The sequence below is a fragment of the Pasteurella testudinis DSM 23072 genome, assembly GCF_900176075.1.
Taxonomy (GTDB): Bacteria; Pseudomonadota; Gammaproteobacteria; order Enterobacterales; family Pasteurellaceae; genus Chelonobacter; species Chelonobacter testudinis.
This window is the reverse complement of the sequence record NZ_FWWV01000024.1, coordinates 57,672-115,342: the sequence shown is the minus strand read 5'-3', so window position 1 is coordinate 115,342 and position 57,671 is coordinate 57,672. Positions and strand designations below refer to the sequence as shown.

Annotated in this window: 50 protein-coding genes, 2 tRNA genes and 2 pseudogenes (2 of these 54 cut by a window edge); 17 read left to right on the top strand and 37 right to left on the bottom strand. The window is 45.8% G+C overall.

Annotation, left to right across the window (positions count from 1 at the left end):
• The 3 genes from B8880_RS09350 to B8880_RS09340 form a co-directional block, all read left to right on the top strand.
• Window positions 1-367, top strand: partial view of an FNR family transcription factor gene (locus B8880_RS09350; protein ID WP_084257346.1) — the 3' portion only. 389 nt of this gene lie to the left of the window's left edge; 367 of the gene's 756 nt are visible here — the last part of the coding sequence; the start codon falls outside the window, past its left edge; its stop codon occupies window positions 365-367.
• A gap of 89 nt (window positions 368-456) precedes the next feature.
• The gene (gene uspE, locus B8880_RS09345) at window positions 457-1,419 is read left to right on the top strand and encodes a universal stress protein UspE (protein WP_084257345.1); all 963 of its coding nucleotides are present in this window, start codon (window positions 457-459) and stop codon (window positions 1,417-1,419) included.
• Between the two features lie 245 nt (window positions 1,420-1,664).
• Window positions 1,665-2,135 (top strand): Dps family protein, encoded by a 471-nt coding sequence (locus tag B8880_RS09340; protein WP_084257344.1) that lies wholly within the window; start codon window positions 1,665-1,667, stop codon window positions 2,133-2,135.
• 66 nt (window positions 2,136-2,201) lie between these two features.
• Here the strand turns inward: B8880_RS09340 and B8880_RS09335 are convergent, their stop codons facing one another.
• The 5 genes from B8880_RS09335 to B8880_RS09315 all read right to left on the bottom strand — a co-directional run bounded on the left by B8880_RS09335 (window position 2,202) and on the right by B8880_RS09315 (window position 7,705).
• Window positions 2,202-2,627: a universal stress protein gene (locus B8880_RS09335; RefSeq protein WP_084257343.1), complete on the bottom strand. Its 426-nt coding sequence runs from the start codon at window positions 2,625-2,627 to the stop codon at window positions 2,202-2,204.
• Between the two features lie 14 nt (window positions 2,628-2,641).
• Window positions 2,642-5,290, bottom strand: coding sequence for a TRAP transporter permease (locus B8880_RS09330; RefSeq protein ID WP_084257342.1), 2,649 nt, complete (start codon window positions 5,288-5,290; stop codon window positions 2,642-2,644).
• An 88-nt stretch (window positions 5,291-5,378) separates the two neighbouring features.
• Entirely contained in the window at window positions 5,379-6,338 is a 960-nt protein-coding gene (locus B8880_RS09325; protein ID WP_084257341.1) for a TAXI family TRAP transporter solute-binding subunit, read from the bottom strand.
• A 205-nt stretch (window positions 6,339-6,543) separates the two neighbouring features.
• On the bottom strand, window positions 6,544-7,395 hold the full coding sequence (gene truC, locus B8880_RS09320) for a tRNA pseudouridine(65) synthase TruC (protein ID WP_260337744.1): 852 nt from the start codon (window positions 7,393-7,395) through the stop codon (window positions 6,544-6,546).
• Entirely contained in the window at window positions 7,385-7,705 is a 321-nt protein-coding gene (locus tag B8880_RS09315; RefSeq protein ID WP_084257340.1) for a YqcC family protein, read from the bottom strand. The genes truC and B8880_RS09315 overlap by 11 nt, the downstream gene beginning before the upstream one ends.
• Before the next feature lie 119 nt (window positions 7,706-7,824).
• Here B8880_RS09315 and B8880_RS09310 point away from each other — a divergent pair, with 119 nt between their 5' ends.
• Genes B8880_RS09310 through ppnN form a run of 3 tightly spaced genes read left to right on the top strand, consistent with a single transcriptional unit; the run spans window position 7,825 to window position 10,890 of the window.
• Window positions 7,825-8,640, top strand: a complete 816-nt coding sequence (locus tag B8880_RS09310; protein ID WP_084257339.1) for a Zn-ribbon-containing protein — start codon at window positions 7,825-7,827, stop codon at window positions 8,638-8,640.
• On the top strand, window positions 8,637-9,497 hold the full coding sequence (queF, locus tag B8880_RS09305; protein ID WP_084257338.1) for an NADPH-dependent 7-cyano-7-deazaguanine reductase QueF: 861 nt from the start codon (window positions 8,637-8,639) through the stop codon (window positions 9,495-9,497). Before B8880_RS09310 ends, queF begins: the two co-directional genes overlap by 4 nt.
• 31 nt (window positions 9,498-9,528) lie before the next feature.
• Complete coding sequence (ppnN, locus tag B8880_RS09300; RefSeq protein WP_084257337.1) at window positions 9,529-10,890, top strand: nucleotide 5'-monophosphate nucleosidase PpnN; 1,362 nt, start codon at window positions 9,529-9,531, stop codon at window positions 10,888-10,890.
• An 82-nt stretch (window positions 10,891-10,972) separates the two neighbouring features.
• Here ppnN and B8880_RS09295 read toward each other — a convergent pair.
• The 7 genes and pseudogenes from B8880_RS09295 to B8880_RS09260 all read right to left on the bottom strand — a co-directional run.
• Window positions 10,973-11,434 (bottom strand): annotated as a pseudogene (locus B8880_RS09295) (ATP-binding cassette domain-containing protein); the annotation flags it as partial.
• Window positions 11,435-11,588: 154 nt separating this feature from the next.
• Window positions 11,589-12,053 (bottom strand): class I SAM-dependent methyltransferase, encoded by a 465-nt coding sequence (locus tag B8880_RS09290; protein ID WP_084257335.1) that lies wholly within the window; start codon window positions 12,051-12,053, stop codon window positions 11,589-11,591.
• Window positions 12,044-13,048 (bottom strand): TcdA/TcdB catalytic glycosyltransferase domain-containing protein, encoded by a 1,005-nt coding sequence (locus tag B8880_RS09285; protein WP_084257334.1) that lies wholly within the window; start codon window positions 13,046-13,048, stop codon window positions 12,044-12,046. The genes B8880_RS09290 and B8880_RS09285 overlap by 10 nt, the downstream gene beginning before the upstream one ends.
• A gap of 500 nt (window positions 13,049-13,548) precedes the next feature.
• Window positions 13,549-13,650, bottom strand: coding sequence for an integrase core domain-containing protein (locus tag B8880_RS14845; RefSeq protein WP_084257332.1), 102 nt, complete (start codon window positions 13,648-13,650; stop codon window positions 13,549-13,551).
• Between the two features lie 499 nt (window positions 13,651-14,149).
• The gene (locus tag B8880_RS09270; protein ID WP_084257331.1) at window positions 14,150-14,506 is read right to left on the bottom strand and encodes a hypothetical protein; all 357 of its coding nucleotides are present in this window, start codon (window positions 14,504-14,506) and stop codon (window positions 14,150-14,152) included.
• Between the two features lie 104 nt (window positions 14,507-14,610).
• The gene (locus tag B8880_RS09265) at window positions 14,611-15,378 is read right to left on the bottom strand and encodes an ABC transporter permease (protein ID WP_084257330.1); all 768 of its coding nucleotides are present in this window, start codon (window positions 15,376-15,378) and stop codon (window positions 14,611-14,613) included.
• A gap of 2 nt (window positions 15,379-15,380) precedes the next feature.
• Entirely contained in the window at window positions 15,381-16,313 is a 933-nt protein-coding gene (locus B8880_RS09260) for an ABC transporter ATP-binding protein (RefSeq protein ID WP_084257329.1), read from the bottom strand.
• 96 nt (window positions 16,314-16,409) lie between these two features.
• On the opposite strand from B8880_RS09260, the gene can reads away from it, so the two are divergent.
• Window positions 16,410-17,108 carry a carbonate dehydratase gene (gene can / locus B8880_RS09255; protein ID WP_084257328.1) on the top strand — a complete coding sequence of 233 codons (699 nt, stop codon included), beginning with the start codon at window positions 16,410-16,412 and terminating at the stop codon, window positions 17,106-17,108.
• A gap of 350 nt (window positions 17,109-17,458) precedes the next feature.
• Here the strand turns inward: can and B8880_RS09250 are convergent, their stop codons facing one another.
• From B8880_RS09250 to B8880_RS09220, 7 genes are all read right to left on the bottom strand, one after another.
• Entirely contained in the window at window positions 17,459-17,959 is a 501-nt protein-coding gene (locus B8880_RS09250; RefSeq protein WP_084257327.1) for a C40 family peptidase, read from the bottom strand.
• Between the two features lie 69 nt (window positions 17,960-18,028).
• On the bottom strand, window positions 18,029-18,322 hold the full coding sequence (locus B8880_RS09245; protein WP_084257326.1) for an integration host factor subunit alpha: 294 nt from the start codon (window positions 18,320-18,322) through the stop codon (window positions 18,029-18,031).
• 3 nt (window positions 18,323-18,325) lie between these two features.
• Window positions 18,326-20,713 carry a phenylalanine--tRNA ligase subunit beta gene (gene pheT, locus B8880_RS09240; RefSeq protein ID WP_084257325.1) on the bottom strand — a complete coding sequence of 796 codons (2,388 nt, stop codon included), beginning with the start codon at window positions 20,711-20,713 and terminating at the stop codon, window positions 18,326-18,328.
• 16 nt (window positions 20,714-20,729) lie between these two features.
• Window positions 20,730-21,719 (bottom strand): phenylalanine--tRNA ligase subunit alpha, encoded by a 990-nt coding sequence (gene pheS, locus B8880_RS09235; RefSeq protein WP_084257324.1) that lies wholly within the window; start codon window positions 21,717-21,719, stop codon window positions 20,730-20,732.
• 330 nt (window positions 21,720-22,049) lie between these two features.
• The gene (locus B8880_RS09230; RefSeq protein WP_084257323.1) at window positions 22,050-22,355 is read right to left on the bottom strand and encodes a hypothetical protein; all 306 of its coding nucleotides are present in this window, start codon (window positions 22,353-22,355) and stop codon (window positions 22,050-22,052) included.
• A 118-nt stretch (window positions 22,356-22,473) separates the two neighbouring features.
• On the bottom strand, window positions 22,474-23,001 hold the full coding sequence (fabA, locus tag B8880_RS09225) for a bifunctional 3-hydroxydecanoyl-ACP dehydratase/trans-2-decenoyl-ACP isomerase (RefSeq protein ID WP_084257322.1): 528 nt from the start codon (window positions 22,999-23,001) through the stop codon (window positions 22,474-22,476).
• A gap of 105 nt (window positions 23,002-23,106) precedes the next feature.
• Window positions 23,107-24,891, bottom strand: a complete 1,785-nt coding sequence (locus tag B8880_RS09220) for an AAA family ATPase (RefSeq protein WP_244165624.1) — start codon at window positions 24,889-24,891, stop codon at window positions 23,107-23,109.
• A gap of 135 nt (window positions 24,892-25,026) precedes the next feature.
• Between B8880_RS09220 and matP the strand changes: the two genes are divergently transcribed.
• Together matP and B8880_RS09210 are read left to right on the top strand one after the other, a co-directional pair.
• Window positions 25,027-25,473 (top strand): macrodomain Ter protein MatP, encoded by a 447-nt coding sequence (matP, locus tag B8880_RS09215; RefSeq protein WP_084257320.1) that lies wholly within the window; start codon window positions 25,027-25,029, stop codon window positions 25,471-25,473.
• Between the two features lie 154 nt (window positions 25,474-25,627).
• A complete protein-coding gene (locus B8880_RS09210) occupies window positions 25,628-27,031 on the top strand; it encodes a Do family serine endopeptidase (RefSeq protein ID WP_084257319.1) in 1,404 nt (467 codons plus the stop codon).
• 62 nt (window positions 27,032-27,093) lie between these two features.
• Here B8880_RS09210 and B8880_RS09205 read toward each other — a convergent pair whose 3' ends face one another.
• The 9 genes and pseudogenes from B8880_RS09205 to B8880_RS09165 all read right to left on the bottom strand — a co-directional run bounded on the left by B8880_RS09205 (window position 27,094) and on the right by B8880_RS09165 (window position 40,399).
• Entirely contained in the window at window positions 27,094-27,558 is a 465-nt protein-coding gene (locus B8880_RS09205) for a helix-turn-helix transcriptional regulator (RefSeq protein WP_115306382.1), read from the bottom strand.
• The gene (locus tag B8880_RS09200; protein ID WP_084257317.1) at window positions 27,555-28,898 is read right to left on the bottom strand and encodes a type II toxin-antitoxin system HipA family toxin; all 1,344 of its coding nucleotides are present in this window, start codon (window positions 28,896-28,898) and stop codon (window positions 27,555-27,557) included. Before B8880_RS09200 ends, B8880_RS09205 begins: the two co-directional genes overlap by 4 nt.
• Window positions 28,899-29,008: 110 nt before the next feature.
• Window positions 29,009-30,427, bottom strand: coding sequence for an exodeoxyribonuclease I (gene sbcB / locus B8880_RS09195; RefSeq protein WP_084257316.1), 1,419 nt, complete (start codon window positions 30,425-30,427; stop codon window positions 29,009-29,011).
• A 2-nt stretch (window positions 30,428-30,429) separates the two neighbouring features.
• A complete protein-coding gene (locus tag B8880_RS09190) occupies window positions 30,430-31,302 on the bottom strand; it encodes a hypothetical protein (RefSeq protein ID WP_084257315.1) in 873 nt (290 codons plus the stop codon).
• A gap of 49 nt (window positions 31,303-31,351) precedes the next feature.
• Window positions 31,352-32,491: a PstS family phosphate ABC transporter substrate-binding protein gene (locus B8880_RS09185; RefSeq protein WP_084257314.1), complete on the bottom strand. Its 1,140-nt coding sequence runs from the start codon at window positions 32,489-32,491 to the stop codon at window positions 31,352-31,354.
• 57 nt (window positions 32,492-32,548) lie between these two features.
• Window positions 32,549-36,958: pseudogene (gene mukB / locus B8880_RS09180) on the bottom strand (chromosome partition protein MukB); the annotation flags it as partial.
• An 89-nt stretch (window positions 36,959-37,047) separates the two neighbouring features.
• The gene (gene mukE / locus B8880_RS09175) at window positions 37,048-37,833 is read right to left on the bottom strand and encodes a chromosome partition protein MukE (protein ID WP_084257312.1); all 786 of its coding nucleotides are present in this window, start codon (window positions 37,831-37,833) and stop codon (window positions 37,048-37,050) included.
• A 27-nt stretch (window positions 37,834-37,860) separates the two neighbouring features.
• Window positions 37,861-39,186, bottom strand: a complete 1,326-nt coding sequence (gene mukF, locus B8880_RS09170) for a chromosome partition protein MukF (RefSeq protein ID WP_084257311.1) — start codon at window positions 39,184-39,186, stop codon at window positions 37,861-37,863.
• A gap of 82 nt (window positions 39,187-39,268) precedes the next feature.
• Window positions 39,269-40,399 carry a polysaccharide deacetylase family protein gene (locus tag B8880_RS09165; protein WP_159460743.1) on the bottom strand — a complete coding sequence of 377 codons (1,131 nt, stop codon included), beginning with the start codon at window positions 40,397-40,399 and terminating at the stop codon, window positions 39,269-39,271.
• A 447-nt stretch (window positions 40,400-40,846) separates the two neighbouring features.
• On the opposite strand from B8880_RS09165, the gene ttcA reads away from it, so the two are divergent.
• The 5 genes from ttcA (at window position 40,847) to B8880_RS09140 (ending at window position 46,917) form a co-directional block, all read left to right on the top strand.
• Entirely contained in the window at window positions 40,847-41,800 is a 954-nt protein-coding gene (ttcA, locus tag B8880_RS09160; protein ID WP_084257309.1) for a tRNA 2-thiocytidine(32) synthetase TtcA, read from the top strand.
• Window positions 41,801-41,806: 6 nt separating this feature from the next.
• Entirely contained in the window at window positions 41,807-43,654 is a 1,848-nt protein-coding gene (locus B8880_RS09155) for an ABC transporter ATP-binding protein (protein WP_084257308.1), read from the top strand.
• A gap of 375 nt (window positions 43,655-44,029) precedes the next feature.
• Window positions 44,030-44,293 (top strand): type B 50S ribosomal protein L31, encoded by a 264-nt coding sequence (locus B8880_RS09150; RefSeq protein ID WP_084257307.1) that lies wholly within the window; start codon window positions 44,030-44,032, stop codon window positions 44,291-44,293.
• A gap of 9 nt (window positions 44,294-44,302) precedes the next feature.
• Window positions 44,303-44,446, top strand: a complete 144-nt coding sequence (ykgO, locus tag B8880_RS09145) for a type B 50S ribosomal protein L36 (protein WP_084257306.1) — start codon at window positions 44,303-44,305, stop codon at window positions 44,444-44,446.
• An 80-nt stretch (window positions 44,447-44,526) separates the two neighbouring features.
• Window positions 44,527-46,917, top strand: a complete 2,391-nt coding sequence (locus B8880_RS09140) for a TonB-dependent receptor (RefSeq protein ID WP_084257305.1) — start codon at window positions 44,527-44,529, stop codon at window positions 46,915-46,917.
• Window positions 46,918-47,053: 136 nt separating this feature from the next.
• Here the strand turns inward: B8880_RS09140 and B8880_RS09135 are convergent.
• The 5 genes from B8880_RS09135 to B8880_RS09115 form a co-directional block, all read right to left on the bottom strand.
• A tRNA-Leu gene (locus B8880_RS09135) sits at window positions 47,054-47,140 on the bottom strand.
• A 22-nt stretch (window positions 47,141-47,162) separates the two neighbouring features.
• Window positions 47,163-47,238, bottom strand: a tRNA-Gly gene (locus B8880_RS09130).
• Between the two features lie 133 nt (window positions 47,239-47,371).
• Complete coding sequence (pgsA, locus tag B8880_RS09125) at window positions 47,372-47,929, bottom strand: CDP-diacylglycerol--glycerol-3-phosphate 3-phosphatidyltransferase (protein ID WP_084257304.1); 558 nt, start codon at window positions 47,927-47,929, stop codon at window positions 47,372-47,374.
• Between the two features lie 139 nt (window positions 47,930-48,068).
• Window positions 48,069-48,911, bottom strand: a complete 843-nt coding sequence (gene ypfJ, locus B8880_RS09120; protein ID WP_084257303.1) for a KPN_02809 family neutral zinc metallopeptidase — start codon at window positions 48,909-48,911, stop codon at window positions 48,069-48,071.
• Window positions 48,912-48,980: 69 nt separating this feature from the next.
• The gene (locus B8880_RS09115; RefSeq protein ID WP_084257302.1) at window positions 48,981-49,646 is read right to left on the bottom strand and encodes a TIGR01621 family pseudouridine synthase; all 666 of its coding nucleotides are present in this window, start codon (window positions 49,644-49,646) and stop codon (window positions 48,981-48,983) included.
• A 44-nt stretch (window positions 49,647-49,690) separates the two neighbouring features.
• Between B8880_RS09115 and cls the strand changes: the two genes are divergently transcribed.
• Together cls and B8880_RS09105 are read left to right on the top strand one after the other, a co-directional pair.
• On the top strand, window positions 49,691-51,151 hold the full coding sequence (cls, locus tag B8880_RS09110) for a cardiolipin synthase (RefSeq protein WP_084257301.1): 1,461 nt from the start codon (window positions 49,691-49,693) through the stop codon (window positions 51,149-51,151).
• A gap of 21 nt (window positions 51,152-51,172) precedes the next feature.
• Window positions 51,173-51,835 (top strand): histidine phosphatase family protein, encoded by a 663-nt coding sequence (locus B8880_RS09105; RefSeq protein ID WP_084257300.1) that lies wholly within the window; start codon window positions 51,173-51,175, stop codon window positions 51,833-51,835.
• Between the two features lie 62 nt (window positions 51,836-51,897).
• Here B8880_RS09105 and glnD read toward each other — a convergent pair whose 3' ends face one another.
• The gene (gene glnD / locus B8880_RS09100) at window positions 51,898-54,480 is read right to left on the bottom strand and encodes a bifunctional uridylyltransferase/uridylyl-removing protein GlnD (RefSeq protein ID WP_084257382.1); all 2,583 of its coding nucleotides are present in this window, start codon (window positions 54,478-54,480) and stop codon (window positions 51,898-51,900) included.
• Between the two features lie 65 nt (window positions 54,481-54,545).
• Complete coding sequence (gene map / locus B8880_RS09095; protein WP_084257299.1) at window positions 54,546-55,349, bottom strand: type I methionyl aminopeptidase; 804 nt, start codon at window positions 55,347-55,349, stop codon at window positions 54,546-54,548.
• A 184-nt stretch (window positions 55,350-55,533) separates the two neighbouring features.
• Here map and erpA point away from each other — a divergent pair, with 184 nt between their 5' ends.
• The gene (erpA, locus tag B8880_RS09090; protein ID WP_084257298.1) at window positions 55,534-55,875 is read left to right on the top strand and encodes an iron-sulfur cluster insertion protein ErpA; all 342 of its coding nucleotides are present in this window, start codon (window positions 55,534-55,536) and stop codon (window positions 55,873-55,875) included.
• A gap of 194 nt (window positions 55,876-56,069) precedes the next feature.
• Here erpA and B8880_RS09085 read toward each other — a convergent pair whose 3' ends face one another.
• Both B8880_RS09085 and oadA read right to left on the bottom strand, forming a co-directional pair.
• Window positions 56,070-57,377 (bottom strand): sodium ion-translocating decarboxylase subunit beta, encoded by a 1,308-nt coding sequence (locus B8880_RS09085; RefSeq protein WP_084257297.1) that lies wholly within the window; start codon window positions 57,375-57,377, stop codon window positions 56,070-56,072.
• A gap of 11 nt (window positions 57,378-57,388) precedes the next feature.
• Window positions 57,389-57,671, bottom strand: partial view of a sodium-extruding oxaloacetate decarboxylase subunit alpha gene (oadA, locus tag B8880_RS09080; RefSeq protein WP_084257296.1) — the end only. Its footprint extends 1,532 nt past the window's final position; only the last 283 of its 1,815 coding nucleotides appear in the window; its start codon lies off the right edge, out of view — the gene reads right to left on this strand; the stop codon is at window positions 57,389-57,391.

Below are 57,671 nucleotides of genomic sequence, written 5' to 3'. Positions count from 1 at the left end.
TGATTTAGCCGGAAAAATGCCAAAACTAAGACAGCAAATCATGCGTTTGATGAGCAGCGAAATTAAAAGTGATCAAGCCATGATTTTGTTATTATCCAAAATGAACGCGGAAGAACGCTTGGCGGCCTTTATCAATAATTTGTCACAACGCTACTCTGCACGCGGTTTTTCCTCTAAAGAGTTTGGTTTGACCATGACGCGCGGCGATATTGCCAACTACTTGGGCTTAACAGTTGAAACTATCAGCCGTTTGCTAGGTCGTTTTAAAAAGAACGGTATTCTTTCGGTACAAGGGAAATTTATTACCATCACCGATATTGAGAAATTGCGTACCTTGGCCGATGCGACCAAATGTAAAAGCGTTTAATTAAAAAATTATCTAATACAGTTGTCGTTTAACGAAATATCCTCTATTCTATTTGGTGTTCTCCCATTTTGAATTTGGAGGTTATTTCTATGCGTTTCAACAATATTCTCGTTGTTATCGACCCGATGCTGGAAACCCAGCCCAGTCTTTTGCGTGCGTTACATTTGGCCAAACAGCTGAAAAAAGCGGATACCCAAGCCAAACTAACACTGTTTTTATCACTCTATGATTTCTCTTTTGAGATGAGCGCCATGCTCTCCGCCGAAGAACGGGAAAGCATGCATGAAGGCATTATCAACCAGAAAAAAATATGGCTGGAGGAGCTGATCCAAGAGACCATTCCGGCGGATTCAGGCATTGACGTTGATACCGCTGTGGTATGGAAAAGCCGTGATTACGAAGCGATTATCGAACAGGTCGAGCTTAAAAAACATGATTTGGTGGTGAAAGTCGCTAAGCCGGCGGAAGGTTTGGATGCGCTGATTTTTACGCCGACGGACTGGCAACTATTACGCAAATGCCCTTGCCCGATTTTGATTGTCAAAGAACATGAATGGCAGCCGGAAGGTCGTATTTTGGTTGCGGTCAATGTGGCAGACGACGAAGATTATCATGACATTTTGAATAAAAAACTGGTCAATGCCAGTTTGGATTTAGCCAATGTCTTGGCGGCAGGCAATATTCACTTGGTCACGGCGTACCCTACAACACCGGTCAATATGGCAATTGATTTGCCGGAGTTTAACCCGAACGCCTACACCGACAGCATTCGCGGTCAACACTTGATTAATATGAAAGCGCTGCGTCAACACTACGGTATCAACGAAGATCATACGCATGTCGAAGAAGGTTTGCCGGAAGAAGTGATACCGCAAGTTGCGGAAAAAATCAAAGCGGAATTGGTGGTTTTGGGCACGATTGGCCGCACCGGTTTATCCGCCGCATTTTTGGGCAATACGGCGGAACACGTTATTGGCCGCTTGAATTGCGATGTATTGGCCATCAGACCCGATTCCGATGAATTGGAACAGATGAACAGCAGCCAAGATTAGACAAATTTCCCTTTTTCTTAGTTTATCTCGGTTTAAAAGCTTCCGTCCGGAGGCTTTTTTCATGGGAGTTGACCGCACTTTTCGCCTTTTTTGATTGGCAATTAATATCAATAACCGAAATAATATTAGGATTAACCTATCAATTCTATCCATAATTGTGATTGGCGGCAAAACGCATTAACACCTATACTTAATGTGTGAATACGTTATCGCTTATTTTTTATTATTAATTATGGAGAAAGATTATGACAACAAATATCGGATTAGATGTGGGAAAGTCACAAACCCTCGCCGAAAAATTAAACGTTTTACTGGCAAATTATCAAGTTTTCTACATGAATGTGCGTGGTTATCACTGGAATATTACCGGACCTAACTTTTTTGAACTGCATGCTAAATTCGAAGAAATTTACAATGATTTGGTCATCAAGGTTGATGAAATCGCCGAACGGATTTTAACATTAGGTCAACGTCCGTTGCACTCTTTCCAAGACTATTTGGCAATTTCGCAAATTAAATCGCATACTAATGCCGTTACGGATAAAGAAACGCTGCAAGGCACATTGGATGGTTTTAAAGCATTGCTGGTTCTACAACGTGATATTCTGTTTTTAGCCGGTGAAGCCGACGATGAAGGCACGGCTTCACAAATGAGTGACTATATCAAAGAACAGGAAAAACTGATTTGGATGCTGAATGCGGCATCGGCACGATAATTTCTCACTTGCCACAAAAAACGGCACTGAATGAAAATCTCAGTGCCGTTTTGTTTCGCGCTCAAATCAACGCAGAATCAAAATCGGTTTTCGACTATACCGCGCCACTTTGACGGTGTTAGAGCTTAACCCTTCTTTATTGTCATCTTTCGATGCCATCATAATAATCAAATCCACGTTTTTTTCTTCCGCTACCCGATTCACTTCTTCATAAATCGTGCCGTAAGCGACAATATGCTGCACTTTGCTCTCTTTGGGAAATACGTTTTGCGTAAACTCATGCAGCTTTTTATTCGCTTCCGCCAACACGTCTTTATCGAAATTGGTCGGTAAAAAAGATGACACAATACTGTTGCTCGGCGCTGAAACAATGCCGGCAACCCGATACACCGTATCAGGGTTATTCTTAGTCATCTCAAGTGCGGTTTCCGCCAGTTTTTTGGCTAGCGGAATATAGCCAAGGTCAATCACGATTAAAATATTTTTAAACATAACATAAACTCCATTCAGGATAATGCTTTACGGCGTCGGATTTGACTAAACGCCAGACCGGATAACAAGACTAAAGCAGGAAGAAACATCCACTCTTTCGGAATGGTATTGTGACGCGGTAACGCAACCTGTAGGATAGTTTGATCCCAACTTAAACCGGCTTTTTCCGCTTCGGAATCCATGCGGGCGTCATCAATCAGAATTTTATTGCTCATTTCACCATTTATTTCAATCTGTTCGCCGGTATCCAGCAAGGTCAAACCAAGATTCTGAATCCGCTCTTCCCCACTTTCGCCTTGCGGCACTTTTAATTGCGAATAGAACTCTACCGGAGAGCCATATTGGTTAATGCCAGCCACTTTTAAGGTCAGGGTTTCGCCCACCGGCGCGTATGCAATTTCTTCAACCATATGAACCGGTTCGATATAACGCTCGGTTGGCGAAATATAGTTCATGAAAAAACCCGGGCGGAACAACATGAAGGAAATCAATAGCAATAGCAAGACTTCCCACCATTTGGTATGGTCAAAGAAATAGCGCATCGTCGCGGCGGTAAAGGCCAATATGGCAATGGTGGCGACAATAAAGACCATGATTCCTTTTGCCAATCCGACATCAATCAACAATAAATCGGTATTGAAAATAAACAGGAACGGTAAAAGTGCGGTACGCAAGCTGTAACCGAATGCAACCAGACCGGTTTTGATCGGATTGCCGCCGGATACGGCTGCCGCTGCAAAGGAGGCAAGCCCGACCGGCGGTGTCACATCCGCCATAATCCCGAAATAGAAAACGAATAAATGCACTGCAATCAATGGCACAATCAAGCCGTTTTGTCGTCCGACTTCCACAATCACGGTTGCCATCAATGAAGACACCACAATATAGTTTGCCGTTGTCGGTAATCCCATGCCCAGAATCAAGCTGAATATTGCCACTAAAATCAACATCAACAGGATATTACCCATCGATAAAAATTCGATGATACTGGAAAGCTGCACGCCGAAACCGGTTAATGCCACTACCCCGACGATGATTCCGGCGGTTGAGGTGGCTATCCCGATGCCGATCATATTGCGCGCGCCGCTTTCCAGTCCGGTGACCAAATCGTTAAATCCGTGCTTGGTCGCCGTCCAAATCTCCCCTTGTTTACGATAGAAATTCAGAATCGGGCGTTGTGTCAGCAGAATAAAACACAGCGCCAAACTGCCCCAAAAAGCAGATAAGCCCGGAGACATTCTTTCGATCATCAAACACCAAATCAAAATTACCACCGGCAGCAAGAAGTGTAATCCTGCGTTAACGGTAGGCTTAACCGACGGCAATTTCACCACCGGCGAATTCGGATCATCAATTTCCAAATCACTGAAGTTGGAAACGCGTTTCAGCAGCAATAAATAAATTACCCCGATAATCGCCGAGACGATAGCCAGCGAGTGATCAGGCGAAATATCCTTAATCCATGATAAGCCGTAGTGGATAGCAAAATACAGCAGGCAAATGGTAATAAAGCTGCCTAATGCGCTCAACAGGCTAATCACCCAAGGTTTTGCCGCATCTGCTCTTTCCAAGCCTTGCAGATTCATCTTAGAGGCTTCCAAATGGACGATATAAACCAATGCGATATACGAAATAACGGCAGGTAAAAATGCGTGCGTGATTAACTGGTTATACGGCATATTGACATATTCGATCATCAAAAACGCCGCCGCGCCCATCACCGGCGGCATAATTTGTCCGTTGACTGACGAAGCCACTTCCACTGCGCCGGCTTTTTCCGCCGAAAATCCGACCCGTTTCATCATTGGAATAGTGAAAGTGCCGGTCGTCACCACATTGGCAATCGACGAACCGGAGATCAAACCGGTCAAACCGGAAGCCACTACAGCGGCTTTTGCCGGTCCGCCACGGAAATGTCCCAAATAGGCAAAGGCAGTTTTGATGAAATAGTTACCGGCACCGGCTTTATCCAATAATGCTCCGAAGAGTACAAACAAGAACACATATTTGGTGGAAACCCCTAATGCGACACCGAATACCCCTTCGGTGGTGATCCATTGCTGATTGATGATGTGTGACAAACTGCCGGTCCGATGGCTGATAATCCAGTTGGACGGAAAATATTGCCCGAAATAGTTATACAACAAAAATACCGAAGCAATAATCACCAACGGCAAACCCAAGCTACGGCGAGTCGCTTCCAACAGCAGTAAAATACCGATGATCCCGACCACGATATCTTGTGTGTTCGGCGCACCGAAACGAGTAACCAATTCACTATAAAAAAACAGGTAATACGAGGCGCAAAATGTGGCGACGATGGCAAAAATCCAATCATGTAGCGGCACACGGTGAATCGGTGATGATTTAAATGCCGGATAAGAGAGGTAGGCCAAAAACAGGGAAAACGATAAGTGAATGGAACGGGCTTTCGTGTCATCAAAAACCACATTGATTGAGCCTAAACCAATTGAACGTAACGCTTCCTGAAAAACGAAAGGCAACGGGGAAGCATAATAAATTTGAAATAACGACCAAAGAATTGCGACCCCAAAAATCAATTTTTTTGTAAAACCATAGGGATTGCGACCACCTGAGTCGTTCGCAGCCACCATGTCTTGCAAATCATCTTGGTCAAAGGTTTTATGGGTTTTGTCTAACATAGTCCTTTTCCCTATTAAGTTATAGTTTTAAACGGCAAAGGCAGGATAATTCCTGCCTTAAATGAGAATAAAGTGCGGTCGGACGGAATTACATCCAGCCTCGCTCTTTGTAGTAACGCACCGCGCCGTCGTGTAACGGAGCCGATAGTGCATTTTTGATCATTTCATCTTCTTTCAAGTTGGCAAATGCCGGATGCAAACGTTTGAAACGGTCAAAGTTATCAAATACTGCTTTAACGACCGCATAAACCTGATCGTCACTGACATCGGCAGACGTGACCAGAGTGGCATAAACCCCGAACGTATTGGTCGGATTATCCGAACCGGCATATAGCCCGCCCGGAATCACGGCTTTTGCATAATAGCTGTGATCGGCAATCAATTTGTCAATCGCTTCGCCTTCAACCGGTACTAAATGCGCCGCACAAGATGCCGCCGCTTCTTTCAACGCACCGTTCGGGTGTCCGACGTTGTAGGTGATCGCGTCCAGATTGTTATCACACATCACGGAAGCCATTTCCGCCGGTTTCAACTCGGAAGCCACACGGAATGCGGAAGTATCCCAGCCTTTCGCTGCCAAAATCACATTCATGGTGGCGCGCGTACCGGAGCCCGGATCGCCGACGTTGACACGTTTGCCTTTCAAGTCATCGAAAGAATTGATAGCGGAATCGTCACGCGCCATCACGGTGAACGGTTCTGGGTGAATCGAGAAAACCGCTCTTAATTTATCGTTTTTCTTGCCTTCAAATGAACTGGTGCCGTTATAGGCATGATATTGCCAGTCTGACTGGGCAATCCCCATATCCAACTGCTTGCCGGCAATGGCATTCAGGTTGGCTACGGAAGCACCGGTGGAAGGAGCGTTACATTTAATTCCGCTTTTGGCGGAATCACGATTAACCAATTGGCAAATGGATTGACCCACGACATAATAAACACCGGTTTGCCCGCCGGTACCGATTGTGACGAACTGTTCGGCAGCGCTCACCGCGGCAGAAGATGCCATTAATCCGGCAACCAGAGATAATTTAAAAAGTTGTTTCATGTATAGCACTCCTTCTACATTGTAATCTATCAAACGATAGGTTTGATATGTGTACTCACTTTAAAGTGTACATCAATTAACATAGCATTAAGCCACCCGACATAGCGACTTGTCTGATAACATATACAAAGGTTATATAAATTGCAACTACAATTGCAAAACAGGCTTGGTCTTCCAATAGATTTGCTATTTATTTAGCCATAATCTAATAAAGATCATGATTATTAATTTTCCATTTAAAAATATTCAACATCCGCTGCCAATTTTCATCTACCCCCGCGCAAATGTTCACTTCCTGCCCCGTTATCGGGTGTGCAAAGCGGATTTGTTGCGCATGCAGCATCAAGCCGCAACAGCCTAACTGTCGGGTGAAAGTGCGGTTTTGGCGCAAATCGCCATAAGCGGAATCGCCGATAATCGGGTGGTGAAGGTGCTTCAGATGGCGGCGCAGCTGATGTTTGCGTCCGGTTTGCGGCGATAATCTCACCAAACTGTAACGGGTGGTCGGATAACGCCCTGCCGGATACGGCATTTCTATCTGCGCTAACGCTTGATAGTGCGTGACCGCACTTTGCGCCTCTTTCTCCTGTTGACTAAATTTGTCTGCGATTTTATCCAACCGCACTTTCAACGGGTAATCAATCGTACCGCTGCCGTCGAGAAAACCGCGCACCAGCGCCAAATACACTTTTTCAATCCGCTTGTGTTCAAATTGCTGACTTAAACGGCGCGCCGCCGCTTGGTTCAACGCCAATACCAAGACACCAGACGTCGGACGGTCTAAACGGTGAACGGTGTAAACGTGCTGCCCAATTTGATCGCGCAAGGTCTGCATTACGAAACGGGTTTCGTGCTTGTCCAACCAACTGCGGTGTACCAGCATACCGGCCGGTTTGTTGACGGCAATAATATCCTCGTCACGGTATAAAATCTCCAGAGTTAGCGGCATCTGCCGCTCGGTTTGCCGGTCGGTGTCAAAAAGTGTGGTCGTCTGATCAGCGCTCTCGCATTCCGTGCCATCGTAATTCATGTTATTGTTATACGGTTTATTGTTCATTGAGTAAGGTTTCGATTTCGGCTAACGGCTGCAATAACAGTTCCAGCTGATCGCATTCGGCCATTGCTTCCTCAAGATAAGGCGTGATGGCAATTTTGTCCGGCAAATTCGCGCCGCAATCCAAAAGTGCGGTCATGCGCGGAATAAAAATCCATTGCAGCCACTCGTGCGGTTGCAGCGTGTCCAAATGGAACGGCTGGCTGCTCTCCAACCGCACCGCTTCCGGCGGCAGGGCTTGCCATAATGCCAATCGCTGCAGATTGTTTTGCAACTGTTGCAAATGGCGGCGGACAACATCAAACTCTGTCATTTTTAATTCCTCGTAAAAAATAAGACGGCTATTGTAATCCAAACTCCATAAAAAAAGAGAGTAAAATCAGAGTTTATGCTACAATTTTAGCATATTTTTTTATATGGAAACCGGATAGGATGTATTTAGTCGAGGTCTTCTTCAATTACGATGCCAATCAGGCACAACAACAAAATTTGCAACAACAAGGTGCTGTCAATCTGATTAATCAAATTCTGGAACAGTGGCGTTATAACGGGCAAATCATCGGACGCGAATTTCCGATATTCTATGATGAGATTGAGAATAAGCGCGGTTTCACGGTAAAAGTGATTTCGCCGGCACAGCATTCGCTCATGCCTTATCATAACAACGAGAATGTCAATCATGCCTTAATCAAGGCAGCGGAATCCGGCATTTTTTTAGAGCAGATCGGTCTGGTCGCAGAAGATTTGAATTCCAATATCAGCCACCAAAACGAGCTGCCCTCTTGGCAAATTTTATATACCACCTATCTACACACCTGTTCGCCACTATTCAGCGGCGATCATTTCCTGCCGCTGCCGCTTTATCTGGAATTGCAACAGCATTCGGCACTGAGTATGGATTTGATTAAATGGCAGGAGAATTGGCAGGCTTGCGATCAGTTGCAAATGAACGGTGCGGTGTTGGAACAACAGGCATTGCAGCAAATTTCAACGACCGATAGCCCGTTATTCAAACACGGTTATCATCTGTGCAAAGAAATCAGTGAAGCCAGCCAAATTCCGACTTATTATTATCTTTATCATTTGGGCAGCCGCGATCACCAGCAGGAAAAACAGCGGAAATGTCCGCTGTGTAAACAGGATTGGTTGTTGGAAAAACCACTGTTTAATCTGTTTCACTTTAAATGTGATCACTGCCGTTTGGTTTCGAATCTTTCTTGGTATGACAACACAGGATCTCAAGCATGACAACTTATCAACACACCAGTTTGGATCAATTGACACTGGGCAAACACACCGATTATCGCAGCGAATATGATCCTTCCCTGCTGCAAGCCGTGCCGCGCAAGTTAAACCGTGATGCGTTAGGGATCAGCCAACGGCAACCGTTCAGCAGCGGCGCCGACATTTGGACGCTGTACGAACTCTCTTGGCTCAATCAAAACGGCTTGCCGCAAGTGGCGATTGCCGATGTGTATCTGGATTTTCGCAGCGTGAATTTAATCGAATCGAAAAGTTTCAAGCTCTACCTCAACAGCTTTAACCAGAGCCGTTTTAGCGATTGGCAAACGGTGGAAAGCACGCTGCAACGCGATTTGGCACACTGTGCCGACGGCGAGGTCAAAGTGCGGTTACACCGTTTGGACGATTATCGACATCAAACCATTGCGGCATTCGACGGCGACTGCATCGATCAACAAGATATTGAGATTACCGATTATGAATTTAATCCGGACTGGCTGCAACACTGCACTGCAACAGCGACAGGCAAAACGGCGGAATGCGTGCATGAAACCTTGGTCAGCCACCTGCTGAAATCCAACTGCCTGATCACCTCGCAACCGGATTGGGGCAGCGTGCAGATTGAATACCGCGGCGCTAAAATCAACCGTGAAGCGTTGCTGCGCTATTTGGTTTCGTTCCGTCAACATAACGAATTTCACGAACAGTGTGTCGAACGCATTTTTTGTGATTTAATGCACTACGCCAAGCCGGAAAAACTGAAAGTTTACGCCCGCTATACCCGACGCGGCGGATTGGATATCAATCCTTATCGGGCGAACTACCCGTTCGAAGCGGAAAATCAGCGGTTAGCACGTCAATAATAAATAAAAACCCCATAAAAAGGAGAAAAATATGAGTTCACATCTTGTGAATCCGAAAGGCAGCATGGATCAACTGTCACATCTGGAAGTGGAACTGTTAGAAAAAGGTGTTTCCGGCAACCTATACCAGCTTTACCGCAACTGTTCCTTGGCAGTCTTGAATTCCGGCGCCGTGACCGACGACAGCCGAATTTTACTGGGAATGTACAAAGATTTCGATATCGAATTGGTCGCCAAAGAACGCGGCGTTTCCCTGTTGCTGCACAATCCGCCGGAATCGGCGTTTGTCGATGAAAAAATCATTCGCAACATTCAATATCATTTGTTTGCCGTATTACGCGATATCCTTTTTGTTAATGTGATCACAAAACAAATTTCGCCACAGCAGGATTTGAATGCCAATCATATTACCAACTATATTTTTACCGTCTTGCGCAATGCTAAAGCCTTGATCGTGGGCGAATCGCCTTGTCTGACGGTCTGCTGGGGCGGTCACTCGATCAATGAAGTCGAATACCGTTATTGCCGTGCCGTCGGTTTGCAATTGGGATTGCGCGAACTGAATATTATCACCGGTTGCGGCCCGGGCGTCATGGAAGCGCCGATGAAAGGGGCGGCAATCGGACACGCCAATCAACGCTTTAAAAACAGCCGCTTTATCGGCATTACCGAACCGTCGATTATCGCTTCCGAACCGCCGAATCCGATTGTAAACGAGTTGATTATCATGCCGGATATTGAAAAACGGCTGGAAGCCTTCGTGCGCATGGGACATTGTATCATTATCTTCCCCGGTGGTCCGGGAACCTTTGAGGAGCTGCTCTATCTTATCGGTATCAAATTAAATCCGCAGAATAAAAACATTCAGCTACCGCTCTTTTTGACCGGTCCGAAAGAAAGCGAAGACTATTTCAAAACCGTGGATCGTTTTATCGGGGATATTTTCGGCGCCGAAGCGCAAGCGTTATACGAAATTATTATTGACGATCCGGAAACGGTCGCGCGCAAAGTCAGTGCGCAGATGAAGGAAGTCAAAAAAGCCCGACTGAAAAACAATGATTCTTACGGCTTTAACTGGAGTCTGAAAATCGAAGCCGACTTCCAGCAACCCTTCGAACCAAGCCATGAAAACATGAGCAATCTGGATCTGCATTTGGAACAAAGCAAAGAGAGTTTGGCGGCGAATTTACGGCGGGTATTTTCCGGGATCGTCGCCGGCAACATCAAACCGGATACGATTGAACAGGTTGAAAAAAGAGGGCCTTTCCAGCTGCACGGCGATCCGGTATTAATGGAAAAAATCGACCGTGTCCTGCAAGACTTTGTCGAACAACACCGGATGAAACTGCCGGGCGGCGATGCTTATCAGCCTTGCTATCGGATTATTAAATAGTGTTTACTCAATAACGTTCCAAAACCGCACTTTGGGTTTATTATCTACAAATAATAGATTTTAAGTGCGGTTATAATCATTTTTATTGACCATTTAAATGAGTTAGGGATATTATCCTATCCACACTGTCGAGAGTTGATTGCCTATGAGCAATAATAACTCGAGTAATCTTAAGTTTTGCAATTTCTTGATTAATTTTAGCTTCATTTTCTGAATCTAAATGGCTTGTAGCTTCATCAAGAAATAGAATTCTAGGCTTTTTGTATAGTGCCCTAGCAATAAATAATCGCTGCTTTTGACCACCGGATAAAGTAGAACCTAGTTCCCCAATAATAGTTTCATAACCCATAGGCATTGCCATAATTTCATCATGAATTTGTGCTGATTTAGCACAAGCAATAATATCATTATATTCACTAATTTTACTAAATGCTGCTATATTATCTAATATCGAACCAGAAAATAATTTATCCTCTTGCAATACACAAGCGATTTGATTGCGATAGTGCACCAATCCTATTTTATTGATATCAGCATGATTAAAAAATACTGTTCCTTATCAATTTGATCTTTAGTTAATCCACCCCAAGTTTTCCCCCCACCACTTACATATTTTAGTTCATCTTGTAATAAAACTTTTGTTTACTTACAAATGATTTTTTTCATAATAAATACCTATTATTAATTTAGCTTTTAAATTATCTTCTAGTACAATCAAATTTCGCTGTACCTGGATTTATATTATTTGAAAAAGAAAAATGTTTTTCATTTAAAGATATGATAATATATTCTACCTTTTCTGGAGTAATGAAATCCTTTGCGAACTCATTTAGATCACGATTTTTTGTTTCAGTAAACGTACTTTCTTTTATATCTAAAAACAGATTATTATTCTCTATAAAAAAACCTCCTTTTTGTAAAATGTTAATATTTGGAGCTGAATTTTTATCATATTTAATAAAGGTTAAATCGAATAAGAAAGTATAATCTTTATAAAAATTAAAATCTAAAGTGGCTTTACTTCCTCCGCTAAAACCATGCTGGTGTTTAAATATACATTCCCAGTCTCCCATTATATGAGATATATCAATAGAGGATGAGTCTTTTTCACACCCTAACAAATATAAAGGTAAAGTAATTAATATAAGTTTTTTTACATCCATGATGACCTCACGTGCCCAGGTGTATAATTTGTATGTTCAATGATTGATACTCCAGTCCCTGCCATTCTTAAAAGGCAAGATATTGCAAATGGACTTATATTATCAGGTAAATCTAATATTTTATAAGAACATCCAATTATTACCTCTAAGATTAAAATAGGACCAGAAAGAAATAACGTTACATTACTACGTTTATTAATCGTATCATATCTATAATATGCTAATCTAGCTAAATAATGATCTTTTTCAATCCTCCCAACTCCTTTATCATAATTATTTCTTATAATATAATTATATTCATCAATACTAACATAAGCTGCTAATGAAATTAAATCTCTATTTACTTTTATATTAGGGCATGGTAAACCCAGATCCTTTAAATTATAAATTTTTTTATTTGTTTTATACCAATGTTCAAAATCTATTTTTCTTAAATAATACTCAGATTGAACTATGTTTGCAATATTTGCATTAATGTGTAATGGTATATCTCCATAAATAAATTTCAATGAGGGTAATGTATCAACATCTACATACACACCTCCCATCTTATAAAGAATGCAAAGTCTTAATATATCAGATGCCGCTGCTGCATTTCTTCTCATAATTAATTCTTGATAATATGCTTTTTTAAGGTTTGATGAGTAAAATACATTATCAATGTTATTGATATCAACTAAATTATATATTTTTTTCAAAAAATTATTTTTTATTTTTATAAGACTTAACAAACCTTTTAATAACATATGTAAATCATCGGAGTAACCTTTAGATATTTTTATTAAAAATTCATCGAACGATAACGATTGTTCTTTTCTAAACAACGAGAAAATTTCATTTTGGCAACTTATTATATACTCACCATCATGCCTATCATTAATATCATATATTTTATTAAAAACCAGTTCGTAATAATTAAACAACAGGAAATTATTATCAAAAAAGATCGAAGCCTTATTATTACCAACAGTTTTACCATATATCGATATATTCAATAACCCTTTCGTTTATAGAACCTACCCATATAAAAAAATAATTTTCCAATAGTATTAAATTTTCACTATGTAGATAATTCTTTTTATTTGCAGATTCTATTAAGTCAATTATTTTAGTTGTGTTATTTACATTAGAGTATTTATTTATAGTAAATGCTAAATTCCTTAATACTATTTTTTTGTTTAATTTTTGCATAAAATTATTCTGTGTTTAGAATTTTAGTAGAAATACCACATTGGCACATTAATATCTGTGACAGAGATCGCAATTAAAAATTTTTTATTAAATAAATCAATATATTGATTTCTAACTAAAAAAATACTATTTTATGGCTTGAATTTTCAAATCGTAAGCTTACACACAGTTTATAACTAGAGACTTCTATTGTTAACTGTCGTTTAAATTCACTGGGTGTGGTAAATTCCTCCAGTGATTCATGGGGTTGTTCCTCGTTATAACTTAGCATCCAAGCCCAACTAAGCTCTCGCACCTGAGCTAACTAGGAGAACAAATGTGGGGTGAGAACTTCTGTACGATAGCGGCGATTAAGTCGCTCGATATAGGTGTTTTGGTTCGGCTTGCTAGACTCACAATATAACAAATCGTGATGTTATTCGCTTCACACCAATGAGTAAAGGTAAATGAGGTCATTTCACTGCCATTATCCACGCGAATCATTTTTGGATGTCCTTTTTCTGCTTTCAAGCTACTTCAAGGTTCTCATCACTCTGGCTGCGGGTAGCGAGGTATCAATCCTCTTCTTCAATATTGCGTAAACGTTTTAAATCAGACACTCCTAATCCGCCGTACTTACTTTTTCACACTGCTAATGCCGTGCTCCGTCTTTCGCACCTTGCTTTGCTAACTTTAAAATATCCACAATCTAAGTTTCTGTAAATTTTAATCGTTTCATGATTTCCTCCATCAAGAGGATGATGACAGAAATCTCTGGTTTTAGCTTGTGCCTTTTTAGGGTAAGCTTACGCTGTAAATGGGCTTATTGAGCTGAATTAATCCTTTCCCTCATTCGACAACCCTATTTTTATAGGGTTAATAGAGATTAAAAATGTTTTTATTTATACAATGAAATCGAATAAATATTATTTATTATATGATATTTTTATAAACCCTTTTTTATTGTTTATATTGATGATAATGTAATCATTACACTTGAGCGAAGTAAGAAAATTATCTTTTTTAATTATAAAAAAACACATTATATCGAGAAATGGTATGTTTCCTAGCGATAAAACCAACATATCATAATCATAATAAAAAGAAGAGTAATTATCAGTATATACTTTATATTTCATGTTGATCTTATTTAAAGTTGAAAAAATATTAATCTGATGTTTTCTCATATCTTTCATACTGTTTATAATAATTTCTTCTTTAGTTGCTAAGATATGTTCTAAAACATTTTTATCAAGATAAGTGTTAGAATCATATTCTTTCATAAAAAATCCTTTTTTATTTTCTTTAGTTAGCACTCGTCTTTAATGAAAACATAGCGAGTTTAAAAGTCATACTAACGTTAATACCCCTCTATAAATTGACAACGTTAATTTCTGAGCCCAATACCCTTGCTAATCAGATAATACGAAATGCCGTATAACAAGGTAATAAACAGAATCAGTACCGAAAAGGTGTAATACAACGCAATATCGCTCACCCCTAAAAAGCCGTAGCGGAAGCCGTTGATCATATACACAATCGGATTCAGTTTCGATACGCCTTGCCAAAATGCCGGCAGTAGCGAAATCGAATAGAACACGCCGCCGAGATAGGTTAACGGCGTTAACACAAAGGTCGGGATAATGCTGATGTCGTCAAACGAGCGGGCGAAAACCGCGTTGATCAGCCCGCCGAGCGAGAAGGCGGCACTGGTCATCAACAGGGTCAGGACAACAACCGTCCAAGAGTGAATCTCCAGCGGAATAAACAGTAGCGATACCACCGTGACCAAACTACCGACCAAAATGCCGCGCGTCATGCCGCCGGCGACATAGCCCCAGATAATGATATGGGTCGAGGTTGGTGAAACCAACAGTTCTTCCACGTTACGCGCAAATTTGGTGCTGTAAAACGAAGAGGCGACGTTGGCAAAAGAATTGGTGATCACCGACATCATGATCAAGCCCGGCACGATAAACTGCATATAGCTATAGCCGCCCATTTCGCCGATGCGGTTGCCGATCAGTTGTCCGAAAATCACGAAATACAAGGTCATGGTAATCACCGGCGGCACTAAGGTTTGCACCCAAATCCGCATAAAACGGTGGATCTCTTTATTTAAAATGGTTTGAAACGCAATCCAGGATAATGACATGACTACTCTCCTTGTAATTCATCGTGAGGTTTATTGAGCGCCATGCGCACAAACAACTCTTCCAGACGGTTGGTTTTATTGCGCAGGCTCAACACCTGAATACCCTGCTCGGAAAGTTGGTGGAACAGGTTGTTCAAGCCTTGTTCACGCCGCACTTCCACTTCCAGTGTATTGGTGTCAATTAACTGGCTTGCGTAATGCTCAATTTGCGGCACGGCGCTGTATTTGGCGAGATCCAATACAAAGGTTTCCGATTCCAATTTGCTTAATAAGGCTTTCATCGAGGTATCAATCACCAGTTTGCCCTGTTGGATAATGCCGATGTGACGGCACAACAGTTCCGCCTCTTCCAAATAGTGGGTGGTCAGAATAATCGTCGTGCCTTGCAGATTCAACTCTTGCAAAAACTGCCACATGGAGCGGCGCAGCTCGATATCTACGCCGGCGGTCGGTTCGTCCAAAATCAACAGGCGCGGACGGTGCATCAGTGCTCGGGCAATCATCAAACGGCGTTTCATACCGCCCGACAAGCGCATGGATTTTTGATCGCGCTTATCCCATAAATCCAATTTTTTCAGCCATTTTTCCGCACGCACCAGCGCTTCTTTGCGCGCTACGCCGTAATAACCGGCTTGGTTGACCAGAATATCCAATACTTTCTCGAACTGGTTAAAATTAAACTCCTGCGGCACAATGCCGATCTGTTTTTTCACCTCACTCAACTGGCTATCTAAATCATAACCAAACACCTTGACGTTGCCGCCGCTTTTATTAACCAGTGAGCTGACAATGCCGATGGTCGTTGATTTGCCTGCGCCGTTATGCCCGAGCAAGGCATAAAAATCGCCTTCCTGCACACTTAAATCAATCCCGTGCAAAGCTTTAAAACCATTGGGATATGACTTGGTCAAGCCCTTTATTTCAAGTGCATACATATGATAACCACTCTTTCTTTCCAAAAAATAAATAATAAAAAAATGAAATTTAACGTATTATAGCAGAGCAAAAGAAAACCGATACAAGGATATAACATGAAAAAAATAGAGCAACTGATCGCCAACAATCATAGTTGGGCGGTTCGTATGCAAGAAGAAAACTCAAATTATTTTAAAGAACTGGCAGAACATCAGAAACCGGGCTATTTATGGATCGGTTGCTCGGACAGTCGGGTTCCGGCAGAAAAACTGACCAATTTAGGACCCGGTGAGCTTTTTGTGCACCGCAACGTTGCCAACCAAGTGATTCATACCGACTTAAACTGCCTGTCGGTGGTGCAATATGCGATTGACGCGCTCGATATTGAACATATTATCATCTGCGGCCACACTAATTGTGGCGGGATTAAGGCGGCAATGGAGAACAAATCTCTAGGATTGATTGATAACTGGTTGCTGCATATCCGTGATATTTGGTTAAAACACAGCAATTTATTCGGCACTTTGCCGAATGAAAAGCGTGCCGATATGCTGACAAAAATCAATGTGGTCGAACAGGTTTATAACTTGGGCTCCTCATCTATTGTCAGGGCAGCTTGGGAACGTGGTAAAAAATTATCTATCCATGGCTGGGTATATGATGTCAATGACGGCTTTCTGAATGATCTGGGTGTGGTCGCAACCAGCCGAGAAACCTTGGAAATCACCTATCTGAATGCCATTGCGCGCTTGGTGTCACATGACGACTGCCGTTTTATCGAAACAGAAAAACCGATTGATTTAAGAACGAAATAACGCAAGCGGTAAAATTAAGATACGGAAATGCCTTGTTTTATAAAGAAAAACAAGGCATTTTGTTATGTTATACTTTCCCTCAAAGATAAACGCTCTTTGTCAAGTTCATCTGCTGTACTCTTGGTACTCTCTGCCTTCGCTTTCCTCGAGATTTTAATTTTTGAGTTTGGTATTAGACACGCAATTGTTAAAAAATTAGTGTCGCTAAAAAAACGATCATTGCCAACGAAAACACCACTGTCAACATTGCATAACTAAAATCACTCATTTTCAACCTCCAAGTTGTTCGGTTTAATTAAAAAATTTACGCTATTCATACACCGGCATGCCGTGCTAGGTTTCAATCCGGTTTAAACACGTCTGGCTTGCCAATAGGCTTTTTTCCAATACGCCGCATTGAGCGAAGAATAAATCACTCCGCCTTTGGTGGAAGCGTGTAAAAACAGATCATCCTTGACATAAATGCCGACATGATAGCCGTTTGGTCCACGCCCTGTTTTAAAAAATACCAAATCACCGGTCTGCAATTCGCTGCGTTTAATCTGCACCCCCTGCTTGGCTTGCGCCGCTGTTGTTCTCGGTAAACGAATATCAAACCGATCAGCAAACGTGCGCATGACGAAGCCGGAACAATCCACACCGCGACGACTGTTTCCGCCCAAAACATAAGGCGTACCGTCCCACTGATATTGTTGCTCGCTCAGTTGAGCCATCGTATAGATAGGATCGGGCAAACGTCCGCGATAACCGGAAGATGAAGATGATGAAGAACAACCTGACAACACAAATGCAGCCAAGCAAATAAGCAAGCCTGTTATCGGCTTAAAACCGAATGGATTGTTTTTCCGCATAATCAAAACCAGTCATCAACCTTTCTGTTATTTCCTTCCTTTATACCAAATCAGTATAGAAGTATTACCTTATTTTTTAACATTTTGCCCGACGCGTACACGCAATTTTTGCCCCGGTTTAAAAACCACCACTCGACGCGCAGACACTGCGACGCTTTCGCCGGTTTTAGGATTACGGCCGGGGCGGGATTTTTTATCACGCAGTTGGAAATTGCCGAAACCGGATAGTTTAACGTCTTCGCCACTTTCTAAAGCAACTCGAATTTCTTCAAAAAAACTCTCTACTAAATCTTTTGCTTCACGCTTAGTCAGATCGAACTTCTGAATGAGACTGTCTGCAATTTCTACTTTCGTTAATGTCATATTCTAATCTCTCAAGTAAGCATTGAAACTCCGCTTTAATTCAGATACAACATTTGATATCACATTGGTGATATCTTCCTCTTCAAGCGTTCTTTGATTGTCCTGAAGTGTTAAACTGATTGCCAGACTTTTACAGCCGTCTGCGACTCCGTTGCCTTGATATACGTCGAACAAGTTTACTTGAGTCAATGTTTCTCCTGCAACCTCACGACAGGTCCTGATTACATCCGCAGCGGCGACCTCGTTCTTAACGACAACAGCAATATCACGACGATTTGCCGGAAAACGGGAAATCGGTTTGGCTTGAACCGCGGAACGTGTTGCAATCGCATCCCAAAGTATTTCAAACACAATCGTTTTTCCGTTTAATCCCAATTTTTGCGCAATTTGCGGGTGAACCGTGCCGATAAAGCCAACCTCTTGATCATCCACCATAATTGCCGCAGATTGTCCCGGATGTAATGCTACATATGATTTTGCTACAAAATTCACTTTATTGCCAGCACTTGTTAACCCTAAAATGCCTTCCAGATCACCTTTTAGATCAAAAAAGTCAACAACTTCCGTTTTTTCTGCCCAAGTTTCGCTTTTTCGGCTGCCATTGATGACCGCACTTAGTACAAATTGCTGTTTAACTCCGGCCTCTGAAGCACTGTCCGGCACAAAACGCAAACCGGTTTCAAACAGACGGATTCGGTTTTGTTGACGATTTTGGTTATAAATCAACGCCCCCAGTAATCCTGGAATCAACGACAAGCGCATCGCCGACATTTCAACCGAAATCGGATTAGGCAAAATCAACGCCTCTTGCTGTGGGTGCAGCAGCGACTGTACTTTTGGATCAACAAAGCTGTAGGTAATTGCTTCTTGATAGTCGCGATCAACCAATGCGGTTTTGATGCGTGCCAACTCCACGTCAACTTCTTTATGTTGGCGCATGGTCAAATGCGCCAGCGGTGCGTTATTCGGAATGCTGTTGTAGCCGTAAATACGCGCCACTTCCTCGATTAAATCCTCTTCAATCTCAATGTCAAAGCGCCAACTGGTCGGCGTGACTGTCCACACATCATCGGCAAAGCTGACGGTAAAGCCCAAGCGTTGTAAAATATCGCTGACCGTCTCATCGGCAATATGGTGTCCGAGTAAGCCGTCCAGCTTACTGCGGCGCAAAGTAACGGTTTTGATTTGCGGTAAATGCGTTTCGCTCGCCACTTCACAGATTTCGCCGGCTTGGCCGCCGCAAATTTCGATTAAAAGTGCGGTCGCCCGTTCCATTGCGTGACGTTGTAACTCAAAATCGACACCGCGTTCAAAGCGGTGTGACGCATCGGTATGCAACCCGTACTGGCGTGCCCGTCCGGCGATTGCCAACGGCGCAAAAAATGCCGCTTCCAAAATCACATCTTTAGTTTGTGCATTGACACCGCTCTTTTCACCGCCGAAAATCCCTGCCATTGCCAACGGTCCGTTTTGATCGGCAATCAATAACGTATTATCTTTCAGTTTGGCGGTTGTGCCGTCTAACAGCAACAACTCTTCGCCGTTTTTCGCCATGCGCACGTCAACCGGTTGCGCCACTTTTGCATAATCGAAAGCGTGCATTGGCTGTCCCAGTTCCAACAAAATATAGTTGGTGATATCGACAATCGGGTCGATCGAGCGGATACCGCAGCGGCGCAGTTTTTCTTGCAACCATAACGGCGAAACCGCCTGTACGTTCACATTTTTAACCACACGCAATAAATAACGCGGACAAGCTTCGCCGGCCGATAAATTAATCGCCACTTTGTCGTCAATACTGACCGGAACCGGAGCAATGTGCGGTTCAACCACATCGGCTTGGTTAATCACCCCCACTTCACGCGCTACGCCGCGGATACTCAAGCAATCGGCGCGGTTCGGGGTCAAACTGATTTCAATCACCTTATCATTCAATTTCAGATACTCACGGATATCGGTGCCGATCGGCGCATCGGCAGGTAATTCGATAATGCCGTCCGCATCGACCGCAATCCCCAATTCGCTGAACGAACACAGCATGCCTTCCGACGGTTCGCCGCGCAATTTGGCTTTTTTGATTTTAAAATCGCCCGGCAAGGTTGCGCCGACGGTGGCACACGCCACTTTTAAGCCCTGACGGCAATTCGGTGCGCCGCACACAATATCCAAAAGTTGATCGCCGCCGACATTGACTTTCGTCACACGCAATTTATCGGCATTCGGGTGTTGGGCGCACTCAACCACTTCGCCGACCACAACACCGTCAAATTTTCCTGCAACATCTTCGATCCCGTCGACTTCCAAGCCCAGCATGGTAATTTGATCAGCCAGTTGTTCGGTGGTGATTGCCGGATTGACCCATTCCCGTAGCCATGATTCATTAAATTTCATTGTTATCACTCCACCCTTATAATGTTTTAAATTGTTTCAAAAAGCGCAAATCATTCTCAAAGAACGACCGCAAATCCGTGACGTTGTAACGCAACATGGTCAGGCGCTCAACCCCCATACCGACCGCAAAACCGGAATATTCGTTCGGATCAATGCCGACATTGCGTAGTACGTTCGGGTGAACCATGCCGCAGCCCAACACTTCCAACCATTTGCCGTTTTTGCCCATAACGTCCACTTCCGCAGACGGTTCGGTGAACGGGAAATAGGACGGACGAAACCGCACTTGCAGATCTTCTTCAAAGAAGTTACGCAAGAAGTCGTGCAACAACCCTTTCAGCTCGGTGAAATTGGCTTTTTTATCGACGAATAGCAGTTCGATTTGGTGGAACATCGGGGTGTGGGTTTGATCGTAATCGTTACGATACACTCTGCCCGGCGCCATAATACGAATCGGTGGCTGTTGTTTTTCCATGGTGCGGATTTGCACGCCGGAGGTTTGAGTGCGCAACAAGCGGTTGACATCAAACCAAAACGTGTCGTGATCGGCTCTTGCCGGATGGTGCGCCGGAATATTCAAGGCATCGAAATTGTAATAATCGGTTTCGATTTCCGGGCCGGTTTCCACGCTGAAGCCCAATTCGGAGAAGAATTTGGTTACACGGTTAATGGTAATCGTCACCGGATGCAATCCGCCGTTTTCCACTTTGCGCCCCGGCAAACTGACATCAATTTTTTCTTTTGCCAACTGCTCGTTTAATTTGGCGCTTTCCAGTTCGGTTTTTTTGGCATTAAGTGCGGTTTGCGCCTGTTGTTTGGCATCGTTGATCAATTGCCCGACTGCCGGACGCTCTTCCGGCGGCACATCACGCAAGCCTTGCATTAATCCGGTAAAATGGCCTTTTTTACCAAAATATTCCACCCGCACGGTTTCCAGTGTCGCAATATCATTCGCTTGCTCAACGGCTTGCAATGCCTGCGCGGTAATGTTTTGTAGCTGTTGCATTTTTATCTCCAATTGGGATTTATGATATTTATCACCAAATAATCTTTTATATCATATGGTTGTGCACACCCTGCTTAATATAAAATTTTATCCGGCGCTATTTGTCATTCAAAAATAGCGGTTATACAAAAAAACCTCCGAACGGGAGGCTTCTTGGGTTTAATGCTGATTTTTTAGCAAACTCAAAAGCCCGCCCGACTTATCGGCGGTCAAGTTCAAACTAAAAAATCGGTCAAAAAACAGTTGTATTTGCATATAGATAACGGTTATTCAAAAACGGACTAATGATAATACATCAGCCCGTAAAAAGCACCTGCTTATTGCGGTTTATCACCAATAGTACGGATAAAATCCGGCACCGACATGGTGGTGACGGTGTGAATTCCACCCGCGATGATACCCATAGCCGACAGAAACCGCCGGACGGACGTAAATCGTCTGCCGGTTATAATCGGCTTTTTGCCGTTGATCGCTGGCATTGCGGACATCTTGCTCCGGTGGTGATGGTATCGGTTTGGTCGGTGGCGTCAGATGCGGATTCGGATAAATCGAACCCGTTTGCATTGGCGCTTTACTGCTGCAAGCACTCAGCCCCGCTACCGCCCCGATCAGGAGTAAGGTTGTTATTTTTAACATAAATAAGCCCTCTTGTGGCAACTACGATAAACAAATTATAAGAATAACTGCCGCATAAAGAAAGCAAAACCGCACTTGCGCAAGTGCGGTCAGAGTATCAGCCAAGAAAGGCGAAACGTTAAAATGCGGCAGTATCTTGGAATAAACCGACTTTCAGATCGGTAGCGGTATAAATTACACGGCCGTCCACTTCCACTTCGCCATCGGCAACGCCCATCACTAATTTGCGGTTAATCACCCGTTTCATGTGCAAACGGTAAGTCACTTTTTTCGCGGTCGGCAGGATTTGTCCGGTAAATTTCACTTCGCCTACGCCTAACGCACGTCCTTTGCCCTCGCCGCCGATCCAACCGAGAAAGAAACCGACCAGTTGCCACATGGCGTCCAGCCCTAAACAGCCCGGCATCACCGGATCGCCGATAAAATGGCAGCCGAAAAACGGCAAATCAGGGTGAATATCCAATTCCGCTTCAATATAACCTTTGCCGAAATGACCACCGTCTTCGGTCATCAGGTTCACTCGGTCCATCATCAGCATGGTCGGTGCAGGCAGTTGCGGACCTGTCGGGCCAAACAATTCCCCACGACCGGAAGCCAACAAATCTTCATAACTATAAGATGATTTTTTATTCGGAACAGTACTCATTTATTTATCTCCATTTGCTTATTTGCATAAGTCGCTCAAAAAAAGTCAAAGGATTCTAGCAAAGTTAATAACAGAATAAAATAGCTAACAACTGTAAGCTGGAATTTATTTGCCGTTTTTTACCGACTTTATCCAGGCTAAAAACTTGCTAAACGGGTGGGAAACCAATGTTTCAATCTTGTTTTCAATCCGTCGGGAAATCATTTCTGCCAGGCTGTTTTCCTCCTCATCAGATTCTTTTTCAGATAACAATTGTTTGCCGGTTAACAGATAAACCGCTTGTTGCACATCTTCGACCGCCCAAACATGGAACTGACCGCACTTGACTGCATTCACGACGTCAGGCCGCAAACTTAAATTTTCGACCGCACTTGCCGGAATAATCACGCCCTGCTTGCCGTTTAAACCGCGTGCCTGACAAATCGCGTAAAAGCCTTCGATTTTCAAGTTGATCCCGCCGACCGTATGTACCAAACCGCCTTGATCGATCGCACCGGTGACGGCAATTCCCTGCTCGATAGCCACATTGGCCAACGCACTGACCAACACACAAAATTGTGCCAGCGACGCACTGTCGCCGTCAATATCGGCATAAGACTGCTCAAAGGCAATAGAAGCGGCAAACGGCAATTGTGCCGGTAAATCCAACAAATTACTCAAACAGTATTGCGCCAACATGGTGCCTTTGCCGTGAATATTGCCCGCCAATTCGTTTTTGCGTTCGACATCGGTGATTTCGCCGTCGCCGAATTGTACGGTGCAGGTGATACGGCTCGGTTCGCCGTACACAATCGGCGTGCCGGCATATTCGATCACCGACAAGCCGTTAATTTCGCCGATCGCCTGCCCTTCGGTGCAAATATAAATTTGTTCGCGCAAAATATCTTGATAGCTGTATTCTTGCAAACTGGCACGCTGATATTGCAAACGGTCAAAATAGTGTTGCACATCTTCCGCTTCCAGCTGTGAATGCGCCGCTTGGCGACTGATTTGAGCAATGCCGTTCAACCATGTGCTCAACTGCAACGGATTAATCGTTTGCCGTAAAGCGTCCTCACTTTCACGCACCGCATGCTGGAAAAGTGCGGTCGTTGCGGCTTGGCTGAGCGGCGGCAAATTCAATTGTTGCGACTGATAATGCAGATAATTGATCCATAATTGCTGCGCTGCGGCGCTATCGGTCAAAAAGTAGTTCTCGATTTCGGCATATTGCGCAAAATCATATAAATTGGGTTCGAGCAACGAAAAATCAGCCAGCGTTTCACGATCACCAAGCAAAATGACTTTCAACGGCAACTCATACCCCGGAATCTGATAATTCATCGGTTTCAGCGGATCGGGCGCCTGCCATTCAAAGCGGCCGCTCAATAAAATGCTTTTTAGCCGCTGCCAAAGCGTCGGATTACGCAAAAACGGACTGACCGCCAAAATCAACACGCCGTTGCAAACTTGATGTACCAAGCCGGCCTGCAATTGCAAATCGTGGGAGCTTGGGTGCTGCAACACATTACCGAATAAGCGCACTGAATCAAAATACAGTGCCGCTTTCACCGCACTTTTTGCGGCAAAATTATCCTCAGGCGAGGTTGCAGGCAACGCCTCTATGCAAGGAAAAGAAAACGAATCCGCTTGCCCGATCACATAATTCACGCCGCCAGGCTGCGGCATTTGCGGGGAATGTTGCTGAATATAGGCTTGCAGCATATCGGCGTAAGCCTGCTGTTCGTCGGCTTTTAATACCAAAACCGAACCGCTCTGCGCCGCCAATAACATATCGACCGCACTACGGGTTTTTTGTTGCAAATCAATCGGGGTTACGTTTTCTTGACGGAATCCGTCAAAATCCAACACCGGCACCAACTGCTGCCAGTTTAAACTGTCTAACTTCACGTTATTCTCTCTTCTTATTCGGTTTGAATTGCATTATACCCTGATTTCAACAAGTTGTTCACATCAGCGGAAAAAAAGAGTACACTGCAAACGTGACAATGTAACATTGAATCGGTTATCCGGGGTGAGGAAAGCATGAAATATCAAAAATTAGAGAATCAGGAAGCCCATTGGAAATGGCTCTATTTGGCTAAAAAAATCCGTAACGGCGAAACCATTACCCGCTACCAAGAAAAGAGCCTGGAGGACGAAAAAGCCAGTGAGCTGCTGCAGTTACAAAACTATCCGCTGTTAATTGAAGACTGGATCAAACAGCATTTATCCAATCAATTGGTGGTCAAGCTCGACCAAGCCATTCGCGCCCGACGCAAACGCTTTTTCAACGCTGAAAAACGTTCCACTAAAAAGAAATCGATTGATTTGGAATATGCCGTTTGGTCACGCCTGTCCAAGCATTCGCGCAAAATGCGCATGACGCTTTCCGAAACCATTATGTATATGATTGACGAAGCCGAAAACAAAGATCTCTATGCCAGTCAGGTCGATTTAATGAAAAAAAATTTGCAGGAACTGCTTGAATAATATTTGAACAGCACAATCTATTTGCTACAGATTACGGAACATTTACGCAAAATATCTGTCTTACTGTAAACGTTAAGCTTAACTTTATCAGGATATTGGTTTTCGCCAATGTCCTTGGGTCAACAAGAGAAATTCTTTAAGAGATTTTATCAACATGAAAAAAAGCAAATTTATTTTATCGGCTGTCGTTCTTGGTTTGAGCCTATTTAATTTGCCGACAATGGCACAAACGGAAAGCACCTCGACCTCAAACTTGGCTGAAACTTTATTACAAGCGCCTTCTTATGTTAATCAACAAATTCCAAGTCTTGCGCCAATGCTGGAAAAAGTGTTACCCAGCGTGGTCACGGTTAATGTTTCCGGCACACAGCAACAGCAAAACTCGATGATTCCGGAGGAATTCAAATTCTTTTTCGGGCGCGATATGTTTGGTGACAGCGCGCCGCGCGAATTCAAAGGTTTGGGTTCCGGCGTGATTATCGATGCCGAAAAAGGTTATGTATTAACCAACAACCACGTTATCGACAACGCCGATAAAATAACCTTGTCCCTGCAAGACGGCCGTGAGCTGAAAGCCAAATTACTCGGTGCCGACGGCCAATCCGATGTCGCCCTGCTGCAAATTGAAGAACCGAAAAACCTGACGGCAATCAAAGTTGCTGATTCGGATAAAATTCGCGTCGGCGACTACACGGTCGCTATCGGCAATCCGTTCGGTTTAGGACAAACCGTCACTTCCGGTATCGTTTCCGCCTTAGGGCGTTCGACCGGCATGGACGGCGGTAGCTATGAAAACTATATTCAAACCGATGCGGCGGTCAATCGCGGCAATTCCGGCGGCGCATTGGTCAACCTGCGTGGTGAATTGATCGGTATTAATACCGCTATTATCGCCCCAAGCGGCGGCAACGTCGGCATCGCGTTCGCCATTCCAAGTAATATGGCAAGCAGTTTAGTCCACCAAATCGTTGAGTTCGGCGAAGTCCGTCGCGGTATTCTCGGTATTAAAGGCGGCGAATTAAGTGCGGATTTGGCAAAAGCGTTCGGTATCGATTCGCAGAAAGGCGCGTTTATCAGTGAAGTGTTGCCTAACTCTGCGGCAGCGAAAGCCGGTTTGAAAGCCGGCGATGTCATCACCGAAATTAACGGACAAAAAATTAACAGTTTTGCCGAGCTGAGAGCCAAAATTGCGACCACCGGCGCCGGCAAAAGCGTGAATTTAACCTATCTGCGCGAAGGCAAACCGGCTAATGCCGATGTGGTTTTACAATCCGACGATCAGGCACAAACCAACGCCAACAGTTTAATTCCTAGCCTGAACGGCGCCGATTTAGGCAACTACGACAAAGACGGACGCAAAGGCGTTGAGATCTTAAAAGTCGAAGCCAAATCTTCCGCCGAACAACTCGGCTTGCAAAGCGGCGACATTATTGTCGGTGTCAACCGTCAGCCGGTGAGCAATATCGGCGAATTGCGCAAAATTTTGGATAACAAACCGTCCGCCGTCGCACTGAATATCACGCGCGGCAACAATAATTTCTATCTATTAATTCCTTAAGCGCTAAGTTGATGTAAAAAATCCCGAAGTAAAATTCGGGATTTTTTTATAGTTGGTATTTATCAATGTGAATAATCTGCGGAAATAATCTCTTGCAGCACCTGTGCGGAAATGGGTACTAAAGCAAGTTGCAAACCAAACGGACGAAATATTTTATTGATAACCTCCACCGAATAATTACCTTTATTATTTTCAATATCCGAAATGGTTTTGCGCGATACATTCACCAGTTTGGCATAAGCGTCTTGTTTCAAACCCAAGCCTTTTAAACGCAGTTCTTTTAACGCAGTGCCTTGTGAAATGTCTTGTTTCAGCAACATCATGCCGATTTGTTTAATTAATTCTAACCGTTGGGTGCTTTCAACCGGTTTTTTATGTTTTGAGGCACGGCTCTTTGAAGCATCATCAATCACAAGTGTTGCGTTAGTCCGTGCAGTGTTTGTCACGTTTGTCTGTGACTTTAAGCTATGCTCATATTTAGCTTGTAATTCCGCCGCTTCAAGGCGAATATCTTCAACTGATTTCATAACAATTTCCATTCGGTTAAACGTTGTTCCAGATACGAAAATCCCATTGTCGGCATTTCAATAATCGACCGTGGCACTCCACGCTGAATTAACCGCACTTTGAGATTGCACAGTTGAAGTGCGGTTTGGCGTAATTGTTGCAACAATCGTTCAGGCTCAATTAAATCGGCCAAACATTGGCTTAATGCGACAAAATCATATTTTCCGCCCAGTTCAATCGTTTTATCCCAACGCATGGTGCGAATAATCCCCTCGGGATCAGCTTTCATAGGTGCAAAATCATAAATTGGCGCAAGCCGAATCTGATCGCCGTAACGTAAAAGTGCGGTATTGCGCCCGTGATTATCGCTATTGCCAAACGCAATATTTAACAAATCCCGTCTGACCCATTCGATAATAAAATCGGCAGTTGAAAAATCACCGTCTTGCTGAATTGTCTGGCTGTGGGTGATTTTCGCCAATAATTCCCGAATCGTTGTTTCCTGATCTAAAAACGCCCCGGGTTCTTTTTGCAATACGGAATACACCGATTCAAGCGCACAACGGATTTTTTCGCCGTTCGGCAAGGTTTGGATATCAAAGCGCGGCAGCCACAATGACGGGTAGCGGCTTCCCTCCTCCAACCGCATAAATCGGGTATCAATGGTGTTAAATCCCATTGCGCTCAATTCGTGATAATAATGATATTCCGTGCGCAGAATATCAGAATCAATCGCTGTGCGTTGTCCGCGTGGAAACTTGACCAAATAATAGTGATCGGGGTTATTTAAGGTATCTTGGTAAGTATCAATCCAAACTTGGTTGTTTGAATTACAACGTAACAATAACTTCGGTGCTTCGCCACCCGCGCCTGTCGCCCCTCCAGCCGCCGCACCGTTTTGCTGTGCATATTCTAAAAAATCCACATTACGTTCAATCACATCCGCCATTGCAAAATAGCGAATGGCAACGGCGGATTTCTCTGCTAGAGATTGTTTAATTCGCAAATTGCCGATCGGAGCAATTGTGCCATATTTCAATAAGATATAGTGTTGTAATTGACTGTTTAATTCGCTGATAGACAAAAATTTCAACCAATAACGACGGCTTGCACCGGACGGAATAATATCGTCTAAAAAGCGTAGCCACCCTTTCGGCTGTTCGCTTGAATAAGCTAACTCCACGGGATAATTCAGTGAAACGGCAAATTGATTGTCTTTCTGTAGATGCTCAATCGCATATTCGGTGTTGTACATCAACTCAACATTGGGGTAAATACCGTTCGCATTCAAGCTGAACTTCAGGATAGCAATATCTTGCCAACTGTTACCGGTAAAGGCTTGCAGCGTTAGCTCATCCATACACTTCCCTCCGTCAAATATTCATTTTGAGTAATATAGATTACTTTAATGCGATTTTAGCGCAGTAATGTAATCTATACAACTCAAAATCATTGGGAAGCAGCATCTGGCTAGCTTAGTAATTTTTCGCCATATTCATACACCTGTTGCAATAACGCCAGTTTTTGCGGATTACCATCGTGTTCCGCTGCCAATTTTTGCAAGGATTGGGCGAACGCTTCGGCGGATTGTTCCAATTTTAAAGTGCGGTATTTTTGCCATTTGATCTGCTCGGCACGGTTTAACGTACGGTAGAAATGGCGGGCACGGTAATGGAAGAGCAATTCGGATATGCGTTTGTCTTCAAAGGTGAGATCAGGTTTTTTGAGCTGTTCGCCGTCTAACGTGCGTAAAATTTGCAGATTGCGTTTGTCGGCATCGCTGAAAAAACCCGAATACAATTCGGTTTCCACATTGATGTCTGCGGCAAATTGGCGTTGTTCGCTAAAAATAGCGATCACTTTATTGCGGATATCCGGCGATTGCAGCAAACGCCGCTGATTTTGCAGACAAGCTTCCCGCTCGATTCCCAAGCGGACCGCACTTTGCGGCAGTAAGGTTTTTTCCGGCGCGACGATCGGGCATTTATTGATATGCACCAGTTTTAACGGTACCGGCAGAATCCCCTGTGCTTCCAAATCGGCTTTTTTGCTGTATAACCGCACTTTTAACGTTTCGGCGTCCAGCGTAAGCAAATCGGTCAAATCCGCACTTAAATCGCACACAATCACGGCGTTATTATTGGTCGGATGCCACTCCAGCGGCGCAACAAGTGCGGTATTGCCGCGATAGTTGCCGAGCATGCCGGAAACATGCACCAACTGGGTCATATTGGCGGTGTCGATCAGTTTCTCCACCGCTTTTTTGTTGCGCAGATTGAAAAAATAGTCGAACAAGCGTGGCTGTTTGGTTTTGACTAATTTCGCCATTTCAATCGTGGCGTACACGTCCGCCATCGCATCGTGCGCATTGCTGTGTTCAATACCGTTTGCTAGCGTCAGGCGATCTAATTTAAACGACGGCAAGCCGTTTTCGTCATAGACCCAGTTAATCCCCTCTGGGCGCAAGGCATAACAGGCACGCAGCACATCGAGCAAATCCCAACGGGAATTGCCGTTTTTCCAACTGTATTCATAGGGATCGATAAAATTGCGATAAAAGGTGTAGCGGGTCATTTCGTCATCGTAACGAATGCTGTTATAGCCCATCACGCAAGTATTCGGTTGCGCAAACTCTTGCAAAATGCGGGCGGCAAATTCCGGTTCGGATACGCCTTTTTCATTGCATTCTTGAGGGGTAATCCCCGTCACCAACACCGCTTCCGGCGCAGGCAGATAATCAGTGGTCTGTTTGCAATACAACATCACCGGTTCACCGATAATATTAAAATCCGCATCGGTGCGGATACCGGCAAATTGTGCCGGACGATCACGCGCCGGATCAATGCCGAAACTTTCGTAGTCGTAAATAAAAAAACTGAAATCCGCCATGCTTAACCTACTAATTTATCCAAATAAAATAAACAGATAATAGATAAAATCCCCAAACCAACGCCGACGACATTGGCTTTATTGATTTTCTCTTTAAACAGCCACGCACCAGTCAGCGTGCCTAAACAAATAACGCCGATATTCATGCCGGCGAATACCAACGTCGGATTGGCGCTGTAGCTGATATGCGCCTTAATATAATACAGAATATTCATAAAATTCAGCCCGCCGAGCAGCAAACCGGCGAGCATACTTTTGCCGTGCCAACGGGTCTGTTTAATCAGCAAATAGATGAAAATCACACACGCCGCCAAACAAAACGACACAAACAACGTCAACGGAAACGCACTACCGCTCTTTGCCATTTGCTTAAACAGAATATCGATCACACCGTAGCCGAGCCACACCAACAGCAGGTTAAACCAACCTTTGCCGACCGCACTTTGCTGTTCGTCTTTTTTCCATAACAGACATAAAAGTGCGGTAAACGCCAACACAAGGCTGATCGCACGGCTGCCGCTCAAGACTTCGTTAAAAATGGTAAACGAGGCTAAAATCGGTAAAAATAACGATAAGCGCTGTGCCGCGTCAGAGCGCACAATCCCCGCACTTTCCACCGCACGCGACATCACGATAAACACCGTCGGCAGCAAAATCCCCAAGGCTAAAAACAGATACGAATAGTCATGTTGCGCCACCACTTCGCCGAACGACTGCCCGGCAAAATTGGGCTTTAAAAAATAATAACTCAGCCCGATCGCCATAATATAATTAAACGCAATCGCTTGGGCGATCTGAATATTCTGCTTGCGTGCCACTTTCAAAAACACCGACACGATCACGCTGCAAAGCACAGCGATGGCGAGGTTATGCATAAATCCTACTTTTATATAAGGTTAAAAGAGACGTTTTATTTCCGCTATACTATTCTGGTACATAGCCCGTTTTTGAGATCAATTCCTTCCCTTGTGAAGATTTAATCCAATCAATCAATTGTAGTGTTGTTTGATTTTCGTTGCCTAACGTTACTGCATAAATATCATGGGTAAAAGGATAGCTTTTGTTACGGATATTAGTTTGATTTGGCAAAATACCATTAATACTCAATAACTTAATTTGATTATTTTTAACCATTTCCGTGGAGTACAACAAGAAAGAAAATCCTAGTGCATTATCAAAATTACGATAATGCGCCACTTGATTGATAATTCCGCTCATTCCCCCGTTCACATCTTCACGAACGGGATCCATTAAGGGTGTATCTGCCATAATCCGCTGCAATACCGTTTGCGAGCCGGAATTTTCAGGGCGTTGAAAAGCGCGGATAGCTTCACTTTTACCACCGACTTGTCGCCAGTTAGTTATATGACCGGAATAAATCTGTTTTATCTGCTCTACCGTCAAATTTTCAATAGGATTTTCACTATTCACAAAAAAGACAAAAGCTTCTTTAGCAATTGGGATTAAATTCAATTTTAGTCCTGATTGTTCCGCTTTATGTAGATGGAATTTTGATGGTGCCGGTGCAAAAATAATATCCACTTCACCGGCTAACAAACGTTCATAAGCCTGCCCGGTTTTGCTGACGGCAATAAGCTCCATACTGTCTGCAATGTCCAATTTCGGATAAGTCGCTTTTGCAAATGCCGCATACATTGGGTAAAGTGCGGTTGAACCGTCTAATCTCGGTAAACTGTCTCGGCTCAGTTGCAACGTACTTGCGCCGTCTAAAGTAGCCGCTTTACTATCCTCTGAAAATGGCGAGTAATTGTGGGTTGAAAATTCGGTTACTGTCGGAATACTGCGTTCATACTCTACTTTAACGATATACCCCCCATAACCCAAGAGGCTCACCGCTAAAATAGCTAACGCAGAATAAAGTTCCTTTTTTTTATTCCGTTGTGGTAGAGAAAATAAAATCCACAACCAAATATAAACAAACACTACTACCGCAGGCAAAAAGAAAGGATAGTCATAGCCACTAAATGCAAAACCCATTACCGCAATAAAAGCGGCAAAGCCTAACGCTAAAAAGCCTAGCAAAAATAAGAATTGTTTTAACATCTATGACGTCCTTATTGGATAAATTACCCCCGCCCGCAAGAGTAAGGAGCATAAAATCTACTCCGTCGCTCCAAATCCTCGCAAACCAACAACATGCACATATTCATGATTATGCGCGATTTTGCGCACCAGTTTGTAGGTTGTGCCTTTTTCCGGGCTGATATTTTCCGGTGCGGCGATCAGCAGCTGCATATCGAGGCGTTCGCACAGTTCGAACAGGGTTGAAATCGATTTGGCATCGAGACGCGCGGCTTCGTCGAGGAACAACAAGCGGCACGGCAGAATATCTTTGCTGCGCATACGGCGGCTCTCTTCTTCCCAACTTTGCACCACCATCAATAGGATTGACATCCCCGTACCGATGGCTTCACCGGTGGATAACGCACCGCTTTCGGCACGCAACCAACCGTCGGCGCCACGATAGACTTCCACTTCCAAATCAAGATAGTTACGGTAGTCCAGCAACTCTTCGCCGATGGTTTGCGCCGTGCGTTGCCCCATATCAATATGCGGATTGACCCGTTGATACAGTTTCGCCAAGGCTTCGGAGAAGGTGATTTGATTGTTGTTGAACAGATCTTGATAATCGTCCTGCTCGCCCGATAACGCATTCAGTAAGATCGCGTGGGTATCGCGGATATTGACCACCAAACGCACCGATTTCACCTGTCCAAACGCAATATTCTGCAAGCCCTGATTCAACATACGAATCCGGTTTTGTTCGCGCTGAATGGTTTTACGCATGATATTGGCGACACTTTCGCTGCTGATCGCCAGTTTGCGTTCACGGTTGGTCAGCTCTTCGGTCAAACGTGACAATTCGATTTCCATTTGCTCAATCGCATCAATCGGATCGTCGGTTTTGATAATATCCTGCCGGATTCGCTCGCGCAGGTGTTGGTACACCGCGATAAAAAACCGCACTTTGTTTTCCGGTTTGCGGCTGTCTTCCGACAAACGCAAGGCATCGCGCAGATATTCGTTATCGGCAACGGCGGTGCGCAATGCACCCAAGGCTTTATCCGACATTGAACGCAAGTCGTCGGCGGAGAGATACGCCAGTTCGCGTTTATTCAAGCGCCGTTCCACATCGCTGTTGCGTGACAAACGCAGCACCACGCACCAACTGACTTTTGCTGCCACCACCAGCTCACGTTGGCTGCGGTAATCACGTTCCGATTTACGAATGCTACGCACTAAATTCTCGCTTTCCGCTTCCAACAAGGTCAGCTGTTTTTCCACATAATTGCGGCGTTGGCGACTTTGTGACAGGGTTTGGTGCAGCTCATCGCGCCGTTGTAACGCGCGCTGTTCCGCGCCTTCGTCGGCACGTCCGCCGATTTTATCCACCTCTTCCAACAGCTCGAGCAACATATGATTTTTCGCGTCCAGCGAGCTGCGTAACGAAATCTGTACTTGGTTAAATTCGGCAAACTGTTTCTGTTTCTGTTGCAGTTGATCGCGTTGCTGTTCCCGTTGTTGTTGCAACTGTTCCAAACGTCGGCGTAACTGCTCGTTTAGCTCCGAACCCTCGCTTTGCAACTGTTGTTCGTAATCAAAATGCGCGTGCCGTTGCAACACATCAGACAGCGCATAAAAACATTGTTGCGCGCGTTTTTGTTGGTCAACGGTGGTTTGATAGTCGTTTTTCAGGGCATCGTATTGCTGCGGATCGTTCTGCAAACTGGCGGCAATCGGTTCCAGCTGTTGCAATTGCTGTCCGAATTGACGGATAAACTGCACATCTTGCTCAGCATTCAACAACTGCTCGCGATATTCCTCAATCCGATCTTGCAAAGTTTCATCAGCTAGCAGATTGAATTGTGGCGACAGTTTATTTAACAGGCGCACCAGCTCTTTGCTTTCGCTCAGTTGCAACCGCACTTGCTGCTCGCCGGTGGTTAAGTGATTTAATTCGCGATCCAATTCGTTGCGTTGTGCACTGATTTGCTTCATCTCTTGCTCTGGATCAGGCAAGAACGCCAACGCCAAATGCAAACCGACAAATTGGCTGAATTGTTGATGTAAACGTTGGCATTTTTGCACATCAAACGCCCGTTGTGCGTGCTGTTCGTTCACTTCGTCCAATTCGAGAGCCAACTCTTCCAAGCGTTTTTCCCGCGCCGCCCGTCCGAACAGCGGAATTTCAGGGAATTTGGAATAGCGCACTTCGCGTTCGGACACCTGTACCACTACGCCGCTTTCCAGTTCTTGCGCAGAAAACACATTGTCATCGAATGCCGCCGGATCGCCTTCGATTAAATAGAGATCGTCCGGACAGTCTTCAATATTTTCCAACTGTTTTTTAACCGCCGCCAGATCACGCACCACAATCGCATGGCGTGCCGGACCATATAACGCAGAGAAATACGGGGCATCATCCAATGCGACATCGTCATACAATTCCGATAACAACACGCCGCCGAAACGTTCCGCCAACGCATTCAAGCGCGCATCTTCCGAACCGTCCGGTTGGCTTAAGCGGCTGATTTGCTGTTCCAACTGCTGTTTTTGCAGCTGCAACTGATCGCGCACCATGGTATGTTCGCGCTCTTTTTCCAGCTGCGTTTGCATAAAGTCCATCACATCTTGGCTATCGCCGAACTGCTGCCCGCTCTGCTCGCTCAAACGTTCCAACGCCGATTGCGCCGTCAGCCACGCCGGCGCTTTACGTTCGTTTTCTTGATAAAGAGCGGTCAGTTGCTCGCGTTTTTGACGCAAAGCGGAACGCTGTTCGCCCTGTTCGGCAAGATTATGGGTCAGTTCATCAACCAGATCTTGTTGTTGTAAATGGAATTCGTCCAGTTCTTGTGGTTCGCTTAATGCTAAGCCACTGCGCTGATTCAACTCCTGTAACAGTTGCTTGGCGCTGTTTTGCGCTTGCAAACGCTGTTCCAATTCATTGACTTGGCTGCGTAAACCGACCGCACTTTGCGCTTGTGCTTTTTGTTGCGGATAGTCCGCCAACAGGGTTTTCGCCTGTTCCCATGCCGCAGAGCGCGGCACGTCGCCGACAATCTCGCTCAGCAAACGATAGGCTTTGTCAAACTGCGATTTCGCTGCGTCAGACACGGACAAACGCTGTTCCAGTTGCAACACGTTCGCCGTCAGTTCTTCGACTTGCTCTTCAAATTCTTGATGATACTGTTCGACATTTTTCAAAGCGAGATCGTTTAAGCCACACACCTCTTTGGCTTTTTCCAACGCTTTCACCGCTTGCTGATACTGCAAAGCACGGGTTTGCTGCGCGTCCAGCGCCTGTTGGTAATCCGCCAGTTGTCCGCGCACCTGATCAATTTCAAGCTCGCCCTGTTCAAAACGCTGTTGCGCCTCTTCCAACTGCTCGGCGGCAGTTTCAACCACGATTTGCTGCTCTTCCAGCTTTTCGCGCAGCTCATTGACATCGTCTTGATAACGGTTGATTTTCTCCTGATGACGCAATACGTTCTGCACCAAATTCAGATGATCGACCGCACTTTGGTGATCCACTTCAAGGCGTTTTTCGCTCTCCGCCAAATCCGCCGCTTCACGGCTGAGTTCAATCAGTTTTTGCGCGGCAAAGGTCTGTTCCTGTTTTGCGCCGAACAAGGCACGGCGGAAATTCAATGCACTGTCGATATGATGACGGCGGTCATTGGCGTTGCGCATATAATCGGCAGCAACATAGGCAGTGGATTCGTTAATCAAATGTTTGAACAAATCACGATCAGCTTGGGTGACTTTAATCGCTTCCAGCGTCATGCGGTTTTCACGCAGCGCGGCTTCCATATCTTGGAATGCTTTGCGCACGCCCAGATTTTCCGGCAACAGGTAATCTCGCAAAGAGCGGGTGATCGCACTGGAAATTCCGCCGTAGAGCGAGGCTTCGATCAATTTGTAGAATTTGCTGCGATCCGATGACGAGCGCAAACGCTTCGGAATAATGCCCAATTCAAACATCATGCTATGATAATCAGTCACCGAATGGTACTGTTTCAGTTGCGCGCCGTTTTGTTCGGCTTTGTCTTTTAATTCGTTTAACGCCAGCACTTTGGCTTGTTTTTCATTCACCGCTTCGGTGAAAAGTGCGGTCGGCTCGACTGCCAACGGTAAACCTTGGATCGAGAACGATTTAATATCGACTTTTTTATCGCGTCCGGCAACTTGTTGCAAACGCACCCCGACCAATACGCGCTGATTGCGTGAATTGAGGGTATCCAACGCCGCATAACACACGCCCGGCCGCAATTTGCCGTGCAGCCCTTTATCACGCGAACCGCTGGTTGCACCGGCTTCGGTGGTGTTACGGAAATGCAGCAGGGTTAAATCCGGAATAAGTGCGGTCACAAACCCTGCCATGGTGGTCGATTTCCCTGCACCGTTACCACCGGACAGCGTCGTCACCAATTCGTCTAAGTCAAAAGTTCGCGCAAAGAAACCGTTCCAATTGATCAGGGTCAGCGAGCGGAATTTGCCGCGTTCAACCGCACTTTGTACCAGGGTTGATGTGGCGAGGACATTATCTGAAGTTGTTTCTTCGACTTGGTTAAGCCGCTGTTCGTTTTCAAATTCTGACATTATTCACGATCCCCTTGTTCATCATTGCTGTCGATTTCATCATCAAATTCGTTTTCTTCTTCGTTCTCTAAGACTTCATTATCAAGCTCACTATTTTCTGACTCAAGTGCGGTTTTCTTCGCTTGTTTCTCTTCTTTTAACGAGTCCGCATTTGCCGCTTCGCCGTCACGGATCAGGCGCAGTTGCGCTTCCAACGGATCATCGCCCGCCCGCACTTCGGCGCCGAAACGGAACACCGCTTCGGAGATCACGAATTTGCCGCTGAATTGATCGCCGACGGTGGTAATCATGCCCAAACGGCGCAAACGGTTTAAGGCGGCGCGCATTTTTTCCGCCAGTTTTTGTTTGTCCAAATCGGAGCCGGAGGAGCGCTGATTGACCGCTTTCAACAATTTGCTTTCGTCCGCCAGGTTCAATAATTCGTCATACACCTCTTCCGTGCTGAAAATACCTTGCTGCGCCAAACGTTCCGGGCTGAGGTAGAGATAACACAACACTTTGCCGACCAGCATTTCCAGTTCGCTCAACACACTGCGCCCGATCAAGGTGCTGGATTTCGGACGTAGGTAGAAAAACCCTTCCGGCGCGCGAATCAGTTCGACGTTATAACGGCGGTAAAAACTTTCCAGTTCGTACTGAAAATCCATTAAAAAGGCGTGATTGTCCAAATCCTCAAAGCTGATATGGCGACCGGCTCGTAGCAGGCTGTCCACCTCAGGAAATAACGGATTGGCAATCGCCGTAGCGAGTTTGGTTGGCATGACTTCAGAAGTTTGATTTATCATAGTGAGTTCGTTCATTTAGCAGAAAAATTATTTATAACCGTCAATCACATTAGCCTGCACTTCGGCGCCGTGTGGATTGATCGCTTGCCATTGCGGATAGACCGCCGAGAAATCGTCGCTTGCCATGCCTAAACGCACCGCTTGATCGACGATAATCCGCGCGACATCGAAATGACGCGACAGCGGATAGTTTTCCAGTTGCTGGCGCAAGACTTGGCTGAGATCAATCGGTTGATTGTGTTCACGGTAGCGGATTAACAGGCTTTGCATCTGTTCCACGATCTGCTCGTGCAGATCGGATAAGGATTCGTACTGCAATTCTTCCGGCAATTCGCCTAGGGCGTCTTCATCGCTGAGGGTCAACTCCTCATCACGCAAATCGACCAACCGCTCGGCTTGGGTCGTCCACAGATACCAAGGCGCATCGAAATAGTGGTGAATGGATTGGCGCAGGCGGCGTGAAAAGACGCGGTTTTTATCCATATCAATCGCGGTGCGGATAAATTTATGCACATGGCGGTCGTAGCCGATCCACAGGTCAATCGCCTGTTGTCCCCAACTGATAATGCGGTCGAGTTTGGCTTGCAGATTGGTGATCAGTTGTTCGACGAAATCCAGTTCATTGCGCCCGATAATGCAGTCTTGAATCCGCAGCAGTTGCGCCTGCAATTTATCGCCGGCGGCATTGAGCGTGTCTTGCAATTCACGCAGATTGCCGGAGGTTTCGTCTAATAATTGTTCGCAACTGAGCAACGCCGCTTGCCAGTCTTTGGTCAGCAATTCGGCGATCTGTTCTTTAATCCCCTGCTGGTTTTCGTCCATAATCCGCTGCGATAAATCAATGCTGTCGAAAATCTCTGCCACCGAATATTTGAGCGGCGCGTACACATTTCGCCGCCAATGGTGGTCGTCGCCGTCCTCTTCGGCAGCAGACGACGCGCGCTGGATTTCATCAGCCACAATCGAGAGTTGAACGGAGAGGCGCAAAGCGGAAAATTCACGTTGGCGGATATAATAATCGGACACGCCCACACCGAGCGGCGTTAAGCGGTAAATGGAAAGCCCTTCGGTAAATTCGCTGCTGAAACGGTTTAAAAAACGCTGCTTAACCAGTTCGTTAATCGCGTTGTTGGCACGTTGCTGCACCGTTTCTTCCGCCAGCCCGAATTCATTCGACACCAATCGGAACATATCGACCAGATCGTGTTCGATCATCTCACCGTCAATCCGTTCGTTATTGTAAATCGCAATCGTCAGCAAAAAAGCTAAACGTTCGGTCGGCAAATTCAGCGAAAATTCACGCTGTTTGGTCCAACTCACCAATTCAGGAATGGTCTGTGCCGTTTCGGTCATATGCGGTACTCACGTCTAAGTCATTATCTGAATAATAAAACCGACATTGTACACGAAAATTGATGATCTGACAGCTAACTTATTATGGGGAAACGACGGCAAATTGAGGTTGTAATTTCTCTAAAATTTGCTGTTCGCTGTCTTCTTTCAAAAGATAAATCCGTTTGAGCTGATAACGATCATCACCGAAATTGACCTTGCCGATTGCGGTGCTGAAGGCAAGATGGAATCCCGCTTCTTGCGCCGCTTTTTTGGCAAGTGCGGTATAGCTGCCGTAAGGGTAAGCCAGATACCGCACTTTAGGATTGAGTTGCCGCAACACTTGGATCGAACGTTTGAAGTCAACCAGCATATTGTGCAGCGAACGGCGCAAGATAATCGGTTGTTTCTTGAGTTTGCGGTGTAAGAAATGGGTGTGGGATTGCAGATCCATTGTCGGCTGCATTTCTTGGTATTGCGCGCGGGTGATGAATTGCAATTGGTTTGGATCCCACGCCGCCAAATGATGCTTAATTCGCGCAGTGATGACAAAAATCGTCGCCCGCAAACCGTATTTCTGCAAAATCGGATAAGCATAGCGGTGTACCGATTCCAGCCCGTCATCAAAGGTGACGGCGAGCAGTTTAGCATTAAAATTCTCTTTGCCGTCCAGATAATTTTCCACCTCATATAACGAAATCGCCTGATAACCCCACTTTTTCAGCAGCGCCATTTGCTGATCAAAGGCGTTGACCGAGGTGGTGGTCGAGGTATGACGGAAATGGGTATTTTCCTCATTTTTCAAGACGTGATGGTAAGTCAGCACCGGAATGCCCTGATCCGCTTTGACCTGTTGCACGGCGATATAGCCGAATTGATCACCAAACCGCACTTGATACCAAGCGTCATGCTTCGCCAGCCACGGATAACGTAGATTCGGCACTAATTCCGCCAACACTGCCGACGTTTGATCTGCCGACCGATAAATTGGCGTTGTTTGCGTGGTGATCAGATAGCCCTGCATTTGGCTTGCAGCCGCATTCACTGACCGCACTTGCTGTACTTGTTGCGTTTGCAGGTGACAATCAGCGGCTAAAAAACCGCTGGCATTGCCGAATTGTAGCGTAAACGGTTGTTGTTTTTCAGGTAATAGCTGTAGCGTCTGTCCGCTTTTTATTTCGGCAACCGTTTGTATTTTGCCCGAAACCACGGCAGAGACTGGACAATCTGCCAATAATAAAACCGAATCGGGCAGCGCAGTTGTTGCGGAGAAAGCATAAGATGAAAGCAGGTAAGCAGTAAAAATGATCGGGAGTCGAAATACAACACACAGCATGATTGCCAGTATTCATAAAATCAGTCAATAAAGGTAGGGCAAATTATACTGCGATTAAGATGGAAACAAAGCCGATTTACACCAAATAACAAAAAGGCCAAACCCTACCTGATTATCCATTCTTGACCGCTGTTTTTAACAAGTTTGCGCTATAACCCCTTGTACCGTCGGGCAGTGATGCGGTGTTGCCAAGGCATTTGCAAGCTGGATTTCACTGTTAAAGCATCATGTTATCGGTTTCTCGGCGATAAGATAAAGTGCGGTTGCCGATAAAAAAGTAGCATTTCCCCCCGTTAGCCTTTATCCTATGCGCTGATTTTTCTTCATAAAACCGCACTTTTAATCATGAATACAATTGACAATACTGTTGAACAATCTCAACACAATAAAAAACAAATCTATAATTTAAACAAGCTGCACAAACGCCTGCGCCGCAATGTCGGCAATGCGATTGCCGATTTCAATATGATTGAAGACGGCGACAAGGTGATGGTGTGTCTATCCGGCGGCAAAGACAGCTATACCCTGCTGGATATTCTGCTCAATCTGAAACTGAGTGCGCCGATTCACTTTGATATTGTGGCAGTCAATCTGGATCAAAAACAGCCGGGCTTTCCGGAAGATGTGCTGCCGAATTACTTAAACGGCTTGGGCATTGACTATAAAATCGTGGAAGAAAACACCTACGGCATCGTAAAAGAGAAAATTCCCGAAGGCAAAACCACCTGTTCGCTCTGCTCGCGTTTGCGGCGTGGAATTTTGTACCGTACCGCAACCGAGTTGGGCGCAACTAAAATCGCATTGGGACACCACCGTGACGATATGTTGGAAACGCTGTTTTTAAATATGTTTTACAGCGGCAAACTCAAATCCATGCCACCGAAACTGATCAGTGATGACGGCAAACAGATTGTGATCCGCCCGCTCGCCTATTGCAAAGAGAAAGACATTGAGAAATATTCGGTCGCCAAGCAGTTTCCGATTATTCCATGCAATCTGTGCGGCTCACAGCCGAATCTGCAACGGCAAGTGGTGAAAGAGATGCTGCAAACTTGGGATCGCCGCTATCCGGGACGGATTGAAACCATGTTCAGCGCCTTGCAAAACGTGACGCCGTCACACTTATGCGATCCGAAACTGTTCGATTTTAAAAATATCCGTCGCGGCGAATTGATCAGCGGCGTGGAGGGCGATATTGCCTTTGATAAAGAAGAATTGCCAACTCTGAACTGGCAAGATGAAGATGACCTGCCGGAAATCAATGCGCAACAGCAGATTCAATTTAAGCAGGTCGGATAAGGATTTATAATGCGAAAACTCTTTGAATGGTTTGAAAACCGAATTAATCCCTACCCTGATGACGCGCCGATAACGCCGAAAAACAGCCTGTTCAGTTTTATCTGGTCGGGCTTGGGCGGATTGCGCGGCTGGCTGTTAATGCTGATGATTTTTAACGTCGGCATGGGCATTTTTGAAGCCTTGCTGTTTAAAATCATGGGTTCGATCGTTGACTGGCTGACCGAGTTTTCACCGTCGGAACTGTTGGCGGCGAAAAGCGGCAGTTTGCTGTGGATCGGCTTGTTGCTGGTGGTCAGCCCGCTGTGGCTATGGCTATTGTGCAGTATCCGCTTTCAAACGTTGCAGGGTGTGTTTCCGATGCGTTTGCGTTGGAATTTTCACCGCCTGATGTTGGGGCAAAGCCTGTCGTTTTATCAGGACGAATTCGCCGGACGGGTTTCCGCCAAAGTCATGCAAACCGCACTTGCGGTGCGCGACACCGTGATGACCTGCGCCGATATGGTGGTCTATGTCGCGGTCTATTTTATTTCGTCGGGTATTATCTTAGTGCAATTTGACGGCTGGTTATTGTTGCCGTTTTTGGGCTGGCTGTTGTTCTTTTTCGGCATGATGTTCTATTTCGTGCCGAAACTCGCCGACACCGCCAGCAAGCAGGCGGACGCCCGTTCGTTAATGACCGGACGGATCACCGATGCTTACGCCAATATCACCACGGTCAAACTCTTTTCCCACGGCACTCGCGAATCCAACTATGCCAAATCCTCAATGCAGGAATTCATGTACACCGTACATGCGCAAATGCGTTTGGTCACGCAGTTGGAAGTCTGCAACCATATTTTAAATACCCTGCTGGCGGCGTCCACCGCCGGATTGGGCATTTATTTGTGGATGCAGGGACAAATCAATGTCGGCGTGATTGCCGCCGCAACCGCAATGGCGTTACGGGTCAACGGCTTATCGCACTGGATGATGTGGGAATCGGCGCGGTTGTTTGAAAATATCGGTACGGTGCAAGACGGCATGAGCACCCTGTCCAAACCGCATACCGTGGTTGACAGCCACGATGCGAAACCGTTGGTGGTCAGCGGCGGCGATATCCAATTTGATCATGTCGATTTCAATTATGATGAAAACCGCACTTTGCTGAAAGATTTTAATTTGCATATCAAATCGGGCGAAAAAGTCGGCTTGGTCGGGCGTTCCGGTGCCGGCAAATCGACCTTAACCAACCTGCTGTTGCGTTTTTATGATATCAACGGCGGCGAAATCCGAATCGACGGACAGAATATCAAAGATGTCACCCAAGAAAGCCTGCGTGCGCAAATCGGCTTGGTGACGCAAGATACTTCCCTGCTACATCGCTCGGTACGGGAGAATATTATCTATGGACGTCCGAATGTCGATGAAAGTGCGGTGTTGAAAGCCGCCGAACAAGCGGCGGCGGATCAGTTTATCCCTTATTTGCACGATTCGCACGGACGCAGTGGCTATGATGCGCACGTCGGCGAGCGCGGCGTCAAACTGTCCGGCGGACAACGGCAACGGATCGCGATTGCGCGGGTGATGTTGAAAGACGCGCCGATTTTGTTACTCGACGAAGCCACCAGCGCGCTTGATTCCGAAGTGGAAATTGCGATTCAAGAGAACCTTGAAAAGCTGATGGAAAACAAAACCGTGATCGCCATCGCCCACCGTTTATCTACGATTGCGGCAATGGATCGCCTGATCGTGATGGACAAAGGACAAATCGTCGAACAAGGCACCCACCAAGAGCTGCTCGCCCTCAACGGCGTTTATGCCAAACTTTGGTCACATCAAAGCGGCGGCTTCTTAGCGGAAGATAACGAAATTTAACCTGAGTCGAAATCAGATTAAAGGCGGAGTGTGATCCGCCTTTTTGTTACGCCTTTTACCTCGGCACTAGGGCTTCCTGACAATTCGATTTACGGGCGCTTCTTGTTCCACGTTGGAAAGATAATACTTTCCTCAAAATACATTCTCTTCGTCAAACTCATTCGCTGTACTCTTTGCCCTCTCCGCATTCGCTTTCCTCAAGATTTTAATTTTGGGTTTGGGATAAAACATCGTTCTTTTTTGCGTTCTAGTCTTAATTTATTCTCATTTAGAATAAAAAAGTAAGGTTTTTTCATTTTTGCTATTGATAATTATTATCGTTAATGTAATCTAGCCGACTTCGATAATGTGATTAACCATAACCAGGGCTAAATAATGAAAAAAGACATTCACCCAAATAACTACCGTACGGTTTTATTCTATGATTCCAATGCCAAAACCGGCTTTCTGATCCGTTCCTGCGCCAGAACCAACAGCACCATGACATGGGAAGACGGCAAAGAGTATCCGGTATTTATGTGTGACACCTCATCGGCTTCACACCCTTATTACACCGGCAAAACCCGTCAATTAGCAACGGAAGGCCGTGTGAGTGACTTTAGCAACCGTTTTGCCAAGTTCGGCTTAAAAAGTAAATAGGAGAATATTATGCAAGTATTATCATCATTAAAAAGCGCAAAAACCCGTCATCAAGGCTGCAAAATCGTCCGCCGCCACGGTGTGGTTTATGTGATTTGCAAAGAAAATCCGCGCTTTAAAGCGAAACAGGGTTGCAGCAAGAAAAGAAGATAGTTGCCCCAGATTCCGGCGCCGTACGGTATCGGTATCGGTATCGTACTGTATAAAATCCAATTTGCCTGAGAACCATTGAGATGAAAAATCGTTTTATCCTATTGCTGACAATAGGCATGTCTTGCCCGTTAAGTATCAATGCCTCCGAAAGTAATGCCTCCGAAAGTATTGAGGATACGACCGCTTTAGATGAAATCAATGTGGTTGGTGCGAGCGAATTCAGCAGTGATCCGCTGTCCGGAACGGCTAAGCCTAATGATATTGTCGTCTCTAAACAGAAATTGAAAAGAGGCGCCAGTACATTAGGCAATGCGTTGTCAAACGAATTAAGCGTACACAGCAATCAATTCGGCGGCGGCGCCAGTGCGCCGGTAATTCGCGGGCAAGAAGGCGTCAGGCTGAAGATTTTGCAAAACGGTTCCGATGTCGTCGATATGTCGCAGCTTTCTCCCGACCATGCCGTCGGCGTTGACAGCCTGCTGGCGGAACGGGTGGAGATTCTGCGCGGCGCCTCAACACTGTTGTATGCTAACGCCTCCCCTGCCGGCGTAATCAATGTGATTGATAACCGCATTCCGACGGCGGTGCCGGAAAAAGGTTATCAGGCCGATCTCAGCCTGCGGCAAAATACCAATAATGGCGAAAGACTGGCAACGACCGGCATCACCTTGGGGTTGAACGAGAATCTGGCATTTCGCTTCGAGGGATTGTCGCGTTATTCCGGTAATTATCACGTTCCTGAATTTAATTTGGGTTCTAAACTGAATTTTGTACCGGATTCCTACAACAAAACGAAATCGGGAACCTACGGGCTCTCGTATATCGGTGAGCGCGGATATTTGGGCTTTGCTTATAACGAACGCAAGGAGATTTACGGTTTACCGGGACACAACCATGCGCTTGATACCTGCGGTGCGCACATTTGGGGCAGAGAACCCGATAATGATTATTATCTGGAGCTTTATCCGCACTTAATGGGGGATAAGGATTTGGTCAATACCCATTTCCATTGCGGTTCAAACCATGCGCTCGGCGGTGTCCACAACCATGATAATCCTTATGGGCATAACCATGATCATACCTTGGGCGGACCGGTGGTTGATTCCTATGCGAAACGTTATGATCTACGGGCTGAAATCAAAGAACCGCTGCGGGGCTTTGATAAATTACGTTTGAGTTATTCGTCGACGAATTACCGGCATGATGAGCGCGACGGCCATATTCCGGTGAATATTTTCCATAATAAAGGCACCAATGTGCGCTTGGAATTATTGCATCAACCGATACGCGGTCTGAGCGGCGTTTGGGGCGTGCAATACCAAACCTCGACCAGCAGTGCCAATATTCCGCGTATTCCGCCGTGTAGCAATAGCTTTACTCCGGACGGCGATAAAAAACGTTGCCCTGAAAAAATTACCGACAACGACCGTCAACATTGGGCGTTGATCGAGAATAACAATGATCAATACAGTCTGTTTGCTTTAGAACAATTGAGACTGGATTCGTGGTTATTCGAAGCGGCGGTACGCACTGAGAAACAAAAAATCGCCATCAACCACGATACAAACCGTTTGAGAGCGCTCAAAAAAGAAGCCGAATGCTCCGCGCTATTTGGTACTTGCTTGCCCTATTCGTTGAATGAACCGGATTTATCGCTATACCATAAATGGGCAACCTCTTATTCGCTTTCTGCAAGCTGGAATTTTTTACCTGATTATGCCTTGTCATTGATATTTTCGCATAATGAGCGCCACCCGACCCCGATGGAGCTGTATTATCACGGCAAACATTTGGCGACCGTATCCTTCGAACATGGCAATCGATACTTGAATAAAGAGGTTTCCGATAACGTTGAAGCCGGATTGAGCTACTTCGGCGATAAATTAAGTTATCACGTCAGCGTTTATCTGAATAATTTTAAAAATCGTATTTTCAATCAAACCCTGAGCAAAGAAGGGAATTTATCATTGAATCGCTACAGCCAATCCCAAGCGAAATACTACGGTATTGAAGGACGGCTCGACTACAACGTCACGCCGGAATTCAGTTTGGGGCTGTTTGGCGATTATATCCGCGGCAAATTATCCCGCTTGCCGCCAACCTATGAAGTCGATCCGATTTGGGGAGAAAATATTGCTGTGCCACAAAAAGATCAGAATGCCCCTCGGGTTCCGCCGGCGCGGTTAGGATTTCGTACTAATGCGGAATTAACCCGCCATTTATCCGGTACTCTGGAATATGTTTATGTCTTTAAACAGCACAAAGTTGCCCCTTTGGAGCAAGTCACCAGTGCACACGGGCTATTAAATCTCGGCATGACCTATGCCGGTCAGCTGGAAAATATCGGCTATGAAATTTTTATACAAGGGAATAATTTACTAAACCAAAAAGTCTATTCGCACACCTCTTTTCTACCGTTTGTACCTCAAATGGGACGAAACGTCACACTGGGGATTAATATTAATTTCTAACCGGCGCGACAGATAAGGAAAAATAGATGCGGAAGGAATCTAACCAAAGTGCGGTTTCGGGACCAAAATAGAGTATGTACCGATACTGGCTGGAAGGATTATTTTTCGATTTGGAATGTGGTTTGAGAATTTAAGATGGTGCCCGAGGCCAGACTTGAACTGGCACAGCCCGAAAGCCGAGGGATTTTAAATCCCTTGTGTCTACCGATTTCACCACTCGGGCAATATTTCATTGCGATAAGATTTGGAGCGGGAAACGAGACTCGAACTCGCGACCCCAACCTTGGCAAGGTTGTGCTCTACCAACTGAGCTATTCCCGCTTTATATTGCATAATGATTCGTTAATCAAATCAAGTGCGGTGAATTTTACTGATTTGGAACATTTAGTCAAATAAAATTCTTGCTTTTTATCTCAACTGCTTAAAAACAACGCACTCGGACAATGTTCGTCGGTTACGGATTAATATCGTCCAGTAAACTGCCTTTGGCGGCGTTTAAATATTGTACCATTGACCACACCGTCAAAATGGCGGCAAGGTACAAAGCAACCGTCGCCACCTGTTCCATCAGCGGATTATAACGCCATAATAAACCGATTAATGAGATCATTTGCGCCGTGGTTTTTACTTTGCCCCACCAAGAAACCGCCACCTTATTGCGATCGCCGATTTCTGCCATCCATTCGCGCAAGGCGGAGATAATAATCTCTCTTGAGATCATCACAATCGCCGGAATCGTGACCCAAAAACTGTGGTAATGCTGCACCACCAGCACTAACGCCGCCGCGACCATCACTTTATCGGCAACCGGATCGAGAAAAGCACCGAAACGGGTGGTTTGGTTCCATCTTCTTGCCAGAAAGCCGTCGAACCAATCGGTAATTGCCGCAATAAGGAACAAAAGTGCGGTCAAGAACGGCGCCCACTTGAACGGCAGATAAAAACAGACGATAAAAAACGGAATCAGAACGACCCGAAATAGCGTTAAAAAGGTAGGTGTATTAAATTTCATGGAAGTGCCTTATCACGAAATACGTCACGGCAGAAGTACGCCTATTCTATCCTAAAAACAAGGCAATTTAAATAAAGGGCAAAAGAAAAGGCACATTTTATGTGCCCTTATCATCATTTTCAACCGTACTGACCGCACTTTAACCGAACGGATTGCACTGTTTAATGTCGCCGCTTTGCAAACCGCGTTTGAACCAGGCTAAGCGTTGTGCCGATGTGCCGTGCGTAAAACTGTCCGGCACGACATAGCCTTGACTCTGTTTTTGCAAACGGTCATCACCGACGGCTTCGGCCGCATTGAAGGCTTCTTCCAAATCGCCGGATTCCAAGATGCCGTTTTTATCCGCATAATATCCCCAAATACCGGCAAAACAGTCAGCCTGCAACTCCAGTTTGACCGATAGTTGATTGGCTGCTGCCTGACTGCCGCTGCGTTGTTGCGCCTGCTGCACTTTCGGCAAAATGCCCAGTAGATTTTGCACATGGTGTCCCACTTCATGGGCAATCACATAAGCAAACGCCGCATCGCCGGAAGCACGCAATTTACTGCTCATATCTTTGTAAAAAGAGAGATCGAGATAGACACGCTGATCATTCGGGCAATAAAACGGCCCCATCGCCGCCTGCCCCGTGCCGCATGAGGTTTGGGTGGCATAGTTGTATAACACCATGGTCGGTGCTACATAGCGTTGACCGCTCTTGGCAAAATATTCCTCCCATGCCACTTCGGTATCCGCCAGCACCACCCGCGAAAACGCATTCAGCTGCTGTTCTTCCTGCTCGCTTAACGTCGATTGGTAACTTTGCCCGCCGCTAATGCCGGTGGTATCGACCAAACCGGAAAGATCAACGCCAAAATAAGCGCCGACCAAGATAATCAATAAGCCGACGATACCGCCGCCTTTACCGCCAAGACCACCACCACCGGAAGCACCGCGGCGATCTTCTACATTGCTACTTTGTTTACGTCCCTGCCAACGCATATGGATACCTGCTTAAAAATGAAAAAGTGAATCGAATTTGCGCTATTATCCACCGAATTGTCGCTAAACTCAAATCTCAAGTAAATCCAATTGCTGCCGTACGCTCGGTTTTAAAAAATACTCACCGTCATGCGGCGCTTGTTTCAACAGAATAGTTTCGCCCCGATAATCGAATTTTAGTGCGTAGGCATGCAGATAAGTACGGTCAAGTGCGGTTTTACCGCCATAACGCTGATCGCCGAGAATCGGGCTGCCAAGACTTCTCAAGGCGACCCTGAGCTGATGGGTTTTGCCACTTTTCGGCATCAAATGGAACAAACGCAAACCGGCTTCACAGCTGACACTGGTAAAACGGGTGATCGCCGGATTGGTTTTACTGTGACACAATTTCCAACTGCCGTTGCGCGTTTTTTCCATATCACCGATGATGATTCCCTGCTTTTTCTTTGGTTTATCTTTTGAAAGCGCGATATAATGCTTTTCAATCCTGCGTTCATCAAATAGACGCGAAAACTCGGCGGCAGCTTCACTGCTGCGAGCCAAAATGAGCAACCCAGATGTAATTTTATCCAAACGGTGTACCAGCCACAGTTGTGAGTAACCGATCTGCGCCGCAACCAAATCGGGCAAGCCCACGGCTTGTTGATCTTTATGTACGCTAATTCCGATCGGTTTATCAATCACAATAAAATCAGGATGTTGAAAAATAATAGAAATCGGTTTGATGATCGACATGGAATAAATCGCATTGACAAATTTAACGGTGTTATAAGCATAGTATGAATATAGAACTTTCGCAAATTATCGGTTATCTGCTGCCGGCGTTTATCTGGATTTTCGGAATCGGGATTACTGCACGCTTGGCATTTAAAAAACAGGCTGTTTCGGTCACTTTGGCATGGCTGCTGATTATCTACATGATCCCGATTTTCGGCATTATCGCCTACCTGATTTTGGGCGAAATCAAATTAGGGCGGCGGCGCGGCGAATCGTTCAGAAAGCTGGAGCCGCTCTATACCGAATGGTTCGGCAGTTTCGACCGCTGTTCCAATTTAACCTTAAGCAACGATAAACTGCGCTTCAAACCGCTCTTTGCCCTGAGCCGCCATCGGGTCGGCATTCCCTGCGTTTTAAATAACGAACTGCATATTTTAAATACGCCGCAAACCATTATTCAGGCGATGATTCACGATATTGACCAAGCGCAAAAAACCATTCAGATGACATTTTACATTTGGTTCGACGGCGGTTTGGTCAATGATGTGATGAACGCACTGATCCGCGCCGCCAAACGCGGCGTAAAAATTCAGATTCTGCTCGATTCCGTCGGCAGCAACGCGTTTTTAGGCAGTAAAAATTACCGCTATATGCGCGACAACGGCATTCGAATTGAAGAAGCGCTGCACGCCAACCTGTTGCGAATGTTTTTCCGTCGGGTCGACTTGCGCCAGCACCGTAAAATTGTGGTGATCGATGACAATATCGCCTACACCGGCAGCATGAATATGGTCGATCCGCGCTATTTCAAACAAGACGCCAACGTCGGCGAATGGATCGACATCATGGTACGGATTGAAGGACCGGTATCGCTGATTTTGCAAGGCGTGCACAGCTGGGATTGGCAAATGGAAACCGAAGAAGACGTTGCCCTGCTACCACAATGCCCCGTGCTGCAAAACACCCCTGACGATTCACACGGGGTACAAATTTTGCCGTCCGGTCCGGGCTTTCCGCAGGATCTGATGACCCAATCGCTGCTGTTGGCGATCAGCAGCGCCCGTCACAGCATTACCATTACCTCACCCTATTTTGTGCCGAGCGCGATGATTGCCGAATCGCTGGCAACCGCTGCAATTCGCGGCGTGGAGGTGAAATTAATCCTGCCGGAGAAAAACGATTCGTTTTTGGTGGAATGGGCGAGTCGCACTTTTTTTGACGAATTGCTGGAAGCCGGTGTTAAAATTTACCGTTTTGAAGACGGTTTGCTGCACACCAAAAGTATTTTGATCGATTCGCGTTTGGCGTTGGTCGGCACGGTCAACATGGACGCGCGCAGTTTTATGCTGAACTTTGAAGTGACCATGATTGTGGACGATATGCGCTTTGGGCAGGAGGTCGAGACGTTACAAAAAAGCTATTTGGCGCAATCCACCTTGATGGATTTGGAACAGTGGTACGAACGCCCAATTTATCAACGCTTTTTTGAACGCTTGTTCTTTTTATTCAGCCCGTTACTTTAAACTTAACTTATTGAAATCATAATGGATAAACAACTCTGCTTTTATTTAATCCGCCATGGACGCACCGAGTGGAACGAAGCCGGTTTATTACAAGGCGGCGGTGATTCGCCGTTGACCGCCAACGGTATTGCCGGCGCAAAAGCAACCGCTGCCGCACTACAACAGATTGATTTTCTTGCGGCTTATAGCAGTAATTTGCAAAGAGCGGTTGACACCGCCGCTTTAATTCTCGAAAAACGCAATATCCCGCAATTTCAACACGCCGGTTTGAACGAGCAGTTTTTCGGCTCGTGGGAAGGGCAAAAAATTGCGCAGTTACGCCAACTTGCCGAATATCAAACAATGTCACATGATCCGGCCAATTATCTGGCACAGTCGAATCAGGGAGAAACTTACCAATCGCTGTATCTGCGCGCTTGGCAAGCGATCCGGGACATCATTCAAGTTCATCGGCACGGCAATATTTTGATTGTGTCGCACGGGCATACCCTGCGCCTGCTGCTGCATGTTTTGGGCGGCGGCGATTGGCGGCAACACCGCGATCCGCAACTCAGCCATGCGGTGCTGAACACCGCAATCAATGTGGTGAATTACCGGCAAGACGACACTTGCCCGACAGGAGCATTCGACGTCAAGCTGCTGAATGACATTCGCCATTTAGCGCCCGACAGCTATCGCCGCTAGGGCTTTCTGACAATTTGTTTATGAGGGGATTTTTATTCCTCATAATTCAAACATAATCCTACTCAAAGTGCGGTCAGCAAGGCTTGCCGTAACCGCTCTCTTTCCGTTTCGGTCAAGGCCTTGTTTTCGCGGTTCGAGAGAATGAAAAAATCCTCGGCACGCTCACCGACGGTGGTGATTTTGGCATTCAGCAAGTTCAATCCCTGCTCACTGAAAACATTACTGATCGTCGCCAATAAACCCGGTTTATCCAATGCAATGATTTCCAGTTCGGTCTGATTACGTTTTTCAATATGCAGAAACCGCACTTCGGTGGCGACATGAAAATGCTGTAGCTTGTTGTTGATTTTCTTACTGATCGCCGGTGTATAGTCGCTTTTCAGCGCATTCAACACGCTTTCTTCAATGCTGCGGCGGCGATCGTATTTCGCCAGCACCCCGCTGGTTTCGCTGATAATAAACGAATCCAACGAATAGCCGTCATTGCTGGTCAGAATCTGGGCATCATGAATCGAAAGATTCTTCGCTTCAATTGCCCGCACCACCTTGTTGAACAAGTGCGGTTGATCCGGACAATAAACAAACAATTCCGTGCCGCCTTGTGAAAAACGGTTGCTGGATTTGACGATAATCGCTTCATCGGACTGACACACCAGCTCGACATGCCACGCCAACTGTTGCGGATTGTTCCGCAAAAAATAGTCCTGCGGACAACGCTGCCAAAAATCATTCACCGTGCGTAATTTCAGGGTTTCATCTTGCAATAACGGTTGCAGCAATGCCAACGCGCGTAACCGGTGCTGCAAGATCTGATCGCTGCTGTCCAATACATAATCAGTACCTTGTTCCAATTGCTGGCGGGTGAATTGATACAGGGTTTTGATCAGCGAGCGCTTCCAACTATTCCACAGCGTGCCGTTGGTCGCACTGATGTCCGCCACCGTCAGACACGTCAAATAATCCAAGCGCAGTTGATATTTCACACTATTGGCAAACTCCAACACCACTTGCGGATCATAAATATCACGCCGCTGCGCCGTCACCGACATTTTCAGATGATTCAGCACCAACCAAGCCATCGTTTCCGCCTCTTCTTCGCTAAAGCCGTGTTTTTGCGCGAAATCATAGACATCAATCGCCCCCAGTTCGGCATGATCACCACCCCGCCCTTTGGCAATATCATGGAAAAGTGCGGTCACATACATCAGGCTACGGCTGACCAGCTGCGGAAATAGTTCCACACATAAAGGGTGCGCTTCAGCCTGTTCCGCCTCCAAAAAACTTTCCAGCTTGAGCAACACCCGCACCGTATGCTCGTCCACCGTATAAGCATGAAACAGATCGAACTGCATTAATCCGCTGATATTGTTCCACTCTTCGCAATACGCATTCAGCACGCCATGCTGATGCATCGCCACCAGCGCACGCTTAATCGCATTCGGTTGTTCGAGCAGTTGGATAAATTTTTGCCGCGCCAGCGGATAATCAATCAGATATTGCGTTTTTTGCATCAGTGCCAAACGCAAACGGCGCAAGGTGGACGAATGAATGATGGCTTGCGGTTGACAGGTCAAGTGATAAAACAGATCCAAAATCGTATCCGGACGCAAAAGAAAACAGTCTGCCTGCCGCAACTGAATCGCTTGATTTTTCAGTTCAAAATTCTCGTCCAGCACCTCGGCCGCACAATCATCGCAACGTTGCAGAAAATGTTCCTGATAATGTTGTAACAACAGTTCCGTCAGTTCACGCACTGCTTGCGCACTGCGGAAAAAGCGCTTCATCATCGCTTCAACCGCTTCATTGCCCTGCCCTTGATAACCCAACATTTCACTGACTTTCAACTGCCGGTCAAATAACAGGCGGTTATCATAACGTTTAATCACCAGATGCAACGCAAAACGCAATTGAAATAAAAAATGCTGCGCCGCATTTAAAATACGGTGTTCTTGCGGATAGATAAAGCCGGAATCCAGAATATCCTGTAAATTTTTTGCGCCCACATGACGCAAAGCGATCCAATATAGCAAGTGCAAATCACGCAGCCCGCCCGGACTGTATTTGATATCCGGTTCCAGATTGTAACCGGTGTTGTGGTAACGCTGGTAACGTTCGGCTTTTTCCTGCATTTTGCCGGCAAAAAATCCGTCAATCGGCCAAAAATCGGGGGCTTTAAGCGCATTTTTCAGTTGAGTGAAAAGTGCGGTCCGTCCGGACAGAAAACGGGCTTCCAGCAAATTGGTGGCAATACTGATATCGTTTTTGCCTTCGCTCACGCATTGCTCAAGGGTGCGCACGCTATGCCCCACTTCAAAACGGCAATCCCATAAAAATTGGATCAACTGTGCAATAGTCTGTTCTTGCTCAGGCGAAAGTGCGGTTTCACTCAACAACAAAATATCCAGATCGGACAGCGGAAACATCTCTTCACGCCCGTAACCGCCGACCGCAATCAATGCCAGCGGTTGCTGATCCAAGCCGAATTGCCGCCATAAACGGCTTAGCAGCTGATCGTAAAACCGGCTGCGTCGGCGGATCAGTTGGTTGACGTCAGTTTGGGCAAACTGCGCCAATTCCTGACTTTTCAGATCTTGCAACTGGGTTTTGATATCGGCAGGGGTAAGAGGTTGGCTGTCGGTTTTCATCATCTGGCTACTTTTTACTGATTAACAAACAAAAAACGCCCGAACAGGGCGTTTCTTAAGCGGATTTATTCATTGACCATCAGGCGCGAGATGCGCCCTTCGGCGAGCTCCTCATCACGAATGGTCATGACTTCGCAGCCGTTTTCCGTGACCACAATTTGATGTTCATATTGCGCCGACGGGCTACGATCTTTGGTTTTCACCGTCCAACCGTCCTTCATCAACCGCACTTCGCGCCGTCCGGCATTCACCATCGGCTCGATAGTAAACACCATGCCCGGTTTTAAAACCACGCCGCCGTCATCGGCATAATAATGCAGCACTTGCGGATCACAATGGAATTGGTTGCCGATGCCGTGTCCGCAATACTCGCGCACTACCGAACAGCCTTTGCTTTCCACATATTGTTGGATATTGCGTCCGATTTGGTTCAGACGAATCCCGGGTTTGACCGTGCGCAAACCGATATATAGCGACTCCAGCGTCACTTCGCATAGGCGCTTGGCTTTAATCGACGGCTCGCCGACCAGATACATTTTGGAATTATCGCCATAGAATCCGTCTTTGATTACGGTCACGTCGATATTAACGATATCGCCGTTTTTCAACACTTTGTCATCACTCGGAATGCCGTGGCACACCACTTCATTCAGCGAAATACAGGTCGCTTTCGGAAAACCGTGGTAATTTAAACACGCTGGAATCACCTGTTGCACCTCTGTCATATATTTGTGGCAAAGGCGATCCAGCTCACCGGTGGTCACGCCCTCTTTCACATAAGGTTCGATCATCACCAATACATCTTGTGCCAATTTACAGGCTGCTCTTATTTTCTCCAGATCCGCTCCGGTCCAAACGGGAATATTCATTGTCATAACCTTTTTTATCTTCAAAATCGTCAGCGAATAATAGCATTTTCTATCGCAAGAAACCATTTGGCAAACCGCTTAAACTTTTTGAAAAGCGATTTTTACGCTTTTTTCGCACAAAAATGGTGCTATAATGCCCGAATCTTTTTTCTATACCGAACGAGTACATAACGTGGGAGTACTTATGAGTGATATGGCGATTCCTTTGAATTTTACCGATGCCGCCGCCAACAAAGTCAAAAATTTGGTTGCCGACGAAGAAAATCCGGATTTGAAACTGCGGGTTTATATCACCGGCGGCGGTTGCAGCGGGTTTCAATACGGCTTCACTTTTGATGAAAAAATCAATGACGGCGATTTGACCATTGAGAAAAACGGCGTGGCGTTGGTGGTGGATCCTATGAGCCTGCAATATTTAATCGGCGGCACGGTGGACTATACCGAGGGCTTGGAAGGCTCGCGCTTTATCGTCAATAACCCGAACGCCACCACCACTTGCGGCTGCGGCTCTTCTTTTAGTATTTAATAAGTAGTATTTAAGCTAGTCGTCTTTAAGCTGGGTATTTAATCGAGTTTAACGGCGTTAAACCGCACTTTTGTGTTTTAACCCGTTTTGTTTTAATCTATTTTTTAATCCATTGAAATAAAACGATGATAAAAAGGTGTTATGATTTTACGCATAACACCTTTTTTGCTTTTAAGACAACAGCTTGCTATTTGCTATAACATTGCCGAGATATATTTCAACATAACGCCGGCAGCAATCGCCGAACCGATAACGCCGGCAACATTCGGCCCCATCGCATGCATTAACAGGAAGTTTTGCGAATCGGCTTCCAGACCGACCTTATTCGCCACCCGCGCCGCCATCGGCACGGCAGACACACCGGCCGCGCCGATTAACGGATTGATTGGGCTGGTTTTGCTAAAGCGGTTTAACAATTTCGCCATGATGATCCCACTGGCAGTCCCGATAGCAAACGCAATCATGCCAAGCAGCAAAATGCCCAAAGTTTGCGGTTGCAGGAATTTATCGGCCACCAGTTTTGCCCCGACGGATAGTCCTAAAATAATGGTGACAATATTGATCAGCGCATTTTGCGTGGTATCGCTCAAACGATCGACTACGCCACTGACCCGCATCAAATTACCGAAACAGAACATTCCCAGCAACGGCGCCGCGTCCGGCAGCAGTAAAGCAACCAACAATAGCAGCATGATCGGGAACAGGATTTTTTCCCGATTACTGACATTGCGTAACTGCACCATGCGGATTTTTCGCTCGGCTTCGCTGGTCAAGGCTTTCATAATCGGCGGTTGGATTAGCGGTACCAATGCCATGTAAGAATAGGCTGCGACCGCAATCGCACCCAGTAATTCCGGCGCCAGTTTGCTCGACAAATAGATCGCCGTCGGGCCGTCGGCGCCGCCGATAATCCCGATTGAAGCGGCTTGCGGCAGGGTAAATTCGATAATGCCCAACCAGTTTAATGTCAGTGCGCCGAGTACGGTAGCAAAAATACCAAACTGGGCTGCCGCCCCCAATAACAGGGTTTTCGGATTCGCCAATAGCGGGCCGAAATCCGTCATGGCGCCGACGCCCATAAAGATCACCAACGGCGCAACCCCGTAGCCAATCGCAACATTATAGAACAGCGCCAAAATACCGGTGGTATAGCCTTGATCGGCGGCATAACTTTCCAACTGCGTCACCACCGACGGAAGTGCGGTATTCATCGCAGCCTTAATCGACGCCAAGTCTGCAAGCGAATTTAATTTTGCGGCGACAAAAGTCAGTTGCTCGGCATTGCCCGAATGCAGCAGATTATCCAGCGCGGTCATCGCCATTCCTGCATCAGGAATGTTCGCCAATAAACCGCCGAAACCAATCGGCAACAACAGCAACGGCTCGAATTTACGCGCAATCGCCAACCACAACAGCAGCAGACTGACCACGATCATAACGGCTTGCCCCGCTTCGAGGTGCATTATCCCCATTCCCCTTATCAGGGCGTAAATACTTTCCATAATCCGCTACCTTATGCCAAATTCATCAAGCGATCGCCCACCGCTACAATATCACCGGCTTTCACCGCAATGCCCTGTACGGTTCCGGCTTGTACGGCACGGATTTCAGTTTCCATCTTCATCGCTTCCAACACCAGCAAGACTTCGTCTTTCGCAACCTGCTGCCCTTCCGACACCAGAACTTTCCAAATATTTCCCGCCATTGGCGCAGCCACTTCCACACCACTCGCAGCAGCCGCTACGCTCGGTTGGCTTGCCGCTGTTTGAGTTGGTGTCGGGCTAATATCGCCCACT

Coding starts and splice junctions, on each gene's coding strand:
- can (WP_084257328.1), top strand. CDS start 16,410: ATGAAAAAAATAGAGCAACTGATCGCCAACAATCATAGTTGGGCGGTT.
- B8880_RS09340 (WP_084257344.1), top strand. CDS start 1,665: ATGACAACAAATATCGGATTAGATGTGGGAAAGTCACAAACCCTCGCC.
- erpA (WP_084257298.1), top strand. CDS start 55,534: ATGAGTGATATGGCGATTCCTTTGAATTTTACCGATGCCGCCGCCAAC.
- B8880_RS09265 (WP_084257330.1), bottom strand. CDS start 15,378: ATGTCATTATCCTGGATTGCGTTTCAAACCATTTTAAATAAAGAGATC.
- queF (WP_084257338.1), top strand. CDS start 8,637: ATGACAACTTATCAACACACCAGTTTGGATCAATTGACACTGGGCAAA.
- B8880_RS09205 (WP_115306382.1), bottom strand. CDS start 27,558: ATGAAATCAGTTGAAGATATTCGCCTTGAAGCGGCGGAATTACAAGCT.
- B8880_RS09270 (WP_084257331.1), bottom strand. CDS start 14,506: ATGAAAGAATATGATTCTAACACTTATCTTGATAAAAATGTTTTAGAA.
- B8880_RS09315 (WP_084257340.1), bottom strand. CDS start 7,705: ATGACAGAGTTTGATGTTGTCCGCCGCCATTTGCAACAGTTGCAAAAC.
- pgsA (WP_084257304.1), bottom strand. CDS start 47,929: ATGAAATTTAATACACCTACCTTTTTAACGCTATTTCGGGTCGTTCTG.
- B8880_RS09245 (WP_084257326.1), bottom strand. CDS start 18,322: ATGACATTAACGAAAGTAGAAATTGCAGACAGTCTCATTCAGAAGTTC.
- B8880_RS09085 (WP_084257297.1), bottom strand. CDS start 57,377: ATGGAAAGTATTTACGCCCTGATAAGGGGAATGGGGATAATGCACCTC.
- ttcA (WP_084257309.1), top strand. CDS start 40,847: ATGAATACAATTGACAATACTGTTGAACAATCTCAACACAATAAAAAA.
- B8880_RS09210 (WP_084257319.1), top strand. CDS start 25,628: ATGAAAAAAAGCAAATTTATTTTATCGGCTGTCGTTCTTGGTTTGAGC.
- B8880_RS09140 (WP_084257305.1), top strand. CDS start 44,527: ATGAAAAATCGTTTTATCCTATTGCTGACAATAGGCATGTCTTGCCCG.
- B8880_RS09115 (WP_084257302.1), bottom strand. CDS start 49,646: ATGTCGATCATCAAACCGATTTCTATTATTTTTCAACATCCTGATTTT.
- B8880_RS09105 (WP_084257300.1), top strand. CDS start 51,173: ATGGATAAACAACTCTGCTTTTATTTAATCCGCCATGGACGCACCGAG.
- B8880_RS09230 (WP_084257323.1), bottom strand. CDS start 22,355: ATGTTAAAAATAACAACCTTACTCCTGATCGGGGCGGTAGCGGGGCTG.
- B8880_RS09260 (WP_084257329.1), bottom strand. CDS start 16,313: ATGTATGCACTTGAAATAAAGGGCTTGACCAAGTCATATCCCAATGGT.
- B8880_RS09150 (WP_084257307.1), top strand. CDS start 44,030: ATGAAAAAAGACATTCACCCAAATAACTACCGTACGGTTTTATTCTAT.
- ypfJ (WP_084257303.1), bottom strand. CDS start 48,911: ATGCGTTGGCAGGGACGTAAACAAAGTAGCAATGTAGAAGATCGCCGC.
- cls (WP_084257301.1), top strand. CDS start 49,691: ATGAATATAGAACTTTCGCAAATTATCGGTTATCTGCTGCCGGCGTTT.
- B8880_RS09325 (WP_084257341.1), bottom strand. CDS start 6,338: ATGAAACAACTTTTTAAATTATCTCTGGTTGCCGGATTAATGGCATCT.
- ppnN (WP_084257337.1), top strand. CDS start 9,529: ATGAGTTCACATCTTGTGAATCCGAAAGGCAGCATGGATCAACTGTCA.
- sbcB (WP_084257316.1), bottom strand. CDS start 30,427: ATGGCGGATTTCAGTTTTTTTATTTACGACTACGAAAGTTTCGGCATT.
- fabA (WP_084257322.1), bottom strand. CDS start 23,001: ATGAGTACTGTTCCGAATAAAAAATCATCTTATAGTTATGAAGATTTG.
- pheT (WP_084257325.1), bottom strand. CDS start 20,713: ATGAAATTTAATGAATCATGGCTACGGGAATGGGTCAATCCGGCAATC.
- truC (WP_260337744.1), bottom strand. CDS start 7,395: ATGAACAATAAACCGTATAACAATAACATGAATTACGATGGCACGGAA.
- uspE (WP_084257345.1), top strand. CDS start 457: ATGCGTTTCAACAATATTCTCGTTGTTATCGACCCGATGCTGGAAACC.
- ykgO (WP_084257306.1), top strand. CDS start 44,303: ATGCAAGTATTATCATCATTAAAAAGCGCAAAAACCCGTCATCAAGGC.
- matP (WP_084257320.1), top strand. CDS start 25,027: ATGAAATATCAAAAATTAGAGAATCAGGAAGCCCATTGGAAATGGCTC.
- B8880_RS09250 (WP_084257327.1), bottom strand. CDS start 17,959: ATGCGGAAAAACAATCCATTCGGTTTTAAGCCGATAACAGGCTTGCTT.
- glnD (WP_084257382.1), bottom strand. CDS start 54,480: ATGAAAACCGACAGCCAACCTCTTACCCCTGCCGATATCAAAACCCAG.
- mukE (WP_084257312.1), bottom strand. CDS start 37,833: ATGATAAATCAAACTTCTGAAGTCATGCCAACCAAACTCGCTACGGCG.
- pheS (WP_084257324.1), bottom strand. CDS start 21,719: ATGCAACAGCTACAAAACATTACCGCGCAGGCATTGCAAGCCGTTGAG.
- B8880_RS09185 (WP_084257314.1), bottom strand. CDS start 32,491: ATGTTAAAACAATTCTTATTTTTGCTAGGCTTTTTAGCGTTAGGCTTT.
- B8880_RS09330 (WP_084257342.1), bottom strand. CDS start 5,290: ATGTTAGACAAAACCCATAAAACCTTTGACCAAGATGATTTGCAAGAC.
- B8880_RS09310 (WP_084257339.1), top strand. CDS start 7,825: ATGTATTTAGTCGAGGTCTTCTTCAATTACGATGCCAATCAGGCACAA.
- B8880_RS09335 (WP_084257343.1), bottom strand. CDS start 2,627: ATGTTTAAAAATATTTTAATCGTGATTGACCTTGGCTATATTCCGCTA.
- mukF (WP_084257311.1), bottom strand. CDS start 39,186: ATGACCGAAACGGCACAGACCATTCCTGAATTGGTGAGTTGGACCAAA.
- map (WP_084257299.1), bottom strand. CDS start 55,349: ATGAATATTCCCGTTTGGACCGGAGCGGATCTGGAGAAAATAAGAGCA.
- B8880_RS09290 (WP_084257335.1), bottom strand. CDS start 12,053: ATGGATGTAAAAAAACTTATATTAATTACTTTACCTTTATATTTGTTA.
- B8880_RS09190 (WP_084257315.1), bottom strand. CDS start 31,302: ATGCATAACCTCGCCATCGCTGTGCTTTGCAGCGTGATCGTGTCGGTG.
- B8880_RS09200 (WP_084257317.1), bottom strand. CDS start 28,898: ATGGATGAGCTAACGCTGCAAGCCTTTACCGGTAACAGTTGGCAAGAT.